We start from the raw sequence: 57,671 nt of genomic DNA on the forward strand, positions 1-57,671 counted from the left end.
GAAAAAACGCAAAATTGAGGACGCGGCTGAGTTGCAGCCTGTATTGTCCGAGAAACTGACGGATCTTCTTCGCGGTGAACAGAATAACGAACTGAAAATGAACCCGGATGGCATTACTGTCATTTTGTTCGTTGGTGTTAACGGTGTTGGTAAAACAACAACGATTGGCAAGCTGGCACATCGATTTAAACAGCAAGGTAAAAAAGTCATCATGGCAGCTGGAGATACGTTCCGTGCCGGAGCCATCGAACAGCTGGAAGTATGGGGACAACGTGCCGGTGTCGATGTGATCAAACAGCAATCTGGTTCTGATCCAGCAGCGGTTATGTATGATGCGGTGCAGGCAGCGAAACAACGGGGTGCTGATGTACTCCTCTGTGATACAGCAGGTCGTCTGCAAAATAAATCGAATCTGATGGACGAGCTTAACAAGATCTATCGTGTCATTCAGCGTGAGATTCCGGATGCTCCGCATGAAGTACTGATGGTGCTGGATGCAACAACAGGTCAAAATGCTTTAAACCAGGCTAAACTTTTCGGTGAGAAAAGCGGTGTAACTGGCCTCGTATTGACGAAACTGGATGGAACAGCTAAAGGCGGGATCGTTGTTGCGATCCGTCAGGAGCTGGACTTGCCTGTGAAGCTCGTAGGACTGGGTGAGAAGATTGATGATCTGCAGCCGTTTGATTCGGAGCAATTTGTGCATGCTTTGTTCGCCGGATTGATTCAGGAACAGCCAGCGGAAAGTGCTGAAGAAGAGGAAGCAAATTCCTAGAACCATTAATAAGTAGGATGAATTAATAATGTTAACCGTATTGCCAGTGATATACGTGATAAGTGTCACGTGTAATGTCACTGGCAATACGTGTATAATGGAGGTATAAAGAAGGCAATGTTAAAGGGTTAGAAAGGACGGTTGAAAATGGCCAATACGTATACCTATTCTCGCCGTGAAGAAGTCGCCAATGCGGTGACACATGGAATCGGCGCTGCACTCAGTGTAGCTGCACTGGTGATATTGATTGTATTTTCAAGTATGAAAGGCACGGCCTGGCACGTGGTCAGTTTCACGATCTACGGGATCACCATGCTGCTGCTCTATACAAGCTCTACACTCGTGCATGCATGGAAAGATGGAAGAGTGAAAGATTTATTTGAGATTTTCGACCATTCTTCCATATATTTGTTTATTGCCGGATCATATACTCCGCTTTTATTTATTGCTGTTCGCGGTACACTTGGATGGACCCTGTTTGGTATAATCTGGGGTATCGCATTATTCGGCGTGATCTTTAAGGCGTTTTTTACGAAAAGGTTTCTATTCATGTCCACGATTTTCTATATTGCGATGGGCTGGCTCATCGTTATTGCCTGGCAACCGCTTATGGCTGCCATTCCTACAGGCGGAATCGTGCTGCTGGTTGCTGGAGGCCTGATGTATACACTGGGTACGCTCTTTTATGTATGGCGTGGATTTCCGTACCACCATGCGATTTGGCATCTCTTTGTGCTAGCAGGCAGTATTCTTCATTTCTTTATGGTACTGCTGTACCTGACACCACTTCGTTAAAACACCATAAACGGATGCATCTCCACGGACTGAGATGCATTCGTTTTTTCTTCTACATAGAGGTGGATTGCAGAGATACAGACAGGATTTGCTTGTTGTAAAAAGGGGATAAAACCACCCGTTAAACATCGAAATAACATATCATCAGAGCTGTTTTTATTGTGACAAGTATTTTTGCTTGACAACCTGATTTGTTTTAGGTATTATTAGGAACGTTGCAAGAGTGTAAAGTGTTTTTCCTTGACGAAGGGAGTGCCCCGATGTGAGTCAAGAAAATCGGCTTGAGAAGACAAACCGGATTAACTTGCTGTTTGCTTTTTATGAATTGTTACTTACCGAGAAACAGCAGACTTTTCTAAAGTATTACTTTCATGACGATTTCTCACTTGGTGAAATTGCAGCCGAGTTTGAGATCAGCCGCCAGGCGGTATACGAGCATATCAAGCGTGCCGAACAAGTGCTGGAAAATTACGAAAGCAAGCTGGGCTTGCTGGAAAAGCATGAACGGCGTAATCGCAATCTTGAAGATTTGCAAAATGCATTGGAACGCGCAGGCGTCTCCATTGATAACAACAAACAAATACACGATATCGTTGCTCAGCTTAGTGAATGAAAAGTTGGCTGAGCGGAACGTATCGGTCTTGAAAACAGTATTAAAGCTTAAGGAGGTGGGATCATGGCATTTGAAGGATTAACGACCCGATTACAGAATGTGTTCAGCAAGCTGCGCGGCAAAGGCAAGGTGTCTGATGAAGACGTAGCCGAGGCTATGCGCGAGGTACGTCTGGCATTGCTCGAAGCGGATGTAAACTTCAAAGTGGTCAAGGAATTCATCGCCAAGGTGAAAGAGAAGGCTGTTGGCAAAGAAGTGATGGAGAGCTTCACGCCAGGAATGGTCATCATCGACATCGTTAACAAGGAACTAACGGATTTGATGGGTGGAAGCCAAGCGAAACTGGCTAAAGCGAACAAACCGCCTACGGTGCTGATGATGGTTGGTTTGCAGGGTGCTGGTAAAACAACCACATCCGGTAAACTAGCTAAAATGCTGCAAAAGCAAAACAGCAGACCATTGCTTGTTGCAGGAGATATTTATCGTCCGGCAGCGATCAAACAGTTGCAAGTACTTGGCGAGCAGATCAAAGCGCCGGTATTCACACTGGGAGATCAGACAAGCCCTGTTGAGATCGCACGTCAAGGTCTCCAACATGCCAAAGATAACGGTAATGACTATGTCATTATCGATACAGCTGGACGTCTGCATGTTGATGAAGAACTGATGGAAGAACTTCGCCAGATTCACAGCGTAGTCAATCCGGATGAAGTACTGCTTGTCGTAGACAGCATGACAGGTCAGGATGCGGTTAACGTAGCAGAACACTTTAACCAGCAGCTTAATCTGACCGGGGTTGTCCTGACGAAGCTGGATGGCGATACTCGTGGTGGTGCTGCACTTTCTGTCAAAGCAGTTACGGGTTGTCCAATCAAGTTTGCTTCCCTTGGAGAGAAACTTGACGCTTTGGAGCCGTTCCACCCGGAACGTATGGCTTCACGGATCCTCGGTATGGGTGATATGTTATCTCTGATTGAGAAAGCACAATTAAACATTGATACTGATAAAGCCAAGGAAATGGAACGGAAGATGCGTAATGCAGAATTCACGTTTGAAGATTTCCTAGAGCAGATGGATCAAGTGAAAAAGCTGGGACCAATCGATCAGATCATGGATATGATTCCTGGCATGGGCAAGATGAAACAAGCCAAGGATCTGAAGGTTGATGATAAACAGATGGGCCGGATTGAAGCGATCGTTTACTCAATGACGACCGAGGAGAAACGCAACCCGGACATGATCAACCATAGCCGCCGGAAGCGTATTGCTACCGGAAGCGGAACATCTCTGGCCGAAGTAAATCGTCTGATCAAGCAATTTGATGAGATGCGCCGCATGATGAAACAGTTCTCGGATATGATGGGACCTAAAGGCGGTAAAAATAAAGCGATGAAGCAGCTTAAAGGTATGGGTAAAGGAATGAAGTTTCCTTTCCGTTGATTTAAGCGAAGCTGGATCATATACAGATTTCATTGAAGGAGGTGAATTTTCAAATGGCAGTTCGTATTCGTCTGAAACGTATGGGTGCTCACAAAGCTCCTTTCTACCGCGTAGTGGTATCGGATTCCCGTTCCCCACGTGACGGTCGTTTTATCGAGGAGATCGGTTACTACAACCCGGTTGAACAACCGGCTGTTGTTAAGATCGATGAAGATAAAGCATTGGCATGGCTTCAAAACGGTGCACAAGCATCTGACACTGTCCGCAACTTGCTTAGCAAAGCGGGCGTGATGAAGAAGTTCCACGAGTCTAAATTATCTAAATAAAGTGCTGATTCGGAGGGTCATCTATGGAAGAATTAGTAAGCATAATTGCTAAGGCTTTAGTCGATCATCCGGAAGATGTGACGGTTCGGACGGTTGAGAAAGACCGGCTTGTCGTTTATGAATTAACCGTTCATCCTGACGATGTCGGGAAGGTAATTGGTAAACAGGGACGAATCGCGAAATCACTTCGTACGGTCGTCACATCAGCAGCAGTTAAGATGGATAAACGGGTTACCGTTGATATCATATCTTAAAGATATACGAAAGGGGGTTAGGATGCATGTCCTAGCCCCTTTTCGTGCATGCTGAACTTAATACGTTGGATTAGATATTGAATTAAAATATTTTTGGGTATGAGTGACTTCGGAGCAGTGCAGGGGACGGGATCGATTCTGGAGAAGCGTTAGCGTTCGCCTTTATCACCTCATTTTCACCTTTTAAAGTAAGTTCAAAAAATGAGGGGGTAACAGCGATCGAAAGAACGAACCGTCGCCGGAACGACCGTACGAGAGTCGAAGTAGCTGTTTAGTTTGATTTAATTTCGTAGGAGGAACGTATGGCAGAGTTTATGAATGTAGGTAAAATCGTTAATACGCATGGAATTCGCGGTGAGGTGAGAATCATGCCTTTAACCGATTTCCCGGAAGTGCGTTTCGCGAAAAATGCAGAGTTGTTTTTCTTTACACCAGATAATCATCCAGTCATGGTTAACGTGGAGTCTTCACGTTTGCATAAAAATATGTATATTCTTCGTCTGAAAGAGTACGGCAATATTAATGAAGTAGAAAAGTTTAAAGGCGGCATGGCCAAAGTGTTAAAAGAGAACCTGGCTGAGCTGGACGAAGGTGAATACTACTTCCATCAAATCGTTGGGTGTTCGGTCATCACCGAAGAGGGTGAAACGCTTGGAACCATCTCTGAAATTTTGACTCCGGGTGCCAATGATGTATGGGTTGTCAAAACGCCAGCAGGTAAAGAAGTGCTGATTCCCGTTATTGATGATGTAGTGCTTGATGTGGACATCGAACAGAAGCAAGTGAAGATTCACCTGATGGAAGGGCTGCTGTAACATGAAAGTGGATGTATTAACGCTATTCCCGGAGATGTTTGACGGTGTATTTGGAGCAAGCATTTTGGGTAAAGCCCAAACGAAGGGGCTGGTGTCCCTCGGTGCAACCAACTTCCGTAATTATGCGACCAATAAACATAATACAGTAGATGATGCCCCTTATGGTGGAGGTGGAGGCATGGTGCTAAAACCAGATCCGATCTTTGCTGCTGTAGAAGATGTTCTGGAGCAACGCGGAGAAGCTGCGGCATCGATGAAACCTCCACGTATCATTCTAATGTGTCCGCAAGGTGAGACGTTTACACAGAAGAAAGCAGAAGAACTTGTGCAGGAAGATCATCTGATTTTTATATGTGGACATTATGAAGGTTACGATGAGCGCATCCGCGAATTTCTCGTGACGGATGAACTATCCATTGGTGATTACGTACTCACGGGTGGGGAGTTACCTGCTATGGTTGCGATCGACAGCATCGTACGTCTTATACCCGGTGTGCTTGGCAATGAGACAAGTGCCGTGACGGATTCCTTCAGCACTGGACTTTTGGAATACCCACATTACACACGTCCACCCGAGTTTAGAGGCATGAAAGTACCGGACATGCTGTTGTCAGGACATCACCTGAACATTGAGGCATGGCGCAGAGAGCAATCTTTGCTTCGTACGCTGGAGCGCAGACCGGAGATGTTGGAAACAGCGGATTTGACGGACAAAGAGCGAGTTTGGCTGAAAAAGATAAGCTCAAACCGTGAAAATGGCACAGAGTAAGTATAATCGTTAAACACGTAAATATTAAATATCCAGAGTTGCAAAAGGCCAACCTTGATACCCACAGGTTGGCTTTTTTTGTGTACATTGAAAAGAATACTGGATTTTTATTGGTATATTCTATAAAATAAAAATATAATTAATGAAACTAGGTTTCATTAAGTGAAACGAAAGGCGGTGTATGAATGTACAATATTATTGGTCTTGATCATATTCAGCTCGCAGCACCAGAAGATTGTGAAGTGCAGGCGCGTCATTTTTTCAATAAAGTACTGGGCTGGACGGAGATTCCTAAACCTGAAATTCTGAGAAAACGTGGTGGTGTATGGTTCGAGTGTGGCAGACACCAAGTGCATATTGGAGTACAAAGAGACTTTATTCCCGCCACAAAAGCTCATCCGGCATTTCATGTACAACATTTGGATCAGTTGCGTGAACATCTCATTCATAACCAAATTCATATTGTCGATGACGAAGCAAGGGCAGATGAAGGTGTAAGACGTTTCTATATAAATGATCCTTTTGGCAATCGCCTTGAGTTTTTAGAGTGGGTTTAAAATCATTCGTTTACATCGTTTAATTACGTAGGCACTTTTTTGCAGCTTTGAACTTTTTTGCATGATTCTAAATGGGGTTGTAAAAGAAAGGGATTTTCTTTATGGTGAACTCAGCTGGAATTCAATAATAAAGATAGCTGAGGAGGAAGGTTATGAATCATCAGCCTTATGAAATCGCCAGAGTAGATATTAGCCAAGCCGGAGAACGCTGCAAAATGCTTTTGGGAGATCTGAATGGGGACGGTAGACTTGAAATGTTGCTGGTACAGGCAGATGGGGGTATAGACGATCGGTATGTTCCGCATCAGGTATGTTGTTTGACTGTGTTTGATCTGGAAGGAACATTACTATGGCAGGTCGGAACTCCCGATCCCGATGCAGGTGGTCCGGGTTCAGACTATCCCGCTCAGGTCGCAGATTGGGATGGAGATGGAAATAATGAAGTATTGTGTGTGATGGACAAACAATTTCTCGTATTGGATGGCCGGACCGGAGAGATCAAAGAAACACGTGATCTGCCAGGTGATGAAGCACATGACTGTATTATTCTCGCCAATCTGACGGGTAACCAGCAGAGAATGGACATTATACTGAAAGACCGCTATAAGACGTTATGGGCACTTGACCATGATTTTAATTTGTTATGGAAGCATGAAGGGAATCCAGGACATTTTCCATGGGTATATGATATCGATGGAGATGGGAAAGATGAAGTGATGGCCGGATATGACATGTTGGATCATGATGGGACGTTATTATGGTCTTGTCTTAATCTCGATGATCATGCTGACTGTATATGGTTTGGAGACGTTGACGGTGATGGGGAAGTTGAGGTTGTTATCGGTGGCAGTGTTACGGTCATGATGGACCGCTATGGTAATGAGAAGTGGCGTTATGAAGATTCGATTGAATCACAGCATATTGCGTTAGGTCATTTTTGTACTGGAATGGAAGGTTTACAGATTGCAGGTCTGGACCGGATTGTCCGTGGGGATGAGAATGGTAAGGATGGAATGTTCATGCTGGATAGCGCAGGGAGAGAAATTTGGAAAGAAAATCGCACGACTCGTGGTTGGTTAACCATTATAGAGCCTGTTTGTAAATGGGATGAAGGTGGACTCGATTATATTTTGGCTTATCGCCGAGGTGGAGATGTGTTGCCTTCTTTGGTGGATGGAAATATGAAAACGGTTACTGAATTCCCGAAAGAGGGATATGTAGTACATGCAGATCTGGTTCAGACCGGACAGGAACAGATCATCATCTATGACGCAAAGGAAGCAGTGATTTATTCCAGTTCTCCGATGACATTATCACTTACCGATGCAAAAAGAGCCAAGCCACAGCTCAAAAGGCTGTATAGCTCGACTCTGTATCCAGGCGGTGAAGTTAAACTCTAGGTTTCACTGGTCATTCTCCGATGCAGGTAATTCGTTCTGCGGACTGGATTCGGGTTGAAGCAAGGACGCCAGATCAGTACCTGTCGAGACCGTCAAGCGAGGCAGCTTCATGGGATGATCTCCTGGATGCACAAATCCAGACTTTACGGTAAATGCCATGCGATATCCATGTTGTTGTAACTTGTAGATCATCTGTGTGCTGGTATAACCAAATGGATAGGCCAGATAAGGTGTGTCGATTCCGGTTTGCTTCATATGCTGGATATCATCATCCAGAAGGCTGGTGTCCAGACCGACAGGCACACTGTTACCACAGCGCATAAATCCCTTGTGATGCAGGTTATAGGTGTGGCTGTTGAATTCAAATACGTCAGTTGCCGCCTGCATCTCTGGCTTGGAGATGAAACTGTTAATGGCGGGCTCAAATTCCGAAGGTTGATCTTGAATTTTACTGCCTATGACAAACAGCGAGGCGTGAAAATTATATTTCTGAAGCACAGGGTAAGCTAATGTATAATTGTTCTGGTATCCGTCATCAAAGGTAATGACAATGGACTTCTGTGGTAGGGAAATTCTCCCGTTAACATATTGTTCAAGCTGATTCAGTGTAATCGTTTGGTAGCCTTCATCATGCAGGTATTTCATATTTTGCTCAAAATCCTCCAGATTAATGATGGATTTATTATCTGTCTCGTGATTATTCAATTTGGGCTCTATGTAATGATACATCAGTACAGGGACTTCTGTAGCCGTACCTTGTTCAATCTTGAAGGTAGAACGATCCAGCGCAGATTGGTTAGAGAAGTCAGTGTGTGACAGCTCGAATGCTTTGCGTTTGACTATGTCCCAGGATGTGCAGGCTTTGTGTGACAGTGCATTCGTGGGATGAGTTACGGCATATGCATATAGTGTAATGGAGCATGTGAGCATGGCAAGTAGGGCCAGTGTGATCTTATTCCAATATTTCATGAGTCTTTGGATTCTCCTTTTAAAGTGGTCAATAAGTTATATCATAGACGATATTGCTACACGGGAAGTTACAGTATTTTTTCCTGCATCAGGTTGACTTGCAGATGAGAACGTTGATTCATGATCCATATGAGAGAATGTATTTTAGAATGAGGTCAACATGAGATGGAGATGAGTATCAGCGTTGCTGATTGAACAATAGGCATTCTGTCTAATTTCTCTTGTGTTTTGATATGCTGCGTGATACAATAAGTCTGTTATGTGGAATACGGCGGTCCTCTATGGATAATGAAGGAGACAAGGTGATCTCTGGAAGAAGTATGAACGCCTGTACGGAAGGAGGGAGTCATAGATGAATATCGTTCAAGCGATTACACAAGAACAACTTCGTAAGGATATTCCGAGTTTTCGTCCTGGTGACACTTTGAAAGTGCACGTTAAGGTAATCGAGGGAACTCGTGAGCGTATCCAATTGTTCGAAGGTGTTGTGATTAAACGCCGTGGTGGTGGAATCAGTGAGACTTTTACAGTTCGTAAAATTTCTTACGGTGTAGGTGTGGAAAGAGCTTTCCCGCTTCATTCCCCAAAAATCGATAGAATCGAAGTGGCTCGCCGTGGTAAAGTTCGTCGTGCGAAGCTTTATTATCTTCGTGAACTACGCGGTAAAGCAGCGAGAATTAAAGAAATTCGTTAATATAACGGATACCGGGAAGGGCTTGGAGACAAGCCCTTTTCGTTTTTGTCCGGGAAAAGTTGAACCGGAGGTACACTTCCGAGTAAAATGGTATGGCAACGCATGCGGGAATAGTCCGGGAGGCTTGTAAAATCAGTTATTGGAAAACATTTGAATTGTGGATTAAATGTACTGTAATGCTTGGTGAAAGATTACATAACTGATGTGAATGTTTTGTATCCATCCATTGAGTTATTGGAACGATACAGAATGCTGGATGTGTGTACTGCTATAAACATGTACTGTGAAGAGAGGAAGATCTTGAATGGAACAAGAAGTTCAACATGACCGGGGCAATCCTGCCGAAGAGAAAAACAGTCGATCCAAAAAAGCCAAAAATGAAATTGTTGAATGGCTTAAAGCCATTGTTATCGCATTAGTTCTCGTCATTCTCATTCGGTGGTTGCTCTTCAAACCGTTTGTTGTGGACGGTCCGTCCATGCAGCCGAATTTTGAAACGGGTGAACGTGTGATCGTCAACGAGATCTTATATGATATCAGAGAACCAAAGCGCGGTGAAGTTATCGTCTTCCACGTACCATCCGAAGGTCGGGATTTCATTAAACGTGTTATTGCTGTAGAAGGTGATACCGTTGAGGTTCAGGACGATACCGTGATGGTTAACGGTAAAAAGGTTGATGAAACGTATATTCAAGGAGCCATTGATGCAGCTGAAGCAAATGGTGGAACCTATAACGTGAAGGATTTCCCGAATGAGCAGTTCCCTGATGGCAAAGTGCCTGCAGGTCATGTGTTTGTCATGGGAGATAACCGTCCAAATAGTACAGACAGCCGTATGATCGGTTATGTTTCGTTAAAAGATATTATTGGTCGTGCAGATGTGATTTTCTGGCCGATCGGTGAGATCAAGTGGATCAACCACTGAAATTGAAGTAAATAATGAGGTGAAGACAAGGTGACGATACAATGGTTTCCAGGTCATATGACTCGAGCCAGACGCCAGATTCAGGATAAGTTAAAGCTCATCGACGTGGTCATCGAACTATTGGATGCCCGTCTGCCTGTCTCCAGCCGTAATCCGATGATTGACGAAATATTGCTGGATAAACCCCGGATGATTTTGTTGAACAAATCGGATTTGGCAGATGCCAAAGTGACGCAAGAATGGATTGAATATTTCAAAAAAGAAGGAATTACTGCTTTTCCTGTAGATGCTTCGACAGGCACTAATGTTAAAGACATTCCGGTACAGGCGAAGCTTCTTCTTAAAGAAAAAATTGACCGTCAAATTGCTAAAGGGATTAATCCTCGTGCGGTTCGCGGGTTGATCGTAGGGATTCCCAATGTAGGTAAATCAACACTGATTAACCGACTGGCTGGACGGAGTATTGCGTTAACAGGAGATCGTCCTGGTGTGACGAAGGGGCAACAGTGGATTAAGGTAGGCAAAGAAATGGAGTTATTGGATACTCCAGGTATTCTTTGGCCTAAGTTCGAAGATCAAAATGTAGGTTATCGTCTTGCCGTAACTGGTGCGATCAAAGAAGAAATTCTGAATGCAGAGGATATCGCCTTTTTTGGAATCAGTTATCTGATGCGTTATTACTGGGACGCTTTGGAAGAGAGATACGGACTTCAGGAGTTCTCCAGGGATGCAGATGATTCGGACAGTGTTATTGCGATTATGGAACAAGTCGGCCGTATCCGTGGTTGCATTGTAAGCGGTGGACGCATTGATCTGGAAAAGGCATCACGAGCATTTCTGCGTGAACTGCGGGCGGGTAAAATGGGACGTTTTTCTATGGAAGCTCCCTATTAAAAAAATGGACTCTACACGATGAAGATCATTATCTTTATCTGTTCATTTCATATATACAAGTGCCGAAAGAAGCGGCCGTTACCGGATTACCGGGAGCGGTCGTTTTTTTGTGTATACCAACGTGGGAGTAGAGCTGGAACATACGTCGAAAACGATAAAATGGAAGAGGATTGAAGAACAGTGCGCTTTATGGAATTGGCAGACCTATATATCAGGTGCGTCAGAATCGTGCTATGATGAATGGTGGTGCAAATTAGAATACACGAGGTCTGATATATTCAATTTAAACCATCAAATACCGATAAATGAAGACATCACTATCTTTATATTGAAAACCCTCAAGGAAAAGTTTTGCTGTGAGAGACAGGTTGTACAGAACAAAAGACAGAGGATATACGTCTATATTATAAAAAATTGTAAGTGATACACATGCTGAAAAAGCGTGGGTAGAGGAGATGAACGTTATGGTTGAAAATAAAGAAGAGATCGGGTTGAATCTACTGGAGAACCCAATTGGACCAAAGAAGAAAAAAGAAGCCAGTGAACCTCGAGATCTGTTGCTCTATGAGCGGGAGTATTGGGACAGTGGATTTGAACGTATTGCTGGTATTGATGAGGTAGGACGGGGATGTTTGTTTGGGGATGTTGTCGCAGCTGCAGTTATTTTACCGAAGGATCTCATCCTGGAAGGTGTGAATGATTCCAAGAAATTAACGGAGAAAAAACGTGATGCATTATATGACGTCATTATGGAAAAAGCGCTGGCGGTAGGTATCGGGTACGCGGATGCCGAGACAATTGATCGGCTTAACATCAAGCAGGCTGCGAGACTTGCGATGAAACGAGCTGTTGAAGCATTGGGAGAAACTCCTGATTATATGCTGGTGGATGCCGAGAAGGTGGATGTGAATGTACCTCAACTGTCCATTATTAAAGGTGACGCCAATAGTCAATCGATCGCAGCGGCATCTATTATTGCCAAGGTAACGCGAGATCGGCTGTGCAAGGAAGAATGGGATACGTTATATCCGGAATATGGTTTGTCGATACATAAAGGATATGCAACAAAAGTTCATCGGGAGCAAATTATGGCATTGGGGGCAACCCCGATGCATCGGCGCAGTTTTCTGGGCAACCTGCTTGGAGAGCAGCAATCGTTGTTTTAACACAGGTTTAAAGAAAGGAGGGGGAGAGATTTGAATATCGGTTCCATGATAAAGGGGTTAATGGGAGATAGTAAACCCGGCAATGCCAAACCGCTTGAATTAAAGGAAGGTCAGGTGGTTCGTGGCTCCGTCGTTAGTGTATCCGATGATGGGGGAGAAGCAGTTCTGCAGATTCAAGGTGTGCAGGTGCGCGCCAAGTTGGAGACTCCACTCCGTCCGGGTGAGACCACGTTACTTCAAGTGCAGCCTTCAGGTGAAAATGGCATAACGGTAATGAAACCTATGTCCGGAACACTTGCTGAGCTGCCACAAGCTTCGCTGAACAACCTGCTTAAGGATGTAGGACTACCGGATACAAAAGGGAACCGGGAACTGTTACTTGCCATGCAGCGTAGCGGAGTGCCGCTAACGAAAGATAATGTGGCAATGGTTCAAAATATGATGACTGCCAAACCTGCACAGGTCCCTGTGGAAGAATGGGTGCAGGCGACAGGAATTGCTTTTCAGCGTGGCCTTCCGGTTACGGCGGAAACAGTAAAAGGATTACACCAGACGGTGTTTGGCCCCCCTCTGCATCAGTTATTAAGCGGGTTGGCTGACCAGTTGGAAACGATGCTGACACAAACAACAGGTAAACAGGTACTGACTGGAGAACAATCTGCTACGTTGAAACCAGCAGTCATGGCTGGTGCACCTGTAGTACCGAATGCATCACAGACAGAAGAAGGACTGGCTACATCAGGCAATGGTCGTCAGATGACTGGAACCGGAACACCTACTTTGTCAACGCAACAAGGACAAGCGGCATTGGCAGGATCTATATCCATGACTGATAGTGGGGCAGAGGATGCAGGTACTGCGGTGAAAGGAAACATGCAGACTGGCGGAGGTACAGGAAATGCTGAAGCCGGGGCAAAGGCAGTTGCCAGCAACGTTGAAACGGCTGGCAAAGGAGGTGCCGGTATTCCGTCTGGAACCGGAATACCTGGCGAGAGCCCGCGCGGGGCTGACGCGGGGCAAGCTGTGAGCCGCCCGGGAACCCCAGGCGCGGCTACAGAATCTGTGGCTGGCCGTGCAAGTGCAGGCCAGCCTGAAGCAGGCGCGGCCGGGCGAACTGACGGCCGCGCTGAAACGCCTGCTGCTGCGGGGACTCCGTCCGCAGCAGGCCAGGCGGCGCCAGCAGCGCCTACGGCAGCGCAGCTGGCGCCCAAGCTGCTGACGCTGCTGGACGCCCTGCGCAGCGCGTCCACTGCCGCACCGGCACAGCCTGGTGCGGCAGCACAGGCCGCCCCTGCATCGCAGGGCGGCCAGGCGGCTGTGGCTGCCGGAGGCGTGCCGCAGCCGTTGCCAGCCGGCGCTGATGCGCCGCCGGCTGGCGGTACTGCCGCAGCACCTGCGGGAGCTGCGGCAGTGCACGCGCCTGTCACCCACGAGGGGGACCCGTGGGTGGGGCGCGTGCTGAAGCTGCTCGGTGCGGAGCACGAGCAGCAGGCCGTTCACGGCGCGGTAGCGCAGCCGCGCGTAGGGGATGTGGCGAGTCCGGCGAATGCGGACACGCTGAAGGGCTTGCTGCTGCAGCTTGCCAGCAGCGAAGGTGCACCAGCAGCGCTTAAGGATGCCGCCGGACAGGCCGTGCAGTATCTGACAGGTCAGCAGTTATTGCTAACGACAGATCGCAGTGCTACTTTTGCACAGATGCACTGGTTTATTCCGATCACTGGACCGGACGGGGAAGAAACGGCGTCTGTTCAGATTCAGTCTCGCAGAGGTCAACGTGGAGAGCTGGATGCGTCCAACTGCCGTCTATGGTTTGATCTGGACATGAAAAGTCTTGGGCCTACTCTGGTAGATGTGCATGTGGTTAATAACATTGTCAGTCTGCGTGTATTGAATGATCGCGAAGGAATGGGACCGCTCCTGGAGAGTGGACGAGAGGTAATCCATCAGGCATTGGACAAGCTGGGCTATCAACTGCTGACCTTCAAGGCGGAACCGTGGCCTGCCGGCCAGGAGCCGGGCGCGGAACGAAAAACGAGGGCCTCGGACTATAGTCCTGAACGATACAAAGGGGTGGACTTGAAGGTATGAAAGACGAGTCGTCACAACCGGACCTGCTCTCCAAAAAGGCGGTTGCCCTAAAATATGTCCCTGGAGAGAGCGAAGCGCCTGTTGTTGTAGCCAAGGGGCGCGGCAAAGTGGCAGAAGCCATTCTGGATAAAGCCAGAGAAAACGGCGTGGCTGTTCAGGAGGATGCAGCACTTGTGGAGGTACTCTCCAAGTTGGATCTGGATGAACAGATTCCGGCAGAACTGTATCAACTGGTCGCAGAGGTGCTAACGTACGTCTACCGTGCAGATCGCATGGCCTCAGGACGTGAGGAAAATGAGTCATGGTAGAACGTAGATTGGGTCAGGAGCCAGGATTAAAGCTCACACGACAGCAGAAAGGCCGATTAGGTGAAGAGGCTGCCTGTCAATGGTTGCGAGAGCACGATTATCGGATCATTAGACAGAACTGGCGTTGCCGTAGCGGTGAGATTGACATCATTGCTTCCAGCGAGGGCCTGATTATCTTTGTGGAAGTAAGAAGCAGAAGTGGAGCCGTTCAGTACGGTACACCTCAGGAATCGGTTGATATGCGTAAAATGCAGCAGGTGCGTTCAACCGCATCCGTGTATTTGCAAATGACGGGAGAGACGGAACTTCAGATCCGTTTTGATGTAATTGCCGTAATGCTTGATCAAGCAGGAGAGATTGTCTCTCTGAATCATATTGTTAATGCTTTTTAAGAATTACACTCGAAGTTATTGCTGTATCAATAGATACGATTTGTATCATTTTAGTGTGAGTCGGTCAGTGATTTCGAAGTACAAGTTTAATTATGTCTTATCTTTGCATTGTTTTAGTTTTGAAATTAGTTAATATACTAAAGCCGCAATTCCTATTTATACAGGAACTGCGGCTTTTTTTGATTTAACTATGAAATCACAAAACGGAGAAAATAGAGCATTGATAATAAAATCATTGTATTTCAGAATTTTTAGATACAAATCGTATCATTTGTAATAAAATAAGAACGTTGAAAAATTTAAAGAGAGGTTGGTGGGATGTATGAAAGAGCTTCAGAATACTTCGAACAACACAGTAAAACAAGTATGGGAGTGCCCTCGGATGGAAGTGCTGGATATCAGCGAGACCATGAACGGTGGACAGGGGATTTGGCAATATGTTTGGGACGGAGAATTCTGGAAGCTTGAACTTATGGTCAGTTAATTTAAGAGGTTAAAGAGGAATGTTTGATCAATAAAATAAATGGTGAGGTGTAGTGGAAGATGCAGACAAGTATCAAATGGATAATTCGACTAAGTACACTATCTTTATGTTTCATTTTGTTTGGAATCATGTATTCCGGAGTTTCTTATGCTGCTGAATCTGACAATGCGGTTAGTGTGTCAGGTAAAGTGATTGATCGTCAGGGATTGCCTGTCAAGGACGCCACAGTCAAGTATTGGCTTGATTATGGGAATAAGGAACACAGCGTGGAGACAGATGAGAGTGGGAATTATCGTATTATTGAATCCGTTGAGAACTATACTGTATTTACCTTTTCAGTTGAAGCAGAGGGGTATGTGCCGTATCGACATCACACTTACTATAGTTTAAGGGGTGGAGAGCAAAAACAGCTTGATTTTCATATTTATGAACCTTCCACGATTGTAGGAACAGTCAAAGATCAGGCGGGCAGACCTGTTCCAGATGCTCGTATAAAAGTAACAAGTGTCTTTGATCGTATAGTGAAAACTGATCAGCAAGGTCGATATGCGGTTACAGGAATTGATTACGCCTATAATCCGAACATTGCAATATGGGTAGATGCCGATGATTATATGCTATATGAACAGGATCGCTTGGGTGTCCGGGAGGGGGGAACCTTGAGAAAGGATGTTGTTTTGGCAGAGGCGGCACACGTGCGTGGAAAAGTAATAGATGAAGCGGGCAATCCGATAACTGGTGCTAAAGTTTATGCTGGCGGTTCGGCAACGACAGATGCTCAAGGCGATTATTTTATAAAGCGCGTACCAACAGGGGCCAGAACGATAACGGGAGAAGCAGCAGGATATCTAAAAACGAGCCTAAGCGTTACTCTTGTAAAAGGAGATCATAATACGTTTAATATCGTACTTAAGAAGGATGCAGATATTACACCTCCAGTAACCAAGTACAGATTAGTTCCTATTACAGATACTGTGAACGGGAAAATATACATCAAAGGATTTACATTCAGACTTCAGGCAACAGACGAAGTCAAAGGTTCGGGCGTAAAAACAACGCAATATCGAATCAATGGGGGAGAATGGAAGAACTATGAAGGACCCGTCAAGTTTTATGCCCCTGATGTCAAGGTGGTAGAGTACTATAGTACAGATGTTGCAGGTAACCAGGAGAAGTACAACAAAATGGATTTTGTTAATGGCACATTTGAAGGGAATGGCACGTTTGAAGGGGCGAGTTACGACGATTGATTACTTGTTGATAAGATATGTGAATGAATAACAACATGAGAATAAAAGACGGTTCTGACTTGATGATCCCTCGTGGTGAATCAAGATTCAGAGTCGTCTTTTCTGTTCGTAATGAACTTAACGGTAATGACCTCTGCCGCCCCTTTGAATCTCGTGATCAGATGGGTGTATAATCAAGAAGGTAAACTGGAATTTATTTTTTATGTCATAAAGAAATTATAATGAGTGTACTAGGCCGCGAATCACTATTGCGGTTGCAAATGATTTTATAATCAGGGAGGTACGGCCGATGAGTAAAGCTACGAAAACAACAAATGAAGTCAGAAATGCGATTCAAAACCGTCGTACGGTGAAAAAATTCAAAAAAGAAGCTGTTCCTACACAGCAGATTATAGAATTGCTGGATACGGCAGTCTGGGCTCCTAACCATAAACTGCGTGAACCTTGGAGATTTTTGTTGTTTACCGGAAATGGACGGAAGAAACTGGCCGAGGCTATTGATGCAGAAATGGGAGAAGACAACAAATTTTCACCCAATATTATGCAAGTTCCATCCGTTATGCTTGTCGTGCTGGAAGAAGATCCAAGACAGAATATCTGGGACGAAGACTTTGCTGCGGTCAGTGCATTGGTTCAGAACTTTATGCTTGCAGCCTGGAGTGAAGACATTGGAACGTTCTGGGTGACCAAGCCATTCTTGTACGCTCCCAAATTCCGCAAATCGCTTGGAATAGAGGCGGGAGAGAAGATTGTAGGTATGATTTATATGGGATACCCTGATGTTATTCCTTCTGCCAAAGAACGCACACCAGCTAAGGAGAAACTCACTCTTTTCGAATAATAAATTATTAAAAACCTTAGCTATTTACGATCCCTTATGTTTCAGGGAAATCCACGTACAAGTACCTTTCTTCACAGAAGAGAAGGGCTTGTACGTTTTTTGTCGTGTTGGCGTATCCGCATTGTAGAATTTGCATAAGGAATTCTTCTCGATCTTCCTCTGCTGTTTACAGTTTCATGCCATAACACTGCTTTGGGTAAATCGGCCTGTTCTTTCCTCCATATGCTTCTAAAATAGCTTCAAAATAAATTAAGATCCAATTGACGATACTGGATGGCTTCAGCCACATGAGCTGTCACAATTTCACCTTCATGGTCCAGATCGGCAATTGTCTGTGCCATCTTGATAATCCGATCATGTGCACGCATGCTCAGGTTTAACGTTTGCAGCGTTTGCTCTAACAGTTGTTCTGCCTCTTGGGGGAGATGAATCGTTCGTCGCAAAAGCGTGCCTGAAAGCTGGCTATTCCAACGAACCGAACTTTTGGCATAACGTTTAGCCTGAATTTGATGAGCGTGGATCACATTTGCCTGCATTTCTTCAGAGGAAGGGGAAGCAGCAGACTTGCGCCACTCGCCTGGTGGAGGAACCTCAACCTGAAGATCAATACGGTCCAGCAGTGGTCCTGAAATTTTGGCTCGGTACGCGGCAACACGGGCTGGACTACATATGCATCGTTGTTCCTCCGAATGAGCGGACAAATATCCGCAGGGACAGGGATTCATGGAACATGCAAGCATGAACTGGGCCGGAAAGGTGAATGCAGCGCGAGCCCGACTAATTGTCACTGTGCGATCCTCTAACGGCTGCCTTAATACCTCCAGCACTTGGCGCTGAAATTCAGGTAATTCATCCAGAAACAATATTCCCCGGTGGGCAAGGCTCACTTCACCTGGTTTTGGGATACCACCGCCTCCAATCAGACCAGAGGTGGATATCGTGTGGTGAGGGGAGCGAAAAGGTCTGTCTGCAATCAGGCCTTGAGGCGCTTCTTTTAATTTGCCTGCAGCACTTAATACTTTGGTTACTTCCAACGCTTCATCTTCTGACAAAGGAGGAAGGATGGAGGGCAGACGTTTGATTAACATCGTTTTGCCCGTGCCTGGCGGTCCAACGAGCAGTATGTTATGCATGCCTGCTGCAGCAATCATAAGCGCGCGTTTTACATGGTGCTGCCCCAGAACATCGCTATAGTCGTCTGCAAATAATGGTGTTTGTCTCGGCTTCCTATCCGCCATCTTATGAGTCTTATCCGTTATAGGCGCAGCGAGGTGTGCATAATTTTTCAACACGACTGGTCCTGCATTCGAATTATTGGGTATTCCAACCGAACTTGCAGATTGATCTAAATTTTCCGGAGCAATATCCTGTAAATGTCGAATGCCAAACACCTGGATACCTCGAATCAGTGACGCTTCCTCTACGTTATCCAAAGGCAGGAGCACAGAAGTAAAGCCTTGTCGTTTGGCCAGGTCCACCATGGATAAAATGCCGGGCACGGACCTGATCGAACCGTCCAACGCCAGTTCGCCAACCACTAGTGTCCGTTCCTGGGGAGGCAGTACAAGCTGACCGCTTGTCATAAGTAAACCAATAGCAATGGCCAGATCAAAGGAAGATCCTTCCTTGCGCAGATCAGCGGGGGCCAGATTGATTGTGATCCGCTGTAAAGGGTACTGATATCCGCAATTTTTAATCGCTGCACGGACACGCTCAACGGCCTCACGAATAGCTGAATCCGGTAAACCGATGATGGATGTCTGTGGCAGACCATTGGATAAATCGGTTTCCACCTCGATCAGTACACCATCGATTCCGTACAAACACGCACTGTGTAATTTTCCATACATAACAAAGAAACACCTCACTCGATTCTTGACTCCGCATAATACGGGCCAGTCTACGAATTAAGGTGCTTCCTCAGCTTCTATTAAGCATTTTATATAAAAGGAATCATGGAGTCAACCTGTCATTCTCATTGCTGTAGTCATCTTTCCTGATCCCTGAATTTTATTTTTGGAAGGAAATCATTAAATAGCTTTGGCGAAAATGGTTACGTATTAAACTTTCATTATGATTATCAAATTTGGCCCGAGAAAACGCGAATGTATTCCATGGACCTTATGTAATATTTTTATCGAATTATGAGATGTACTTACGGCTCATCTATTCGTTTTTTATATTTCACACAATCTAATTTATCATAATTAAATTGAATAGTAAAATCATTTGTGCTCAATTATTCTGTTTTTTTTCTAATTTGTGATAAGATAGATTTATAGTTCCTTTTTTATAAGGAATAGAATGCACAATAGGCAGGTGAGAAAGATATATGCAGACTGACAGTTTGAAGCTGGATAACCAATTATGCTTTGCCATATATGCTTGTTCACGGGAGATTACGAAGATGTACCAGCCTTATCTCGAGGTGCTCGGCGTAACGTATTCACAGTATCTGGTTCTGATGGTATTGTGGGAACGTGAAGAATGTACGGTTAAGGAGATCGGGGAGGCACTCTATCTCGATTCGGGAACGTTGACACCACTTCTCAAACGGTTACAGTCAGCAGGACTTATTAATCGCGAACGCTCTGCTCAGGATGAACGAAAAGTATTAATTACATTAACCGACTCCGGCCGTGAGCTGCGGAACAAGGCATTATCCATACCTGAATCCATTCAGGGTGATGCGTGTTTGAACAGTACAGAGTTTGAAGCTTTGCTGGGTCAGTTCAAAGGGTTGCTGGAGAAAGTTCACCAAACCAACACGAACGCAGCCAAAAAATAAAATGTAGTTTTAGATCAAGGAAACCTTAGCTTTTAGCTGAGGTTTTTTCCATATATACCCAAGCATTCACAATATGGGATCATACTCATATCAAAATACTGTCTATTAACCATTAATTTTTTAAGGAAAGCGTTTTAAAAACGTGTTACAATGAATTGGGTTTAAGTGAAAATAGTCAACATTTGTCTTTTGTTAGTCTACCAACCCGCCTTGTTGCAGTCATGTTGATAGGAGGATTCGAGAATGAATATCCATGAATATCAAGGAAAAGAAGTACTGAAACAGTATGGAGTTACCGTTCCAAACGGAAAGGTTGCTTATACAGTCGATGAAGCGGTTGCGGCCGCAGAGGCACTGGGCAGTCCGGTGACTGTTGTTAAAGCGCAAATACACGCAGGTGGCCGGGGTAAAGCCGGCGGCGTAAAAGTGGCGAAGAGTACGGATGAAGTTCGTGCCTATGCTTCCGAAATTCTGGGCAAAGTATTGGTAACACACCAGACTGGACCAGAAGGCAAAGAAGTGAAACGTCTTCTGATTGAAGAAGGATGCGATATCCGCAAAGAGTATTATGTGGGTGTTGTTGTGGACCGTGCCACAGGCCGTGTAGTTATGATGGCTTCCGAAGAAGGCGGTACTGAGATTGAAGAAGTAGCTGAAGCTACACCTGAGAAAATTTTCAAAGAAATTATTGACCCTGCTATTGGATTGCAAGTGTTCCAGGCCCGTAAACTGGCTTACAGCATTAAGATTCCGAATGAACTGGTGAACAAAGCTGTTAAGTTCATGCTCGCGCTGTACACTGCATTTGTCGAAAAAGATTGCTCTATTGCCGAGATCAATCCTCTCGTTGTTACCGGAGATGGAAACGTTATCGCGCTAGATGCAAAATTGAACTTTGACTCCAACGCCCTGTTCCGTCACAAAGACATTTTGGAACTGCGTGATCTGGATGAAGAGGATGAAAAAGAAATCGAAGCTTCCAAATACGACCTCAGCTACATAGCACTTGATGGCAACATCGGCTGTATGGTCAATGGTGCGGGACTTGCGATGGCAACGATGGACATTATCAAATACTACGGTGGAGACCCGGCCAACTTCCTTGACGTTGGGGGCGGTGCGACAACGGAGAAGGTGACTGAAGCATTTAAGATCATCTTGTCCGATGCCAAAGTAGCTGGGATCTTTGTTAACATCTTCGGTGGCATCATGCGCTGTGATGTTATCGCCAATGGTGTTGTTGAAGCCGCGAAGCAGCTTGGCCTGACCAAACCGCTGGTTGTTCGTCTTGAAGGAACTAACGTGGAGCTTGGCAAACGTATTCTGGGTGAATCTGGCCTGAATATTGTTCCTGCTGATTCCATGGCCGATGGTGCACAGAAAATTGTTGCCCTCGTAAAATAAGTTCATTCCTTAGTACCGGAGCTGTCCGGGAATTGAAAAATAACCGTAAGGATGTGAAGCAACGTGAGTATTTTGATCGATAAAAATACAAAAGTCATTACGCAAGGCATTACGGGTTCAACGGGAATGTTCCACACGAAGGGCGCATTGGACTACGGAACCCAGATGGTAGGCGGAGTTACACCGGGTAAAGGCGGAACTAATGTGGATATCACGTTGGAAGACGGTACAGTAGCTAGTCTGCCGGTGTTCAACACTGTGGAGGAAGCGAAGGAAGCTACAGGCGCAACAGCGAGCGTCATTTACGTTCCTCCTGCATTTGCAGCAGATTCCATTATGGAAGCTGTTGATGCTGAGCTGGACCTCGTAATCTGTATTACAGAAGGTATTCCGGTTCTTGACATGATCAAGGTTGACCGCTTCATGGAAGGCAAAAATACCGTCCTGATCGGACCAAACTGTCCAGGTGTCATTACACCAGGAGAATGTAAAATTGGTATCATGCCTGGTTATATCCATATGGCGGGGCACGTAGGCGTTGTTTCCCGTAGTGGAACACTTACCTATGAAGCCGTTCATCAACTGACGACACGTGGCATTGGACAATCCTCTGCTGTAGGAATCGGGGGAGACCCTGTAAAAGGCTCCGAGTTCATTGATATCCTCAAACGGTTCAATGAAGATCCACAGACTCATGCGGTCATCATGATTGGTGAGATTGGTGGTACAGCTGAAGAGGATGCTGCAGATTGGGTACGTGAAAACATGACCAAACCGGTTGTTGGCTTTATCGGTGGCGTAACAGCGCCTCCAGGCAAACGGATGGGCCATGCTGGCGCTATTATCTCTGGTGGTAAAGGTACAGCCAAAGAGAAAATTGCGAAGCTGGAATCATGTGGAATCAAAGTAGCACCAACTCCTGCTGAGATGGGTTCGACTTTGGTGAGTGTACTTGAGGAACGCGGTATTTTGAATTTGTGCACGACACATTAATTCTTTTTCGTTATAATAGAAGAAACGGCTCGGAAATGATCTATTTCTGGTAGACCGACTATTATGGTTACGGAAAAGGTAAGCAACCTTTTGTCCTTAAACAGGGCGAAGGGTTGCTTTTTTGCGTTTTTTTTACGGCAAAAAGGGGAGGAATTGTCTCCCACCTGCGTAAACGCTTGCATTCCGTGGTCACTTAACACACAATATGAGGGAAGATCTCTTCCCGCTTTGGGAGGTTTATGGTATGGAAGAACGATGGATCTTGTTTGGGTTACATGAGATGGAGGGTATTGGCAAGAAAACGATCTCGAAACTGATTCTGGGACAACATGAATTACCCGATCTATTGAATTATGGGGAAAGCGACTGGGTCGCAGCAGGCTTGCGCAAAGATCAGGCTGCACGTTTGGCTAGCCAATTTACTATCGATTGGATTGAGAGTAAAAGAGAACACGTTTACAATCTGGGGATAGAGGTTATTACTTATCTGGATCAGAATTATCCCATATTAATGAAGGAAACCGTTCAGCCTCCCTGGGTAATGTATGCTCGAGGGGATGTTAGTTTGCTACACAATTCGTCTATTGCCATGGTGGGAACTCGTATGCCAACCGTGTATGGGCGCAAAGTTGGAGAGAAGCTGGCAGAACAATTATGCAATGCAGGACTGACGATTGTAAGCGGGCTTGCCCGCGGTATTGATAGCGTATGTCATGAGGCAGTACTACGTGCTAAAGGAAAAACGATTGCCGTATTCGGAACAGGGATTGATCATATATACCCACCCGAAAATACAAGCCTCGCAGAGCGAATCGCGGAGACAGGTCTGCTTTTGTCGGAATATCCACCAGGTACAATAGCACGCCAGGGATTATTTCCGGAACGGAATCGAATCATTGCCGGTCTGACACTGGGAACATTGGTTGTTGAGGCTGACATTCGCAGCGGCTCACTCATTACAGCAGATGCTGCGCTTGAAGCAGGCAGGGATGTATTTGCAGTCCCTGGACCTATCACATCACCGAAAAGTCGGGGAGCACACAATCTTATCCGTCAAGGGGCCAAATTGGTCACTTGTGCAGCAGATGTATTGGAAGAGTATCGATTGGGCTTGCCAAATGCAGAACAACTTCCTTACAATAGAGGACGTTCGACCGAAACAACCGAGCCTTCCGGGCGAGGGATATTCGCTGAGGTTAAGCTCACTCCAGATGAACAACGTGTGATTTATCTGTTGGAACAGGGAGAACAATCATTGGATCAACTAGTTGAGCTGCTTGGTTGGGATTTTGGACATTTGCATTCAGTTCTGTTATCTTTAATCATAAAAAAGCAGATTAGCCAATTACCAGGCACTAAATACGCGAGGGTATGACGAAGCTACAACCTACGCAGTGTGTGGAAATATATAATTAGCAGAAGTTATTAACTATGCATAAGCTTACAGAAACAGTTTCATGACAGTTTCATGACTGAGAGGAGGATGAACCTATGGCGGATGCACTCGTAATCGTGGAGTCGCCCTCAAAGGCGAAGACGATAGGCAAATATTTAGGCAGCAAGTTCATCGTAAAAGCTTCGATGGGGCATGTTCGCGATTTGCCAAAGAGTCAGATCGGCGTTGAGGTAGAGAATGATTTTAATCCGAAATATATTACGATCCGCGGCAAAGGTTCAATTTTGAAAGAACTGAAGGATGCACGGAAGAAAGTGAAAAAAGTGTATCTCGCAGCTGACCCGGATCGCGAAGGTGAGGCTATCGCATGGCATTTGGCCCATGCCCTTGAACTGGACGATACGGCAGATTGCCGGGTTGTATTTAATGAAATTACAAAACAGGCGGTCAAAGATGCGTTCAAAACGCCGCGGAAAATCAATATGGATTTGGTTAACGCGCAGCAGGCAAGACGTATTCTGGATCGACTCGTTGGATATAAAATTAGTCCGTTATTATGGAAGAAAGTGAAAAAAGGTTTGTCTGCAGGCCGGGTTCAGTCCGTGGCTGTAAAAATCATTTTAGATCGTGAAAATGAAATTGATGATTTTGAGCCGGAAGAATACTGGAGCATTACCGCTAAACTGACAGCAGACGGCAATCCGTTTGAAGCCAAGTTTCATAAACTGAACGGGGCCAAAACAGAGCTGGGTAGTGAAGCGGAAGTGCAAGCGATCTTGAAACAGATCGAAGGAGCCGACTTTACGATCAAGGAAGTTAAAGAGAAAGAACGGAGCCGTAACCCTTCCGCCCCGTTTACGACGAGTTCTCTGCAACAGGAAGCGGCGCGTAAATTGAATTTCAGAGCTTCCAAGACGATGTCGGTCGCCCAACAACTATATGAAGGTGTAGACCTTGGAAAAGAAGGCACAGTAGGTCTCATCACGTATATGCGTACGGACTCCACACGAATTGCGGCATCTGCACAAGAAGAAGCCAAAGAATATATCGTTGGTAAGTATGGTGAGCCATTTGCACCTGAGACTCCACGAAACTATTCCAAAAAAGCAGCTAATGCTCAGGATGCGCATGAAGCAATTCGTCCAACTTCAATTCTGCGTGATCCTGACTCAATCAAGTCATTCATGAGTCGCGATCAGTTCCGCTTGTATAAACTGGTATGGGAACGTTTTGTAGCGAGCCAGATGTCTTCGGCTATCCTGGATACACTCTCTGTAGATATTGCTGCGGGGGACACCATTTTCCGTGCAGCAGGTTCGAAGGTGCGGTTCCAAGGTTTCATGAAGGTATATGTTGAAGGAAACGACGATGGTACAACCGATGAAGATCGTCTGCTGCCTCCGTTGAAAAGTGGAGATGTGCTTGATAAGCAGGAGATTGAGCCAAAACAGCATTTTACACAACCGCCACCCCGATATACGGAGGCAAGGTTGGTTAAGACGCTTGAGGAATTGGGTATAGGGCGTCCGAGTACATATGCGCCAACACTGGAGACCATTCAGAAGCGCGGATATGTTGCGATAGAGGAAAAGAAATTCATGCCAACCGAGCTTGGTGAACTGGTCATCGAACAGATGGAAGAGTTTTTCCCGGAAATCCTGAATGTAGAATTTACCGCAAACATGGAAGGTGATCTTGACCATGTTGAGGAAGGTTCCGAGGATTGGGTCAAAGTACTCGCAGAATTCTATGAATCTTTTGAGAAGCGCCTTGAGTTTGCGGAAGAAGAAATGAAAGAAATCGAGATTGAAGACGAAGTATCAGATGAGATCTGTGAGAAGTGCGGCAAACCGCTGGTTTATAAACTCGGGCGTTTTGGCAAGTTTCTTGCGTGCTCTGGCTTCCCTGATTGCCGGAATACCAAACCGATTATCAAGGATATCGGCGTGACTTGTCCGAAGTGTAAGGAAGGTCATGTTGTTGAGCGTCGTAGCAAAAAAGGACGTATTTTCTACGGTTGTGACAAATATCCTGAATGTGATTTTGTCTCATGGGACAGACCTTCAGCCAAACCATGTCCAAGTTGCGGATCGCTAATGATTGAGAAGCGGAACAAAAAAGGAGCACGATTGCAGTGTACTTCATGTGATCATCAGGAGCCGGTGGATGAACCGGATGACGAATCAGCGGATTAGTATATATGTGAATCAATTCAATTATAGTGAAATATGAAATTGCTTTATGGGGGTAAATGATTTTGACAAATGAACAACAAGTAACCGTTATTGGTGCCGGGCTTGCAGGAACAGAAGCGGCCTGGCAGATTGCAAGTCGCGGCGTACGCGTAAAATTATACGAGATGAGACCTGTTGTGAAAACGCCAGCTCATCATACGGATAAATTTGCAGAGCTGGTATGTAGCAATTCGCTGCGTGCGAATGGATTGACCAATGCAGTGGGTGTGTTAAAAGAAGAAATGAGAATGCTCGATTCTCTCGTATTGTCAGCAGCAGACAAACATGCAGTTCCCGCAGGTGGGGCACTTGCTGTGGACCGTGATGGATTTTCGGGTGAGATTACATCCACGTTGCACCAGCATCCGCTCATCGAAGTGGTGAATGAGGAACTAACTTCTCTGCCGGAAGATGGTATCGTTGTTGTTGCAACGGGGCCGCTGACTTCACCCGCATTGTCTGAGCAAATCAAGGCACTAATGGGGGAAGAGTATTTCTACTTCTATGATGCAGCTGCACCGATCATCGAAAAAGATTCAATTGATATGAACAAGGTGTATCTGGCTTCCCGTTATGATAAAGGCGAAGCGGCATATCTGAACTGTCCGATGACAGAAGAAGAGTTTGATGTCTTCTATGAAGCTCTCATTACTGCGGAGGTTGCTCAATTAAAAGAGTTTGAGAAAGAAATCTACTTTGAAGGCTGTATGCCAATCGAAGTGATGATGAAACGCGGAAAACAGACAGCTCTGTTTGGCCCGATGAAACCGGTAGGTCTGGTTAATCCTCATACAGGAGAGTTGCCACATGCGGTTGTTCAGCTTAGACAGGACAATGCAGCTGGAACCCTGTATAACTTGGTTGGCTTCCAGACGCATCTGAAATGGGGAGAACAGAAACGAGTCTTTTCCCTTATTCCTGGACTTGAAAATGCAGAGTTCGTTCGTTATGGCGTAATGCACCGTAATACATTTATTAATTCTCCTAAACTGCTTCTTCCGACGTATCAGTTTAAAGAGCGTCCTAACTTGTTCTTTGCAGGTCAGATGACGGGTGTAGAAGGTTATGTGGAATCTGCTGCATCAGGGCTTATTGCCGGCATGAACGCAGCCAAAGCAGCACTTGGGCAGGAACTAGTGGTATTGCCCGTAGAAACAACACTTGGGAGTATGGCTCAGTATATTACAACTGCTGACTTCAAGCACTTCCAACCAATGAACGCAAACTTTGGTTTGTTGCCGAAGCTTGAAACGAAGATTCGTAACAAAAAGGAAAAAAATGAAGCTCTTGCACAGCGTGCACTGGATGGCATCACGAGTTTTGCTGAGGCAGAAGGTCTAACTGTTCCGGAACGCGTATAAATTATTCGTGGGAGGATGCTGATATCATGGATATGTCATTTCATGCTACAACGATCTGTGCTGTTCGTCATAATGGTAAGGCTGCAATCGCAGGAGATGGTCAGGTGACCATGGGCCAAAGTGTTGTGATGAAGAATACAGCCAAGAAGGTAAGACGTTTGTACCGCGGACAGGTTGTTGCTGGCTTTGCTGGTTCTGTGGCGGATGCGATCACCCTGTTTGAGAAATTCGAAGGTAAGCTGGAGGAGCACCATGGTAACTTGCAGCGTGCTGCTGTAGAGCTTGCCAAGGATTGGCGTCAGGATCGGATCTTGCGCAAGCTTGAGGCGTTGTTGATTGTAATGGACAAAACAGGCATGTTGCTCATCTCAGGTGGCGGCGAAATTATTGAGCCTGATGATGACGTTATCGCTATCGGATCAGGTGGAAACTTTGCCTTATCTGCTGCGCGTGCGTTGAAACGTCATGCAGTAAACCTGGAAGCAAAAGATATTGCGCGTGAATCGCTTCAGATTGCCTCGGAGCTATGTGTATATACGAACAGTAATATTATTGTAGAAGAGTTATAAGCCAAAGAAATCTCCCGTAGTGGAGCATGATTCTGTAATCTGCTCCAGGACGTCTAGGGGATTCTTTGTCCTTGTTAGGTAAAATAAATTCAACATACTGGTAGGAGGGAAGCAATATGAATACTCAAGCGTTAACACCGAGACAGATTGTTGCAGAGCTTGACAAGTATATTGTAGGTCAAAAGAAAGCCAAAAAATCGGTAGCCGTAGCCCTTCGTAATCGTTATCGGCGTAGCCTTTTGCCTGAGCATACGCAGGACGACATTGTGCCTAAAAATATCTTGATGATTGGACCTACCGGTGTGGGTAAAACGGAGATCGCCCGTCGCCTTGCTAAACTGGTAGGTGCCCCATTTGTGAAAGTGGAAGCTACCAAGTTCACCGAAGTAGGTTACGTTGGCCGTGACGTTGAATCGATGGTGCGTGATCTGATTGAGACATCACTGCGGATGGTGAAGCTGGAGCGGACTGAAAAAGTGAAGGACAAAGCTGAAGAAGCGGCCAATGAGCGAATTGTACATATTTTGGCTCCTTCACAGTCTAAGTCCAAGAATCAGCGTAATCCCTTTGAGATGATCTTTGGGAATAATGGCAACAACGTTCAGGAACAGGATGAACCAGAACCGGATACTGGGGTTGCCGAACGCCGCCGTAAGATCAAGTTTGATCTGTTATCTGGCAAGTTGGAGGATGACATCATTGAAATTGATGTCGAAGACACTGCGCCTAACATGATGGACATGTTTGCTGGTCAAGGTAATGATCAGATGGGCATGAACATGCAGGAGATGTTTGGTAGCTTGTTGCCTCGTCGTACGAAAAAACGTAAACTCGCTATTAAAGAAGCGCGCAAAGTGTTGATCCAGGAAGAAGCAGGGAAATTGATCGACATGGATGATGTTACCCAGGAGTCCATTCGCCGGGCGGAGCAGACAGGTATCATTTTCATCGATGAAATCGACAAGGTTGCCAGTCAAGGACGCGGTAGTGGACCCGATGTATCCCGTGAGGGTGTGCAACGTGACATTCTGCCTATCGTAGAGGGCTCTACAGTAATGACGAAATATGGCCCTGTCAAAACGGATTATATTCTGTTTATGGCAGCTGGCGCATTCCATGTCGCTAAACCCTCTGATCTGATTCCCGAGCTTCAGGGACGCTTCCCAATTCGTGTGGAACTAAGCAGTCTAACACTGGAGGAGTTTGTATCCATTCTGACTGAACCCCAAAATGCACTGACCAAGCAGTATGTGGATCTGTTGCGCACCGAGAATATTGAGATTGAGTTCTCGGATGAGGCCATTCGCGAGATTGCCAAATTGGCTGAATCCGTCAATCAAAATACAGAAAATATAGGTGCTCGTCGATTGCATACAATTCTTGAAAAGCTTTTGGAGGATTTATCCTTTGAGGCACCTGAGCTTACATTGGAACGTATGGTGATTACTCCGGAGTATGTCCGTGAGAAATTGAATGATATTGCACTTGATCGTGATTTAAGTCAGTATATCCTGTGATATAGGCTTGCAATGTAATTGCTAAAAGGTCGAATGAATGAACGATATGCACTGGACCGTAGAGAACACTTACGAGATCGACGAAGGATAATCATTCCTTAGACGAATCGTAAAAGGTTATCTCTCCGACCGGTGACATATCGTTTATTTTTGTTTCTATCTAAAGGATTTCGATGAGATAGCCGATAAAAGATGTGTGGTTGTTGTCTGGATCGACAAAACCTAGGACTTGTGCCGCATGCAAAGCGTGTTAAAACCTATCGGAGTGGTAGTTATTTCTAATTTTTATATCCAGTCATTCCCATTAAAAGAATATTTCTTATTCCAAGTCTGGGCATCGGTTTAGTTGACAGATTGGTAAATGTTGCGTAAATGCGCAAAAAAAGAATTTATAGAAAAGTACGAAGTCACCAATTGTTTTCTGGGGATCAAAATACGTAAACCCTACTTAATTGTTAAGAAAGTGTTGTGTAGAATTGGTGAGAAATCTTAATTCGTGAAAGATAACTTGTCAATTGATTAATACACAGCTTCGTATGCATACCTATCATGTAGTCGCTAAACCCTTAATCTAACGGCAAAAAATTCTAACATTATCAACGATGAATATTTCGAAAATATACATAATTACAGGCTTTATACAGTGCTGCCGAGACGAGAAAGGTTTTTTTTATTTTAAGAATGTTTAAGAACAATCAGGGAGAGTATTAACATACTTTTGTTTTGGGCCTGAACATTTACGAAAAAATTCATAATTTGCAGAAAATACACAAAAAGCCCTGTCTTTCAGAAAAGATAGGGCTTTTTTCTTATTGTAATATATCCCAAACTCGAAGAAACTTATGTTATACGACAACATCAGAGTTAATTCTACTTAAGTCCTAGAAAACCGTGTAAAGACGAATGTTTTTGTCGAAAAAACATTAGGATTTTCAAGGAAGAAGATTCAATCTTTTTCCATAACTTCTAAAGAGAGGAGGGGGATTGTGAATCTTTTAAACGATATCAGTTTTAAAAGATTGCAAGGTGCACTCGATGCGTCCAATATCAGACAGCGAACAATTGCTGACAACATCGCGAACGCCGATACCCCGTATTTCAAGCGCTCGAACGTTTCTTTTGAAGAAATGTTACAAGGGCAAATGAATGGAGATATGCCTGTTCTTAAGGGTAAAGTAACTGATGCAAGGCATTTTGTCATAGGTCCTTCCTCTTCCGTACCAACGCCAGTAGTTAATATGGACCAGTCAACCTCCATGAATAACAACGAAAACAATGTCGACATAGACAGAGAAATGAGTCTTCTGGCGGAGAATCAGTTGCGTTATAACGCTTATATTCAACAAGTGAACGAACAAATTAAAATCATGCGTGTTGGCGTGGAAGGGAGATAACCTAAATTGAACATTAGTAATAGTTTTAGTATCAGTAGCTCAGCTCTGACAGCCCAACGGTTGCGGATGGACGTTATATCTTCCAACATTGCCAACGCAGAGACGACGCGCGCGAGCGTATCCAATGGTGAAGCGGTCCCTTACAAACGTAAAATGGTTGTGCTTGAGCCGAATAAAACGTCATTTGGTACGATGTTGCAAAATCAGATGAGAGGTAGCGGTTCAGGAGATGGCGTGAGAGTAACGGAGATTCGCGAGGATCAGTCACCTTTGAAGCCTGTGTATGACCCTTCTCATCCGGATGCCAATGCAGAAGGATATGTATTTATGCCTAATGTGGATATTGCGAAAGAAATGGTCGACATGATCTCTGCTTCCCGTTCCTATGAAGCAAACGTAACAGCACTGAATTCAACCAAAGCAATGATCTCCAAAGCTTTGGAGATTGGAAGATAAGTTGCTTTGAAATGAAAATAAGAAAAATACAAACCAGGATGAAGGGGAGGGACATTAATGATTCAGAACAACATGTTTAGCACACAGGGGATACAACCGCTACAGATGAAGAGTGCAACCGAAAGTAAGCCTTCTACACCAGCCGAAACCATTCAGAGCTTCGGTACATACTTACAGAATGCATTAGGGTCCGTTGCAGCACAGGAGGCTCAATCGCATGAAATGTCGAATCAATTTTTGGTCGGCAAAGCGAATGTGGATCAAGTGATGATTGCTTCAGAACAGGCCTTGTTAAGCCTACAACTCACAACTCAAGTCCGAAACAAAGTGGTTGAAGCATACCAGGAAGTTATGCGAACGCAGTTATAAAACAACCTACTTGCGCTTCGATAGTAGCGCTGATCATTACAACAAAGCAGCTGCGATGCTGCTCCTGATCGTCAACCCATGAAACGGCTGGGGTTGAGTAAGGACAGACTAAGCAAAGTTTCGGATGGGGTGACAGAGTGAATGAGAGAATCGCCCAGTACAGGGATAAGGCATCCCAGTATTGGAATAGTTTTAGCAAAAAGCAAAAAGTATTATTTATATCCACCTTCCTGTTTCTGATTTTGGCTGCAGTTGTGCTCACGATGCAATTGTCCAAGACGGAATATGAAGTTGCTTTTACAGATTTGAATGCAAGTGATTCAGCGGGCGTGATTAGTTATCTAGATTCATCTAGCATTCCATACAAATTAAGTTCAGATGGCAAGACCATATCCGTACCGAGTACAAGTGTTGCAATCGCAAAGGTCAATGTTGGATCTCAAGGGATTATTCAGAATGGTTCATTAGGGTATAAGTCATTTGAGGAGTCATCATCACCTATCGGGATGACAGATAAAGAGTTTGATGTAAAGTACAACAACGCTATAAACGGAGAAGTTGAACAGTTACTTCAGCGGATGCAAGGAATACAGGATGCTAAAGTACTCGTTAATATGCCGAAAGATAACATTTTTGCTGGTTTAGAAGAACAAGACAAAGCATCAGCATCGGTAGCTCTCCAATTCAAACCGGGTTATCACCCAAATCAGGCAGCGGTAGATGGCTACTTTAACTTGGTTAAGACTGCAATTCCTAATCTGCCTGTTGAGAACATCACGATTACGAACACAGATGAAGCAGAATTGATTCCAACTGCCCGAGGTGGCAGTGGCGGGTTGTCTTCCGAAGTTCAAGAAAACATGGCATTACAGAAAAAATTTGAAAACGATGTCCGGAATAACGTAAAGCAATTCCTTTCCCAGATTGTAGGGGAAGACAAAGTTAATGTTTTGGTAGCCTCCAAGCTTAATTTTGACAAAGAAACACGTAAGGAAAATCTGGTCACACCTGTTGATGTAGATAATATGAAAGGCATCGAGATCAGTGTGCAGGAGATTCAAAAGAGCTACACTGGCGCAAGCAACCCAACAGGTGGTGTTGCTGGCACAGGACAAGAGGAAGTTCCGGGTTACCCATCATCTGATGCAACCGGTAATTCTACCTCTGAAGAATCATCAAGCACTATAAACTACGATGTTAATCGAATCGCCAAGGATATCATTTCCAGTCCATATACTGTAAAAGACTTAACCATTAACGTTGCAGTTGAACCACCGAATGGAGAAACAGAATTACAGGGACCGGTTCAGGACGCAATTGAGAACATTTTGGTTAACATTGTTCGTGCTTCACTGGCAGACTCAGGCACTGTAATAAGTGACGCCGATCTGACAAAGAAAGTATCAGTCATGTCACAAGGATTCCAAACTGCCTCTGCAGACAATACAGGTTTCCAGCTTTCCTCAACGATGATGTGGGGTGGAGGCGCACTCATAGCGGCATTGATCGCAGCGGTAGTTATTTTGTTAGTACGCCGTCGCCGCAAACAAAACGAAGTGGAAGAAGAAGAGATTCCTCTTCCAATAGCAACAGAGTTCCCGTCCATTACGCTGGACAGTGTAACGAACGAAAGTCAGGTGCGCAAACAATTGGAGAGTTTGGCCAAGAAAAAGCCAGACGAATTCGTCAATCTGCTGCGTACATGGCTGGCTGACGAATAGAGGTGAACGCATTGGCGAAGGCAAGCAGTCAAGGTTTGACTGGAAGACAAAAAGCAGCAATTTTGTTGATTACATTAGGTCCGGAAGTATCGGCTCAGATCTTCAAACATCTGCGTGATGAGGAGATTGAGCAACTTACGTTGGAGATTGCCAACGTTCGCAAGGTTGATTCTTCCGAAAAGGACATGATCATGGCCGAGTTTCACCAGATCTGTCTGGCGCAGGAATATATCTCTCAGGGCGGTATCAATTATGCGAGAGAAATCCTGGAGAAAGCTCTGGGTTCATCAAAAGCACTTGAAGTCATTAATCGTTTGACAGCTACGCTGCAAGTTAGACCATTTGACTTTGCGCGCAAAGCAGATCCGAATCAAATTTTGAACTTTATTCAGAATGAAAGCCCGCAAACGATTGCCCTGGTTCTGTCTTACCTGCAATTCGAACAGGCAGCAGCGATTCTATCATCCTTGCCACAAGAGAAACAGGCAGATGTCGCTCGCCGGGTGGCTGTTATGGATAGTACTTCGCCAGAAGTTATCTCTCAAGTGGAGCGGGTTCTGGAACAGAAGTTATCTTCTACCGTAACGCAGGATTACACCAATGCGGGTGGTATCGAATCGATCGTTCAGATTCTGAACGGAGTCGATCGGGGTACAGAGCGTACCATTTTGGACTCGCTTGAAATTCAGGATCCAGAGCTTGCAGAGGAAATCAAAAAACGTATGTTTGTATTCGAAGATATCGTCAATGTGGATGATCGTTCGATCCAGCGTATTATCCGGGATATCGACAACGCAGATTTGCAACTCGCACTCAAGGTGGCAAGCGAAGAGGTTCGGGATGCTGTGTTCCGGAACATGTCGAAGCGGATGTCCGAAACATTCAAAGAAGAGATGGAGTTTATGGGGCCTGTGCGATTGCGTGATGTTGAGGAAGCTCAGACACGTATTGTAGGAACGATACGGAGATTGGAAGAAGCCGGTGAGATCATTATCGCACGCGGTGGAGGAGATGATATCATTGTCTAATTTGATTAAATCTTTCCAGTATGTACCGGTTGATGACCGCAAAAAACTTGAAAATCACCATCATTATGGTGGTGCTGAGGAGTCTGAAACGGAATTATACGGTGATAGTGCTGAAGGTTCTGAGGCAGAAACGCTTCAAGCACGCGTGGACGAAGAAACACAACGTCTTACCGCAGAAATGCTGGAAGATGCCAAGGAGTTTGCAGAAAAGCAAGTACGTGAAGCTTCAGAAGAGGCAGAGCGCATGCTTCAAGAGGCCCGTGAACAGATCGACAGCTGGTGGCAGGAACAACGACAACAGGATGAACATCTGACAGAAGCGCTACGTTCACAAGGTTTTCAACAGGGTTTTGATGAAGGCAAAGTACAAGCTGAACTGAATCTCCAGGTGCAGATCGAAAAGATGATGATTGAAGCCCAGGAAGTGCTCAAGGAAGCTTATGTAGCTAAAGATCAGATCATTCAGGAAGCTGAACCGTTCCTCGTGGAGCTTGCTTGCGGGATCGCTGAGAAAGTCATTGACAAGCAACTTACCATTGAACCCGATCATACATTGGAACTGATTCGTCAGAGTTTGTCACGTAAACGGGAGCAGGGTTTGATCACACTTTGTGTGGCACCTGATCAGTTTACATTTGTACAGGCAGCTCGTGAAGAATTGTCTCTGTCTATTGACTCTCAGGCAGAATTGCAGATTTTGCCTGATTCAACGGTCAAAGATAAGGGATGTGTCATTCGTTCTTCGTTTGGAAGTGTAGATGCGAGAATTGATACACAGCTTGCTGAGATTAAAAAAGAACTGGTCCGCATAGCACTTGAGGATGAGGAGCGAAAAAATCAACATGAAGGTTCTTAGTTCACAGCGATATATGGAACATTTGCGCCAATTCGATCCTGTTCGTATTAACGGCAAAGTTACTCAGGTCATTGGTCTTATGGTGGAGTCAGAAGGGCCAGATGCAAGTATAGGTGACGTATGTTATATCTATCCTGGTAAATCGGCCAAGCCTCTTCAAGCCGAAGTTGTTGGGTTTCGAGATAACAAAGTGCTGCTGATGCCACTGGGTGAACTTCAATCCATCGGCCCTGGTTGCGATGTAGTAGGTACGGGTAAACCACTCGGTGTTCAGGTAGGCTCTGAATTGCTCGGTAAAGTATTGGACGGACTTGGACAACCGCTGGACGGTTCCCTCCTCCCATCCAGAATGCCGATGTATTCTACCTCCAATACTCCGGTCAATCCAATGGATCGTCCACGTGTACTTGAAACGATGGGTGTTGGTGTAAGGGCTATCGATGGATTGCTGACCGTAGGTAAGGGACAGCGTGTAGGTATTTTTGCCGGTTCTGGTGTTGGTAAGAGTACATTGATGGGCATGATCGCTCGTAATACCGCGGCGGATGTCAATGTCATCGCGCTTGTAGGTGAGCGTGGACGTGAGGTACGTGACTTTATTGAACGGGATCTGGGTCCAGAAGGATTGGAACGTTCCGTAGTCATTGTTGCAACATCAGATCAGCCTGCCCTGATTCGGATTAAGGGAGCAGTTATTGCTACCACTATTGCAGAGTATTTCCGAGATCGTGGAATGAACGTGATGCTCATGATGGATTCGGTAACCCGATATGCGATGGCACAAAGGGAAGTTGGTCTGGCCGTAGGTGAACCTCCGGCAATGAGAGGATATACGCCATCGGTTTTTGCGAGTTTGCCCAAACTTCTTGAACGGGCGGGTACAGGACCTACCGGTTCGATTACAGCCTTTTACACCGTTCTGGTTGATGGGGATGACATGAACGAACCGATCGCCGATGCGGTGAGGGGTATATTGGATGGCCACATTGTGTTAAACCGATCCATTGCAAATAAAGGTCATTTTCCAGCGATCGATGTGTTAGCCAGCATAAGTCGTGTTATGAAAGATATTGCTCCGGAAGAGCAGCTGGAAGCCGTTAATAATATGAAACGTTTGATGGCTGTGTACAAAGAATCTGAAGATTTGATCAATATTGGAGCTTACCAGCGGGGATCAAATGCAGCCATAGATGAATCCATAGACCAGATTGATAGTATATGGAACTTTACCAAGCAGAAAGTCGACGAGAAAGTCACCTTAAGTGAAGTGCAGGAACGTTTGATTCTTGAATTTGCAAGGAGATGAATGGTTAAGCGATGAAATTTCGATATCATTTCCAGAAAGTTGTTGACCTGAAGAGTAATGAAAAAACACAGGCAGAGTGGATGTTATCCACAGCGATCGGTAAACTTCAGACGGAGGAAGAACATCTGATACAACTTCTGAACGATAGAAATAATCTGGTCGGGATTATTCAATCTGCTACGGAAAATACAGCGTCTATAAACAGTCTGCAGGAGATGCAGCGATATGTACATCATCTTGACGAGTGCATTTCACGTAAAAACAATGATGTTAAACATGCTCAGGTCAATGTGCAGCGGAATCAGACGTTTCTGAACGGTAAGATGGTTGATGAAAAAGTATGGCTTGGAGCGAGAGACAAGGCCAAGATCAAATTTCAGCAGGATATGCTCCTCCGGGAACAGAACGATCTGGACGAGATGGCTACTGTACGCTTCGCTGCCAAAGCCGGACGCGCGAATTGATGTGAGCCGGACGCGAAGTTGTCTCGTGAAGGAGGAATGAACGATGGCTGTTAAAGACGATAGCGACATGGAAAAAGAATCGGGAGGCGGCTGGGAAAAATTTCTCATGATTTCCATCCCGATTGTATTCACCGTAGTATTGCTGGGCGTATTGCTTACGCTTTTTAATGTAGATATTCGTAATAATTTGTTTGAATTCGCCAACAAGATCCCGGTAGTTAAGGAATGGGTACCTGATCCTGTGCTGGACCCTGAGAAAGATAAGCTGGAGAAAAGTGAGCAGCAGGTTGAAAGTGCTGAAGCCACAATCGAAAAGCTGAAGTCCCAAGTTACGGCAAAAGAAACAGAACTTAAGGCAGCACAGGAAGCGACAACAACTGAAGCGAAGAAAGCAACGGACCTTCAGAAGAAGTTGGATGATGCGGAAAAAGTGGCTGAAACAGCTACGGCAGCAACGCCGGAAACGGAATCCGATTATCAAAAGCAAATCAAAGATTTGGCTAAAATGTATGCGGACATGAGTCCAAGCAAAGCTGCACCGATTTTGCAAAATATGACGAATGAGGAAATGGTATTGTTGTTGAATGCCATGCAGTCATCTGCTCGGACCAAGGTGCTTGAAAAGATGGACCCGAAAACAGCAGCCGATGTCACCATGATGATGAAGGATGCCAAACCGTCCGGGGATCTGGCACTGGATGCGCTGCAATCCAGATTGAAGAAAGAAACCGCAGCAACTTCAACTGCATCCACAACCACAAGCAAAAACCTGGATAAAAACCAGCTTAGTCAAACATTTGCTTCGATGTCTGCTTCAAGTGGTGCCAAGCTATTATTGGAAACATACAAGCTAAGTCCTGACAAAACATTGACCATCCTGAATTCAGTAGATGATGCAACACGCTCTCAATTGCTTGAGAACATGTCTTCAGAGGACTCGGTTGAAACTGCAAAAATTTTGAACAAATTAATGGGCAACAAGTAGAACTGATTACTGTATAACCGAGAGGAGGTGAAAATAAATGTCGATTGTATATCAAATGGCATCCACAGCATCTGCAAAAGCAACAGGAGCAGGTCAGACAACCGGAGCACAATCTAAAGGTTCAGCTGCAGGTGCTAGCGGTGAATTTCTCCAAACTCTTGCACAATCGTTATCTGGAGGAAACACAGAAGGTGATAGTTCAAGCGCTACTGGAAGCTTAACTGCCAATCCGTTGGTGTTTTCCTTTGCTACAAGTGAAGAAGGAGAAGCGGCATCAATCACGGCTATACTGAATTCGTTGTTCACGGACTTGGATTCACTTGACGAAGCTTTGGAAAATGACCCATCCCTACTTGCAGGTTTGCAAACTCTGATTCAACAGCTGTATACACAATTAAGTAATCCTTCAGGTACTAACACAGAAGGTTCTGACGAGTCTTCGAACGGAGCGGAAAGCGTAAATACAGTACCCGCAATTGAACTGTCGCAGCATCCGGCAGCAGTACGTTTTGTTCTGCAAGATATGCTTACACAATTAGTAGCTGGAATGAATGATCCTGAGAGTAACGTTGCGAAGAACGCTCCTGAATTCAAACATTTGTTACAATCTCTGCAGAGTCAGCTTCAAGAGGCTGGAGTGGATACCGCGAGTAACAAAGGATGGACTGAACTGAAATCCATACTGGATACATTGACTGCAGTTAAGGATCAGTCTGCACAAGTCGCTCCAAATACTTCGCTTCAATCATCCAAACAGGATTCTGTTGTACCACAAGTTCTTGTTGCGGCAGTGGCGAATTCTGGAACCCAGGTGAAAGATGAGGCTGTTACCACATCTGCTTCAAATGCAGGTGGAGAAGTGGAACACTCAACCATCATTACTGCAGGAGAGCTGTCCTTGCGTTCATCAGGTACAACAGCAGGAAAACCGGCTGAACCTGTAATGCAAACATCACAGTTTGCCAAGGAAATGACACAGTTTGTTGTTAACAAGCTGGATATTGTCCAGCAAAAAGGATTTTCCGAGGCGACCATCTCACTTCGGCCTGAGCATCTAGGGAAGTTGGATGTTCAAATTACCTTGCAGAACGGGCAGTTGGTTGCACGGTTTATGACTGAGCACACGATGGCTAAAGACATGCTTGAACAACAAATGACGCAGCTACGTTCTTCACTTCAAGCCCAGGGAATTCAAGTGGAACGACTTGAGGTTACTCAGAACAGTTCAATCGGATCACAGATGTATCAGGACGGAGGCCGTCAGCCGGGAAGTAACTCTCAGCAACAACGCCGTTCGCGTGAGCGTGAGGAACAATCGGATGATGCTATAGCTACAGCAGGAATTCAAGAAGAATTGCGTAACTGGCGTAGCGAGCAAGTCGAAGGAAATGAATTACAGAGAGATACATTTAGTGCTAAGGCTTAAACAGAAATGAGGTGAGCAAATGGCTAATGAAATTGTTTCAACGAATAATACCTGGCCGAACTATTCGGCAGCCAATAAAGCAACTACAAGTGCTGCAACAAAAGAATTGGGTAAAGATCAGTTTCTAAAAATCCTGATTACCCAGCTGCAAAATCAAGACCCGATGCAGCCGATGGAGGATAAGGAATTTATCGCTCAAATGGCACAGTTCAGCTCAGTGGAACAACTGGTCAATATTTCTACCCAGCTCAAAACATTGAACCAGTCACTTGGTGCTGTATCCGGCATGATTGGCATGGAGGTAAGTTGGCTTTCTTCTAATAAAGATGATAACGGAACTCTTCGCCAGGGTATTGTAGATTCCATCATTGTAAGAGATAGCGTTCAATACGCAAAAGTGGGCAAAGACGAGATTAAGCTGGATGAGATCATTCAGGTGAATTATCCAAAACAGGCAGAAGAGAGTCAAACTCCGGTACAGAACGTTCAGGACGTAACCCCTGAAACGAACGAGAGCCAGCCAGTTGAATCATCCACTGAAACGGGTGACACGGAAGATAGCGGGAAAACGATATGAGTGATCGCATAACGGTTGGACAATTATACGCAGGCCCGATTACACCGAATATGCTTCAAAGACCCAAAACGGGAGAAGCTTCGGTCATACCCGAAAAACCTTTTGCAAAGGTGCTGGAAGATAATCTTCTGAAATTGAGCAATCATGCTGCCAAACGATTGGAACAGCGTGGTATTGAACTCAAGACCGAGCAAATGGAACAGATTGGTTCTGCTTTGGACAAAGCTGCTGCTAAAGGAGCCAAAGAGTCATTGATTTTAATGCAGGATATGGCTTTTATCGTCAATGTCAAAAATCGTACTGTGGTTACAGCTATGGATAGTGAGAGCATGAAGGATAATGTGTTCACTCAGATTGATAGTGCCGTAATCATTTCTTAACCGGCTGGCCCTTCTCGGGAGCCGGAATGCCGCTGACCGACTGATGCGGTAACCAAATGAAGACTGGGAGGATTTTTTAAAATGATAAAATCAATGTACTCAGGCGTTTCCGGGATGCGGGGTTTCCAAACAAAACTCGACGTAATTGGTAACAATATTGCGAACGTAAACACGGTTGGCTTCAAAGGCAGTCGGGTTATGTTCAAAGATATTATGAGCCAAACAACGGCAGGGGTAACTGCCCCTGGCGATGCAAGTGGTGGTGTCAATGCGAAACAAATCGGTCTTGGTGTAACGGTAGGTTCAATTGATACGCTGCATCTGGCAGGTAGCCCAATGACAACGAATAATCCAACAGATCTTCGGATTAATGGAGATGGATTCTTCTTGGTACGTTTGAGTGAAGATCAGGAAATACCTTACCTGACTCGTGCAGGGGATTTCCATGTGGATGCTGCACGTAACCTTTTGACTTCGGATGGATTGTTTGTTCTGGATAATGGTGGTGGAAATATTACGATACCGGATGATGTGGTTTCCTTCACGATAGGTCAGGATGGAACAATTAACCAAACCATGGCAGACGGAACCATCGAAGCAGGTCCACAGCTTGGAATAGGTAAAGTTGTCAATCCAGAAGGCCTTGAGAAAATTGGGGGCAACTTGTACCGTATGACAGCAAACGCGAATCCGGATGGGGCGCTGGAACCATTAACAGCGAACAGTGCTGAGGACGGAACAGGAGCAATCATTGCTGGACAGCTCGAGATGTCTAACGTGGATCTGACAGGAGAGTTTACTGAGATGATTGTAGCTCAACGTGGATTCCAGGCAAACTCCCGGATCATTACAACGTCGGATGAAATACTTCAGGAAGTTGTTAACCTGAAACGTTAATAGCTGATTAATGAATTTTTAAAACGTGGGGGAGCTTGCTCCTCCCACTCTGATCAAGGGGGCTTAGCATGATTTCGGTTACGCGGTTAAATGGTTCTCCCATGTGGTTAAATGCGCTGATGGTTGAAATTGTGGAAGAGACGCCGGATACGTATATTACTCTGGTAACTGGAAAGAGACTGATTGTGCTTGAAAAAGCCGATGACGTTATTTCCAAGATTAAAGATTACAACCGTGAAATCGGGGTTCAGGCAGCCACTATTAAAGTGCAGCAAACGGAGGAATCCTGATGAAAAAAATGATGCCCTGGCTTGCAACAATGTTGCTGGCGATAACACTCATTGTGGTGGTTGTGTTTGTATTTATGCAAGGACAGAACGGAAATAAGGACGACACACATACGGCGGCAGCTACTGAAGAAAAAAAAATGACTGCGGATGAAATTGTAGAAGTATCGTCAGAGCTTGCACAGATTAAAACGAATCTGGCCGATCCGGATCGTATTATTATGGTTAGTTTTTCTTTCAAGTTATCTGACAAAACAGCCAAAGAAGATTTTGAAAAAATCAAAAGCATTACGGTGAAGCCCATTATTATTCAGGCACTTGCAGACACCAAGGCTGAGGAACTGAATTCGGCCAAGGGTATGAAACAATTCAATGAGAAACTGACAGGTCTAATTAATGAGGCATTGCCTGAGCCGAAATTGAAAAGCACTAGTTTTTCAGACATTGTGATAGCAACGATGTAAATGAACAGAACATGCTGTAGACCTGTAAGGGGGTGAGAACATGGTGGATGTATTATCACAAAATGAGATTGACGCCCTATTAGCAGCCCTTTCTTCTGGTGAAATGGACGCAGAAGAATTGAAGAAGGAAGAAACTCAGAAGAAAATTAGATCGTACGATTTTAAGCGGGCAGTGCGTTTTTCCAAAGACCATATCAGAAGCTTGACTCGTATTCACGAAAACTTTGCACGCTTTCTCACCACTTATTTTTCAGCCCAACTGCGGACGTTCGTTCAAATCAATGTCGTTCAGGTCGAACAGTTGCCTTATGATGAGTTTATCCGTTCTATTCCTAAGATGACGATATTGAACATTTTTGAAGCGGAGCCACTACAGGGACGAATGGTGATGGAAGTCCATCCAAACGTGGGATATGCGATGTTGGATCGCCTTCTTGGTGGAACCGGGAGTGCTCCAACAAAGATTGCATCGATGACGGAGATTGAAACGACCATCATGGAACGAATATTCAGCCGTGCATTTGAAAGTTTGCAAGAAGCATGGAAGACCGTGTTGGATATTACCCCGAGGATGGAAGCGCTCGAGACCAATCCGCAATTTATGCAGATTGTATCTCCCAATGAGACCATTGCTCTGATCTCGCTCAGTACCAAAATTGGTGACACGACAGGCATGATCAATCTATGTATACCGCATGTCGTTCTTGAACCTATTATGTCACGGTTGTCAACTCATCAGTGGTTTGTTTCGGAGAAGAAAACGAGAGCTCCGGAGGAGTATGATGCTCTAAAAGAGCGTGTGAACAAAGCCAAGTTACCCATCGTTGCGGAATTGGGAGAATCGAGAATTTCAATTGCAGAATTTCTGGGTCTGTCCGTTGGTGATGTCATTACGTTGAACAAACCAGTTGATGAGGGACTTTCCATTAAAGTGGGTGACAAACTGAAATACATGGGCAGTCCGGGGACAATCAAGGACCGTGTGGCTGTGCAAATAGACGAGATTGTCACCGAAGGAGTTGAAGAATTTGACGAGTAAGGATTATTTATCCCAGGAAGAAATCGATGCTTTGCTCAGGCAATCGGAATCGATAAACAGCTCGGAACCCGCCGAAAAGACGGTTGATGATTTTTTGACCGAGCTGGAGCAGGATGCCTTGGGGGAGATTGGTAACATTACATTTGGTAGCGCGGCAACAGCCTTGTCCACGCTATTAGGCCTCAAAGTAGATATTACAACACCTAAAGTTTCTATCATTAGTCGAACGCAGTTTGAAGAAGCTTTTCCTAAGCCGCATGTTGCCGTTCATGTGAATTACGTGGATGGATTCGAAGGCATTAACTCACTTGTTATCAAGAAGAGAGATGCTCAAGTCATCGCTGATTTGATGCTGGGTGGTGAAGGAAATCCGGTCGATGAAGAACTGAATGAAATCCATATTAGTGCGGTACAGGAAGCGATGAACCAGATGATGGGTTCCTCTGCAACCTCAATGTCCACGATTTTTAATCGTTTTGTGAATATTTCCCCTCCGGGTATCGATATTCTCAATCTGGAGAGTGGAGAGGGTGTAAGTAATCTTCCAGCAGATGAGACGCTCATCCAGGTTTCATTTCGCTTATTAATCGGGGATCTGATCGATTCCAATCTGATGCAGTTGCTACCAGTGCATTTTGCCAAAAACATGGTAGACATGCTGATTGGAGGCGCTCAGGAGTCAACTGCCAGCGCACCAGTGGCATCAACACCTGAACCTGCGCCAGCAGCTGTACCAGCAACGCCGCCACCGGTTGCAGAGCAGCCGCCCGTTCAACACCAACAGGCTCCACAGGCTCCACAACAGCCTGCTCAGGACTATAACGGATATGGACAGGCCCCGATGGGTATGCCTCAAGGAATGCCGCCACAGCAGCCGTATGGCATGCCCCCGCAGCAACCTTATGGTGCACCTCAACATTACGGTGGAATGCCAAATAGGAATGTTAACGTACAACCAGTTCAATTCGCCAATTTGCAAAACGGGGCGTATGGTCAGGTAGACGAAAACAATTTGAATTTATTGATGGACATTCCCCTTAAGGTCACCGTAGAATTAGGAAGGACCCAGAAGCAAATTAAAGATATTTTGGAACTGTCACAGGGTTCGATTGTCGAACTGGATAAGTTAGCCGGGGAACCTGTCGATATTTTGGTGAATAACAAACTGATCGCCAAGGGAGAAGTTGTCGTTATTGACGAAAACTTTGGTGTTCGTGTTATAGATATCGTTAGCCAATGGGACCGAATTCAGAAATTACAATAAGCACAATTTAGGGAGGACTTGAATCAAGATGGCAAACCGAATTTTAGTCGTAGACGACGCTGCATTTATGAGAATGATGATCCGGGACATTTTGTCCAAAAATGGATATGAGGTTGTTGGTGAGGCACAGGATGGCTCACAAGCAATTGAGAAATTTAAAGAGCTTCGTCCGGATCTGATCACAATGGATATTACGATGCCTGAGATGGATGGCATTGCAGCTTTGAAAGAAATCAAGAAGATTGATGCTAACGCTAAAGTAATTATGTGCTCCGCGATGGGGCAACAAGCGATGGTAATCGACGCTATTCAAGCAGGTGCCAAAGACTTTATCGTTAAACCTTTCCAATCTGACCGGGTTATCGAAGCGATCAGCAAGACACTGGGCGTTTAAGAGACATGATGATGGCTCAGGGTGATATTCCAGGAGGAGCTGGCGTGGGAACCAATTATTATTTACAGCTTGTATGGGTGATTGTTGTCCTGGCCGTCATCCTGGCCCTTATTGTTTATCTGATCCGTTTTTTAAACAAACGGAATCAGCAAATGTTCCGGCACGGCACAATTCGTACCCTGGGCGGGGTTGGACTGGGGCAAAACAAGTCGCTGCAAATTATTGAAATTGGTGGAAGTGTATATCTGCTTGGTGTAGGTGAAGACATTCAGTTGGTAGATAAGGTTTCAGATCTGGAAGAGGCGCAAAGAATCATTGATTCCTTCGAACGAGATGCTGCTGCACAACAAGGGAATCTCTCACCTCTCATTGCCAAGCTCACAAAACGTTTCCGTAGAGAAGAACCGCCGCGGGAAATGGAACTAGAGGACACAACTTCTTTTCACGAAATGTTTGAATCCAAACTTCGGCAGATGCCTAACCGTAAAGAGAAGATGGAAAAGCTCCTGGATAAAGACAATACTACAGATCGGTCGAGGGATTCATGAAGAAAAAGATTTGGTTAGCGTGTTGTTTATTAGGACTTATCAGTCTGGCATCTGTAACGGTTGCCTTTGCCGAACCCATTCCGAATATTGATATTCAGATTGGAAACGGTGATGGAGGGACACCAAGCACGAGTTCACTGTCCATCATTCTGTTAATTACGGTGCTTAGTATTGCTCCAGCAATGCTTGTACTGATGACCAGTTTTACTCGGATTGTGATTGTGCTCGGTTTTATACGTACATCTTTAGGTACACAACAAATGCCACCGAATCAGGTGCTAGTCGGTTTGGCGCTATTTCTGACACTTTTCATTATGTCGCCGACGTTGTCTTCCATAAATCAGGTAGCGCTTCAGCCCTATCTCCAGGGAGAGCTTACGCAAACCGAGGCACTTGAAAAAGCAGCTGATCCCATAAAGAAATTTATGTTTAGTCATACCAGAGAAAAAGATCTGTTACTGTTTATGAAGTACAATCAGACTGAACAACCAAAGACCTATCAGGATATCCCAATTACTGTTATGGTGCCGGCATATGTAATCAGTGAGTTGAAGACAGCATTCCAGATGGGGTTTATGATTTTTATTCCGTTTCTGGTTATAGACATTGTTGTCGCGAGTACACTCATGGCAATGGGGATGATGATGCTTCCGCCGGTCATGATCTCATTACCTTTCAAAATACTGCTCTTTGTCCTTGTAGACGGGTGGTATCTGGTTGTCAAGTCACTGTTACTGAGTTTTAATACTTGATCCGGAAAGTTAAAGGAGGACGGTCATGACTTCGGAATTTATTATCGGTCTGGCCGGGAAAGCGGTATACACGTCATTGCTGGCCAGCGCACCCATGCTTATACTAGCTCTGGTTGTAGGACTTGCAATCAGTATTTTTCAAGCGACAACTCAAATTCAGGAACAAACATTAGCTTTTGTGCCCAAGATTGTTGCCGTACTTCTGTCAGTACTTTTGTTTGGACCTTGGATCTTAAATATCTTGGTCGATTTTACGTTTAACATTCTCGATAATCTATACAGATACATAGGGTAGGCTTTAGCAGATGGAGACATTGTTGCAAAGTTTCCCTGTCGCTCTGCTTATGTTTTGTCGAATCACATCATTTTTTGTAACTGCGCCAGTTTTTTCGGCTCGAAATGTGCCGGCTTCAGTTAAAATAGGTATCTCTGCATTTGTCACATTATCTGTCTATCTGATTTACGGAATAGACCAGACCGTACCCACAGACCTGAGTTATGTCTTATTGATCATCAGAGAGATTTTAATTGGCTTGCTTTTAGGTTTTGTGGCTTTTCTGTTGATGACGGCTGTTCAGACTGCGGGGACCTTTATCGATCTACAGATCGGTTTTGGTATGGCCAATGTATACGATCCAATGACAGGTGCTTCAGCTCCACTTACGGGTAACTTGAAGTATGCATTTGCTATGCTTCTGTTTCTGACGATGAATGGTCACCATTATTTGCTGGATGCGATAGTCTACAGTTACCGGTGGGTACCATTATCTAATGTATTTTTCCTACGGTTGGCAGATGGAAGTATTGCTGAATTTTTGATTCAGACCTTAGGTCAATCATTTATGCTGGCTTTTCAGATGTCGGCTCCAATTGTAGTTGCGTTGTTTTTGACGGATGTTGGATTGGGTTTTTTGGCCAAAACTGCTCCTCAATTTAATGTATTTGCAGTTGGGTTGCCGCTTAAGTTACTCGTTGGTCTTGCTATTTTGCTTTTGCTGGTTCCCAGTTTCTCCTTTGTATTTAGTCAATTGTTCGAAGCGATATTCAGATCGATGGAAAAATTGCTTGGAACCATTGGACAAAGGCCCGGCTGAGTGAAACGGAGGAAAAGACACGGATGAAACTTCAACTCGACCTCCAGTTGTTTTCAGGGGAGAAGACGGAGAAAGCTACCCCGAAAAAGAGACAGGATACACGAAAAAAAGGACAGGTTGTAAAAAGCGCTGAACTATCTGGCGCCTCCATTCTCCTAATCGTGTTTTTGATCATGATGGTATTCAGCAATTTCTATAAAGAACGTATAGTTCGTCTGTTTACAGATATCTTCATCAATCGATTGAGTATGGATATCACCGGAGAGAATGTGATGGCGCTTATGATGCGCTATGGCATTGAAGTTTTGTTATTGATCGCTCCCGTTTTGCTGGGTGCGTTACTGGTTGCTTTGATCGTTAACTACATGCAAGTTGGTTTTCTTCTTGTAGGGGAAGGATTGAAGCCAAAACTTGAGAAACTGGACCCGATTAAAGGTTTCAAAAATATATTCTCTCTCCGCTCATTAGTGGAATTTGCTAAATCCATTTTGAAAATGTCGATTATCGGTTATCTCGTTTACAGTACAATTAAAGGCTACCAGTCAGATATTGCATCACTTTCTCATTTTTCATTGGATGCTATTTTACATTTCGCTGCGTCGATCACTTTAAGTCTTGGTATCAAGATTGCAGTGGCATTAATGATACTTGCGATATTTGATTACATGTATCAGAAGTATGACCATGAGAAGAAGATTCGCATGTCCAAGCAGGACATTAAGGATGAGTACAAGAAAATGGAAGGCGATCCGCTGATCAAAGGTAAAATTCGGGAACGTCAGCGTCGTATGGCTATGCAGCGTATGATGCAGGAAGTGCCGAATGCGGATGTAATCATCACGAACCCGACCCACTTCGCGGTTGCGCTAAAGTATGAAGGTTCCGAGATGGAGGCACCGCAGATTATTGCCAAAGGTCAGGATTATGTCGCCTTGCGTATTAAGGAAATTGCCAAAGAAAACGGTGTTATTACGATGGAAAACAAGCCGTTAGCACGAGCATTGTTCCAGAGAGCCGAGATTGGTGACGCTATACCGGCCGATTTGTTTCAAGCGGTAGCCGAAGTGCTGGCTTATGTATATAAACTAAAGGGCAGAACGAAATAAAAGGGGATCGGAGGCCGTACATTCATTGAAGATTAAAGATATAGCTGTCCTTGCGGGTATCATTGGCATTGTGTTGATGATGATTCTCCCGATCCCGCCCTGGCTGTTGGACTTGTTGCTGGTCGTGAATATTTCAATTGCTCTGATGATACTCCTTGTTGCCATGAACAGCAAAGAAGCGTTGCAGTTTTCTATTTTTCCAGCTTTGCTGTTGATCACTACACTATTCCGACTGGCACTGAACATTTCGACAACCAAGCTAATCCTTGGTGATGGGGATGCCGGAGCTGTAGTTGCTACCTTTGGTAGCTGGATTGCTGGTGGGCAAATTGCGATTGGATTTATTGTGTTTTTGATCCTCGTTGTCGTTCAGTTTATCGTTATTACAAAGGGGTCTGAGCGCGTAGCTGAAGTTGCTGCCCGATTCACCCTCGATGCGATGCCTGGTAAACAAATGAGTATTGATGCGGATCTGAATGCGGGTCTGATCAACGAGCAACAAGCTCGTGAGCGTCGTTCCAAAATTGAACGTGAAGCCGATTTCTATGGAGCGATGGATGGAGCAAGTAAATTCGTAAAAGGTGACGCAATTGCAAGTATTATCATCCTCCTGATCAATCTCATTGGTGGATTTATAATCGGTATGACTGTGCATGGGATGGCTTTTGCAGATGCAATGTCAACGTACTCTGTACTGACGATCGGAGATGGATTGGTAAGCCAAATCCCTGCTCTGCTTATTTCCACAGCAGCAGGACTTATCGTCACCAGAGCGTCATCCGAAGGAAACCTGGCAGATGATATTACAGGGCAACTGTTTACATATCCAATACTTATTTATATCGTAGCTTTCGTTATCGCCATGCTCGGTTTCTTCACACCCATTCATGTTATTACTACGCTTCCGTTGGCAGGTGTGTTGGCATATGCCGCGTGGCGTATGCAGAATAATCTGAATTTGAAACAAGTAGCGGAAGAACAGTTGGAAGAAGAACAGCAGATTGAAGAGGTTAGAAGTCCTGAAAGTGTAATTAACCTGCTTCAGGTGGACCCTATTGAGTTTGAATTTGGTTATGGTTTAATCCCGCTTGCTGATAATCAGCAGGGTGGGGACTTATTGGATCGGATCATTATGATTCGGAGGCAGTGTGCTCTTGAACTTGGGTTGGTCGTTCCGGTCATACGGATTCGAGACAATATCCAGCTAAGACCCAATGAGTATGTTATCAAAATCAAGGGTAATGTGGTAGGCGGAGGAGAACTGTTGCTGAATCATTACCTTGCCATGAGTCCTGGCTATGATGAGGAGTCTGTGACAGGTATTGAAACGACGGAGCCTGCTTTTGGACTTCCGGCACTATGGATTGATGAAGTAACCAAAGACAGAGCGGAACTTGCAGGATATACGGTCGTTGATCCGCCTTCCGTTGTGGCTACACATCTGACGGAACTGATTAAGAAACATGCGCATGAGTTACTTGGAAGACAAGAGACAAAAGCACTTGTGGATAATCTCAGAGAGAACTATTCTGCCCTTGTGGATGAACTGATCCCTTCTCTACTTTCCATTGGTGATGTACAGAAAGTGCTTGCCAAGTTATTGCGTGAGAAAATATCTATTCGGGATATGGTTACCATCTTCGAGACACTGGCTGACTATGGTACGTATACGAAGGATCCTGATGTGCTGACTGAATACGTCAGACAATCCCTCTCACGTCAGATTACTCAGCAGTTCTCTCAAAAAGGTGAGACACTTCGAGTGATCACGGTTGGACCTGGTCTTGAGAAGAAAATTGCTGAAAGTGTGCAACAATCGGATCAAGGCAGTTATCTGGCGCTGGACCCTGTATCTACACAAAGTGTATATCAGAAGCTCAGTGAACAAGTGAACCGTTTGATTCAATCAGGTCAGCAACCTGTTGTATTAACTTCTCCAACCATTCGGATGTATCTGCGTCAGGTTATTGAACGTACTATGCAGGACATTCCTGTGCTTTCCTACAGCGAGTTGGAGCCGAATGTTGAAATTCAAAGTATCGGGGTGGTGAACTTATGAGAGTAAAACAATACGTTGTTGAGACCATGCCCGAAGCTATGCTTCAAATTCGCAAAGACCTGGGAAGTGATGCCGTTATTCTGTCCACCAAAGAGATTAAGGTGGGCGGTGTAATGGGAATGTTTCGCAAAAAACGGATCGAAGTTGTAGCTGCAGTGGATAAGGAAGAAAACAAGCAAACAACAAAGCCAGTACAAAATCAATTCACAACTGTACCTCGTGCATTTGTACCTGAGGCTTATCGGCAAACAGCTCGTTCGTTTGTTGCGGCTTCTGATGAGTCGGCGACAATGAGTACAGGTGATCAAAGTGCACAGGACCAATCTGCGGCTGCGCCGTCTGTGTTTGAATCGCGTAATATCGGTTCAGACATAGACAGCGGCTCTGGTTCTTCGAGCACGGATCATAAACCGCGACCGCAAGGGGCGGATTTTTCGGGTTCAGCAACTGGTCCAAAGCCAACAGGTTCAGACCTGCAGCAGGATAAGTTGATGACTGAATTGCAGGATCTTAAACAGATGGTGACCAGGCTTTCAAAGCAAGGTACTTCTGCGGACCCTGTGCCAGAGGAACTGCATACGATCCGAGAACGTTTGACAGAACAAGATGTGTGGCCTGAAGTATGGGAATCCTGGTTTGATTCAATTCAAGCAAAATGGTCTGAGGATGGATTGAAAGAACAGGATGTAGAGCAAATAGTGAAGCTTGAGGTTATGCACTTTTTGGAGCAACGTATTGAAGAAGGCATTCTTCCTACCACGCGAATCGTCTATGTAGCTGGACCAACCGGTGTAGGGAAAACAACGACAATTGCAAAATTGGCTGCTGAACAAATGTTCAAAAAACAGCGTAAAGTTGGATTCATTACATCAGATACGTATCGGATCTCGGCGGTAGAACAGCTTAGAACATATGCATCTATACTGAATGTTCCACTTGAGGTGGTACAATCACCCGGTGATACACAACGTGCCATCTCTCGATTAGAGAATTGTGATTTGATTTTTATGGATACAGCGGGTAGAAACTACAGAAATGAATTACTTGTTTCGGAATTGCAAAGTTTGCTTGCTCCTGTAGAGAATAGCGAAACCTTTCTGGTCATGAGTATGACTTCCAAAAGTGCTGATATGGTTCAGATCACGGAACATTTCAGTAAATATGGTCTAGATAAGGTGATTTTCACCAAAATGGATGAGACTGGGAGTTGCGGTCCGTTATTTAACTTGTTACACCGTTTTCCACTCAAGCTCGCATATGTGGCAAATGGACAAAATGTTCCGGACGATTTGTTGAAGCCGGATGCAGATTCGTTGTCTAAACAGTTGCTGGGAGAATGGTCACAATGAAGGATCAGGCAGCTGCACTTCGAAGTATGGTCTCCGCGCCATTGGAATTGGAAGGCATTGAGCGAGATATTCGATCCTCGAAAATCATTACTGTGGCCAGTGGTAAGGGAGGTGTTGGTAAATCCAATTTCACACTGAACTTTGCCTTGGCATTGCAGGCTTTGGGGCAAAAGGTACTTGTATTTGATGCTGATATTGGAATGGCTAATATTGATGTTCTTATGGGTACGTCTTCTTCCTATAATCTTTACCACCTGTTGTACCGACATAAATCCATAAGGGAAATCATACAACTGGGTGCCAGTGGCTTGCCTTACATTGCTGGGGGATCAGGCATGAAAGAGTTGTTCTCATTGTCTGATCGTGATCTGGAGTTTTTCGCCAGTCAAGTCGAGGATATTGCCCAGGAAATGGATTATGTCATCTTTGACACTGGGGCAGGACTCTCCAGAGAGAATATGAAGTTCATCGGTGCTGCTGATGAATGCCTGATTATAACTACACCTGAACCGACTTCAATAACCGATGCTTATGCTTTAGTCAAAGTTATGCACGGCCAGGAAAATGCTACGCCCTTTCGGATGATCGTTAACCGGGTGGAAGACGAACGAGAAGCGGAACGGGTGGCAGATAAAATAGCTGGAGTGGCGAGGCGGTTTTTGCAGACGGATATTCCGCTACTTGGGTATATTTCAGAAGACGCCCAGGTAGTCAAGGCGGTTAAAAGGCAAATGCCCTATAGTCTGGCTTATCCCAATGCCAAAGCCTCCAAAGATATAGAGAAACTTGCTCTTCGTTATCTGGCTGTACCTGCAACTCCGGGATCCGGAACCTTGACAGGAATCAGGGGATTTATGAATAAGTGGCTTAAACGAACAACATGATTTCTGAATAAAGGAAACAGGGGTGACACAACATGGCGGTGTATCAAGTATTGGTTGTCGATGATTCCGCTTTTATGCGTAAGATTGTTACGGATTTGATCCAAGCGGATCCGGAATTCAAGGTTACGGCAACGGCATCAAACGGTAGAGAAGCGATTCAAAAATCACTGGAATTGAAACCAGATATTATTACAATGGACGTTGAGATGCCCGAAATGAATGGGTTGGATGCTTTAAAATCAATTATGAAGGAATCTTTCGTTCCTGTGATTATGCTCTCTGGTATCAATGAACAAGGTATGAAAGAAACCATTATGGCGCTTGAAGCCGGGGCATTTGACTTCATTCGCAAACCATCTATTTCACATGACCAGGATATTGCTCAAGTCGGTAAAGCCTTGGTTGAGCGCATGCGTGCTGCGATGAATGAGATCAAAAGAAAAGCTGATCGTGAGTTATCCATGAAAAATAGAGACATGTTGCGAGGAGCAGTTGCTCCCCCAACTCAGCCAGTGCAGAAAGAACTGCCGGCTAGGGATCGAGCGGAACCTGTAAAAAAAACGGTCGAACCTGTCCAGACGAGTCAACACTCTCTTCGAGAGCGGACTGAAGCTTTTCAGGCCAAGTCAAAGAAAACAATTGAACCATTGTCACCTTCAAAACCAAGTCGCGTAGAGAACAAATCAGAGCCTTTGCCGAAGGCTGAGCGTAATCTGGGGACGAAGGCAGAAAAAGCAGTGAGGTCAGCTAATACGGTACAGACTCCAAAGGAAGTTCGACTACCTAATGCAGCTAGAGTGGCAGCCGATCAAATAGCGGCAACTTCTGCCTCTGCAAAAGCCAAGGATGTAATCAAGCCTAATCCTGTCCCCAAAGGTGGAGGGGGGCTGGAAGGACCATTCAACAAACTTGTGGCAATAGGTTGTTCTACGGGTGGACCGAGGGCTCTCAAAACATTGCTTGAGCAGTTGCCTGCTGATTTGCCTGCACCGGTTATTATTGTGCAGCATATGCCGCCCAACTTCACACGTTCTCTGGCTCAACGATTAAATACATTCAGTCCACTGCATGTGGTTGAAGCTGAAGAGGGCATGGTTCTGAAAAAAGGAACTGCCTATATAGCACCCGGCGGATTCCATGTGAAAGTTAACAAAACAGCAGACGGGAAGTTTATCGTGAAGCTGACTGAAGATCAACCAGTGAATGGCCATAGACCTTCAGTGGATACGATGTTTGAGTCACTTCTGCCGTTTACATCTTTACAAAGGCATCTTGTTTTGCTCACGGGAATGGGAAGTGATGGAGCACGTATGATGAAGAGATTATACGAAGCTGGAGTTACATCAACCTTTGCCGAGAATGAAGAAACATGTGTTGTATATGGTATGCCGCGTTCTGCTGTAGAGCTGCAATGCGTTCGTCATCTTCTGCCATTGCAGGAGATTGCGTCTAAACTTGTTCAAGCAGTGAAATAACGGAGTGTAACTCACGGAGGAGGTGCCTCACAATGGACATGAACCAATATTTATCCATGTTTATTGATGAGTCTAATGATCATCTGCAATCGCTTAACGAAAACATGCTTCAACTTGAAGGCAATCCGGAAGACCTGGGCATAGTTCAGGTTATATTCCGCTCTGCTCATACCTTGAAGGGTATGGCAGCAACTATGGGCTTTGAAGATTTGGCATCACTGACACATAAAATGGAAAATGTGTTGGATCTGGTTCGTAATGAGAAGTTGAAAATGCAGGATTACATTTTTGATACCATGTTCAAGAGTCTGGATGCTTTGGAAACCATGGTTCAGGATATTACCGAAGGTGGACAAGGTAAAGCAGATGTGTCGGCAATCGTAGCTTCACTTCAGGCCATTGAAAATGGTGAAATGACAAATGGAGACGGACCTGCTACAGAAACAAACAAGCCAGCTAACGCTTCAATTTCTTCGGCTGTGGAGCTGGATGAATTCCAATATTCAGTGCTGGATCAGTCGATCGCCGAAGGTCATCGTGTGTTCTACGTGGATGTGCTTGTTAGCGAGCATAGCCAGTTAAAAGGTGTACGGGCTTATATGGTCTTTGATATGCTGGAACGTTCAGGTGAAGTCGTTAAGGCTTACCCATCCGTTCAGGATATTGAGCAGGAGAAGTTTGAGCGCAGTTTCTCGTTGTATTACATAACAACTAAAGAGGCGCACGAACTGGAAGAAGGCATCATGAGTATCTCTGAAATTGAAAGTGCGAAGCTCATTCAACTGGATCAGGAGACTCTTCAGCAGATGGCCAATCAGGTAGCAGCTACAGTTGAAGCGCCACCCGCACCAACAGCTGTAGCTGAGGTTGCTTCGCCGGATAAGAATTCTGTACCGAAAGAAGAAGCCACAACGGTACCAGCTAAAACAGCTGCACCGAAGCAAGCTGCTGCACCTTCACGTACCATTCGTGTGGATATTGAACGTCTCGACGTATTGATGAACCTGTTCAGCGAATTGTTGATTGACCGTTCACGTCTGGAGCAACTGGCCAGTGAAACAGGCAACAATGATTTATCCGATACAGTAGCTCATTTAAGTCGAGTTAGCACAGATTTGCAAAATATTGTACTGAAATTGCGGATGGTTCCGGTAGATACTGTATTTAATCGATTCCCGCGCATGATCCGTGATCTGGCTAAGACACTTGATAAAAAAATCGATCTGGTGATTACAGGTGCTGAGACGGAACTGGATCGTACGGTAATTGATGAGATTGGTGATCCGCTTGTGCATTTACTGCGTAACGCGGTTGACCATGGTGTGGAATCCATTGCAGAGCGTGTAGCTGCAGGTAAACCAGAGATGGGAACAGTAAACCTGCGTGCCTTCCACAGTGGGAATCACGTATTTATCGAGATTGAAGATGATGGTAAAGGTATCTATCGCGACAAGCTTTTGAAAACCGCGATCAAACGTGGTGTTGTAACCGAAGAACAAGGTGCCAAGATGAGTGACGATGAAGTAAATCAACTGTTGTTCGCACCTGGTTTTAGTACTGCTGATATTATCTCGGATATCTCTGGCCGTGGCGTTGGCTTGGATGTAGTAAAATCGAAGATCACTTCGCTTGGCGGTAATGTAACCATTCATTCAACTCCAGGCAAAGGCACGAACTTCTCTGTTCAGCTTCCATTGACTCTATCCATTATTGCTGCAATGCTTGTACGACTTGGTTCAGAGAAATACGCTGTTCCGTTGTCCTCCATTGTAGAGACGGCCATTGTACAACGTGAGCAAGTTCGTAATATTCACGGCAATAAAATGATCACGTTCCGTGAGTCACTGATTCCGTACTTGTCCTTGAGCGAAGTTTTCTCCGTACCGGATTTCAATGACGCTGATGAGCCGGAAACAGAAATTGTCGTGATTCGCAAAGGCGACCGTCTTGCAGCCGTAGCTGTTGAAGAATTTATTGGACAGAGTGAGATTGTTCTCAAATCAATGGGAACCTATCTTCCTGCTATTGAAGGAATCTCTGGAGCAACCATTCTCGGAGATGGACAAGTAGCCCTGATTCTTGATCCTAATGCATTTATTAAATAAGCATAGAGCTAAGTCTTACATTTAATAGGGAGGTTTTTTACATGGAAGAAGAGTTGAAAGTCATCGTCTTTAAATTGGGTTCCGAAGAGTATGGTATTGAGGTAGATAAGGTTCAGACGATTGAGCGCATGATGCCAATTACCCGTGTTCCCAAGACACTTTCCTTTGTAAAAGGAGTTATTAATCTACGCGGTGTTGTAATTCCGGTCATTGATCTACGCGGTCGTTTCTCCCTTCCGGAAACGGAATACACGGATCAGACTCGTATTGTTATCGTAGGTGTAGACGACATGCAAGTTGGCTTTATCGTAGATTCTGCCAATGATGTTATTGATATCAAGAGCAGTGCAATCGATAGCCCACCAGAAGTGGTTGGCGGCGTCAAAGCAAGATACCTGCGAGGTGTTGCTAAATTGGAGGATTCACGCTTGTTGATTATGCTCAACCTAAACGAAGTATTAAATAAAAGCGAGATTGTACAGCTGGAAAGTGTTGAGGGCTAGTACCGTGGAGATGTTCAACCGATTTGAGGTATTCCAGATGGATGTGCTCAAAGAGGTCGGTAACATTGGAGCAGGCAACGCCGCAACGGCGTTGTCTCAACTCCTCAACAGACCGATTGACATGGGTGTACCTACAGTACAAATGCTCCCTTTTGAAGAAGTTGCCGAAAAAGTGGGCGGAGATGAACGCATCGTGGTTACCGTGTTTCTTCGTGTAGAGGGCGAAGCACCGGGAAATCTTTTCTTTATGATGACACCAGAGGCTGCTAAAATGTTGTTGAATAGACTTGCCGGGTTTGATCTGAAAGAAGGACTGGCTTTTACAGATATGGAACAATCAGCGCTTTCCGAAATTGGAAATATTTTGGCTGGATCCTATCTTTCTTCTTTGGCAGATTTCACGAAGTTGTCTATGTATCCAACTGTTCCTGGACTTGCCATCGACATGGCGGGAGCCATTCTAAGTTATGGC

At 45.0% G+C, this 57,671-nt stretch carries 60 protein-coding genes (2 of these 60 cut by a window edge); 58 read left to right on the top strand and 2 right to left on the bottom strand.

What is annotated here, in order from left to right; translation table 11 throughout:
• The 10 genes from ftsY to MKZ13_RS11265 form a co-directional block, all read left to right on the top strand.
• A protein-coding gene (gene ftsY / locus MKZ13_RS11220; RefSeq protein ID WP_091031943.1) for a signal recognition particle-docking protein FtsY crosses the window boundary here: on the top strand, positions 1 to 775 show its 3' portion. The gene continues 239 nt to the left of window position 1, outside the view; only the last 775 of its 1,014 coding nucleotides appear in the window; its start codon lies off the left edge, out of view; its stop codon occupies positions 773 to 775.
• Between the two features lie 147 nt (positions 776 to 922).
• Positions 923 to 1,570, top strand: a complete 648-nt coding sequence (locus MKZ13_RS11225) for a hemolysin III family protein (RefSeq protein ID WP_339184022.1) — start codon at positions 923 to 925, stop codon at positions 1,568 to 1,570.
• A gap of 262 nt (positions 1,571 to 1,832) precedes the next feature.
• Entirely contained in the window at positions 1,833 to 2,183 is a 351-nt protein-coding gene (ylxM, locus tag MKZ13_RS11230) for a YlxM family DNA-binding protein (protein ID WP_017689221.1), read from the top strand.
• 63 nt (positions 2,184 to 2,246) lie between these two features.
• Entirely contained in the window at positions 2,247 to 3,623 is a 1,377-nt protein-coding gene (ffh, locus tag MKZ13_RS11235) for a signal recognition particle protein (protein ID WP_062833767.1), read from the top strand.
• A 53-nt stretch (positions 3,624 to 3,676) separates the two neighbouring features.
• Positions 3,677 to 3,949: a 30S ribosomal protein S16 gene (gene rpsP / locus MKZ13_RS11240; protein ID WP_017689219.1), complete on the top strand. Its 273-nt coding sequence runs from the start codon at positions 3,677 to 3,679 to the stop codon at positions 3,947 to 3,949.
• 23 nt (positions 3,950 to 3,972) lie between these two features.
• Complete coding sequence (locus MKZ13_RS11245; RefSeq protein WP_017689218.1) at positions 3,973 to 4,203, top strand: KH domain-containing protein; 231 nt, start codon at positions 3,973 to 3,975, stop codon at positions 4,201 to 4,203.
• Between the two features lie 302 nt (positions 4,204 to 4,505).
• Entirely contained in the window at positions 4,506 to 5,018 is a 513-nt protein-coding gene (rimM, locus tag MKZ13_RS11250; protein ID WP_091031941.1) for a ribosome maturation factor RimM, read from the top strand.
• Position 5,019: 1 nt separating this feature from the next.
• On the top strand, positions 5,020 to 5,787 hold the full coding sequence (gene trmD / locus MKZ13_RS11255; protein WP_339184024.1) for a tRNA (guanosine(37)-N1)-methyltransferase TrmD: 768 nt from the start codon (positions 5,020 to 5,022) through the stop codon (positions 5,785 to 5,787).
• A 185-nt stretch (positions 5,788 to 5,972) separates the two neighbouring features.
• The gene (locus MKZ13_RS11260) at positions 5,973 to 6,344 is read left to right on the top strand and encodes a VOC family protein (protein ID WP_221824196.1); all 372 of its coding nucleotides are present in this window, start codon (positions 5,973 to 5,975) and stop codon (positions 6,342 to 6,344) included.
• Between the two features lie 152 nt (positions 6,345 to 6,496).
• Entirely contained in the window at positions 6,497 to 7,744 is a 1,248-nt protein-coding gene (locus MKZ13_RS11265; protein WP_221824195.1) for a hypothetical protein, read from the top strand.
• A 3-nt stretch (positions 7,745 to 7,747) separates the two neighbouring features.
• Here MKZ13_RS11265 and MKZ13_RS11270 read toward each other — a convergent pair whose 3' ends face one another.
• Complete coding sequence (locus MKZ13_RS11270; RefSeq protein ID WP_221824194.1) at positions 7,748 to 8,713, bottom strand: polysaccharide deacetylase family protein; 966 nt, start codon at positions 8,711 to 8,713, stop codon at positions 7,748 to 7,750.
• Between the two features lie 352 nt (positions 8,714 to 9,065).
• Between MKZ13_RS11270 and rplS the strand changes: the two genes are divergently transcribed.
• From rplS to MKZ13_RS11320, 10 genes are all read left to right on the top strand, one after another.
• On the top strand, positions 9,066 to 9,407 hold the full coding sequence (rplS, locus tag MKZ13_RS11275; RefSeq protein WP_024630190.1) for a 50S ribosomal protein L19: 342 nt from the start codon (positions 9,066 to 9,068) through the stop codon (positions 9,405 to 9,407).
• Positions 9,408 to 9,711: 304 nt separating this feature from the next.
• On the top strand, positions 9,712 to 10,332 hold the full coding sequence (gene lepB / locus MKZ13_RS11280) for a signal peptidase I (RefSeq protein WP_017689211.1): 621 nt from the start codon (positions 9,712 to 9,714) through the stop codon (positions 10,330 to 10,332).
• A gap of 30 nt (positions 10,333 to 10,362) precedes the next feature.
• Entirely contained in the window at positions 10,363 to 11,226 is an 864-nt protein-coding gene (gene ylqF, locus MKZ13_RS11285; RefSeq protein WP_221824193.1) for a ribosome biogenesis GTPase YlqF, read from the top strand.
• Positions 11,227 to 11,690: 464 nt separating this feature from the next.
• Positions 11,691 to 12,392: a ribonuclease HII gene (locus MKZ13_RS11290; RefSeq protein WP_260632959.1), complete on the top strand. Its 702-nt coding sequence runs from the start codon at positions 11,691 to 11,693 to the stop codon at positions 12,390 to 12,392.
• A gap of 45 nt (positions 12,393 to 12,437) precedes the next feature.
• Positions 12,438 to 14,480, top strand: coding sequence for a DNA ligase (locus tag MKZ13_RS11295; protein WP_339184027.1), 2,043 nt, complete (start codon positions 12,438 to 12,440; stop codon positions 14,478 to 14,480).
• A complete protein-coding gene (locus MKZ13_RS11300) occupies positions 14,477 to 14,788 on the top strand; it encodes an EscU/YscU/HrcU family type III secretion system export apparatus switch protein (RefSeq protein ID WP_036609395.1) in 312 nt (103 codons plus the stop codon). The genes MKZ13_RS11295 and MKZ13_RS11300 overlap by 4 nt, the downstream gene beginning before the upstream one ends.
• The gene (locus MKZ13_RS11305; RefSeq protein ID WP_339184029.1) at positions 14,782 to 15,180 is read left to right on the top strand and encodes a YraN family protein; all 399 of its coding nucleotides are present in this window, start codon (positions 14,782 to 14,784) and stop codon (positions 15,178 to 15,180) included. Before MKZ13_RS11300 ends, MKZ13_RS11305 begins: the two co-directional genes overlap by 7 nt.
• 322 nt (positions 15,181 to 15,502) lie before the next feature.
• Entirely contained in the window at positions 15,503 to 15,664 is a 162-nt protein-coding gene (locus MKZ13_RS11310) for a paeninodin family lasso peptide (RefSeq protein WP_139331839.1), read from the top strand.
• Positions 15,665 to 15,723: 59 nt separating this feature from the next.
• The gene (locus tag MKZ13_RS11315) at positions 15,724 to 16,914 is read left to right on the top strand and encodes a carboxypeptidase-like regulatory domain-containing protein (RefSeq protein WP_339184031.1); all 1,191 of its coding nucleotides are present in this window, start codon (positions 15,724 to 15,726) and stop codon (positions 16,912 to 16,914) included.
• 289 nt (positions 16,915 to 17,203) lie between these two features.
• On the top strand, positions 17,204 to 17,755 hold the full coding sequence (locus tag MKZ13_RS11320; protein WP_221824188.1) for a nitroreductase: 552 nt from the start codon (positions 17,204 to 17,206) through the stop codon (positions 17,753 to 17,755).
• A gap of 239 nt (positions 17,756 to 17,994) precedes the next feature.
• On the opposite strand, the gene MKZ13_RS11325 is transcribed toward MKZ13_RS11320, so the two are convergent.
• Positions 17,995 to 19,605: a YifB family Mg chelatase-like AAA ATPase gene (locus MKZ13_RS11325; RefSeq protein WP_339184034.1), complete on the bottom strand. Its 1,611-nt coding sequence runs from the start codon at positions 19,603 to 19,605 to the stop codon at positions 17,995 to 17,997.
• A gap of 482 nt (positions 19,606 to 20,087) precedes the next feature.
• Here MKZ13_RS11325 and MKZ13_RS11330 point away from each other — a divergent pair, with 482 nt between their 5' ends.
• The 38 genes from MKZ13_RS11330 to MKZ13_RS11515 form a co-directional block, all read left to right on the top strand.
• Positions 20,088 to 20,543 carry a MarR family transcriptional regulator gene (locus MKZ13_RS11330; protein WP_076208912.1) on the top strand — a complete coding sequence of 152 codons (456 nt, stop codon included), beginning with the start codon at positions 20,088 to 20,090 and terminating at the stop codon, positions 20,541 to 20,543.
• Positions 20,544 to 20,786: 243 nt separating this feature from the next.
• A complete protein-coding gene (gene sucC / locus MKZ13_RS11335; RefSeq protein ID WP_036609384.1) occupies positions 20,787 to 21,947 on the top strand; it encodes an ADP-forming succinate--CoA ligase subunit beta in 1,161 nt (386 codons plus the stop codon).
• A 63-nt stretch (positions 21,948 to 22,010) separates the two neighbouring features.
• The gene (sucD, locus tag MKZ13_RS11340; RefSeq protein ID WP_221824186.1) at positions 22,011 to 22,940 is read left to right on the top strand and encodes a succinate--CoA ligase subunit alpha; all 930 of its coding nucleotides are present in this window, start codon (positions 22,011 to 22,013) and stop codon (positions 22,938 to 22,940) included.
• A 244-nt stretch (positions 22,941 to 23,184) separates the two neighbouring features.
• Positions 23,185 to 24,315 carry a DNA-processing protein DprA gene (dprA, locus tag MKZ13_RS11345; RefSeq protein ID WP_339184038.1) on the top strand — a complete coding sequence of 377 codons (1,131 nt, stop codon included), beginning with the start codon at positions 23,185 to 23,187 and terminating at the stop codon, positions 24,313 to 24,315.
• 116 nt (positions 24,316 to 24,431) lie between these two features.
• The gene (topA, locus tag MKZ13_RS11350) at positions 24,432 to 26,531 is read left to right on the top strand and encodes a type I DNA topoisomerase (RefSeq protein WP_237175966.1); all 2,100 of its coding nucleotides are present in this window, start codon (positions 24,432 to 24,434) and stop codon (positions 26,529 to 26,531) included.
• A 62-nt stretch (positions 26,532 to 26,593) separates the two neighbouring features.
• Positions 26,594 to 27,931, top strand: coding sequence for an FADH(2)-oxidizing methylenetetrahydrofolate--tRNA-(uracil(54)-C(5))-methyltransferase TrmFO (gene trmFO / locus MKZ13_RS11355; protein ID WP_339184042.1), 1,338 nt, complete (start codon positions 26,594 to 26,596; stop codon positions 27,929 to 27,931).
• 26 nt (positions 27,932 to 27,957) lie between these two features.
• On the top strand, positions 27,958 to 28,500 hold the full coding sequence (hslV, locus tag MKZ13_RS11360) for an ATP-dependent protease subunit HslV (protein ID WP_062833786.1): 543 nt from the start codon (positions 27,958 to 27,960) through the stop codon (positions 28,498 to 28,500).
• Positions 28,501 to 28,616: 116 nt separating this feature from the next.
• Positions 28,617 to 30,017, top strand: coding sequence for an ATP-dependent protease ATPase subunit HslU (hslU, locus tag MKZ13_RS11365; protein ID WP_076208906.1), 1,401 nt, complete (start codon positions 28,617 to 28,619; stop codon positions 30,015 to 30,017).
• 986 nt (positions 30,018 to 31,003) lie between these two features.
• A complete protein-coding gene (gene flgB / locus MKZ13_RS11370; protein WP_076208905.1) occupies positions 31,004 to 31,411 on the top strand; it encodes a flagellar basal body rod protein FlgB in 408 nt (135 codons plus the stop codon).
• A 6-nt stretch (positions 31,412 to 31,417) separates the two neighbouring features.
• Complete coding sequence (gene flgC / locus MKZ13_RS11375; protein WP_017689191.1) at positions 31,418 to 31,867, top strand: flagellar basal body rod protein FlgC; 450 nt, start codon at positions 31,418 to 31,420, stop codon at positions 31,865 to 31,867.
• Between the two features lie 57 nt (positions 31,868 to 31,924).
• On the top strand, positions 31,925 to 32,236 hold the full coding sequence (gene fliE / locus MKZ13_RS11380; protein ID WP_017689190.1) for a flagellar hook-basal body complex protein FliE: 312 nt from the start codon (positions 31,925 to 31,927) through the stop codon (positions 32,234 to 32,236).
• A gap of 137 nt (positions 32,237 to 32,373) precedes the next feature.
• Positions 32,374 to 33,957 carry a flagellar basal-body MS-ring/collar protein FliF gene (fliF, locus tag MKZ13_RS11385; RefSeq protein ID WP_036609370.1) on the top strand — a complete coding sequence of 528 codons (1,584 nt, stop codon included), beginning with the start codon at positions 32,374 to 32,376 and terminating at the stop codon, positions 33,955 to 33,957.
• 11 nt (positions 33,958 to 33,968) lie between these two features.
• Positions 33,969 to 34,985 carry a flagellar motor switch protein FliG gene (fliG, locus tag MKZ13_RS11390; protein WP_047842476.1) on the top strand — a complete coding sequence of 339 codons (1,017 nt, stop codon included), beginning with the start codon at positions 33,969 to 33,971 and terminating at the stop codon, positions 34,983 to 34,985.
• Positions 34,978 to 35,841 (top strand): FliH/SctL family protein, encoded by an 864-nt coding sequence (locus MKZ13_RS11395; protein ID WP_339184047.1) that lies wholly within the window; start codon positions 34,978 to 34,980, stop codon positions 35,839 to 35,841. Before fliG ends, MKZ13_RS11395 begins: the two co-directional genes overlap by 8 nt.
• Positions 35,828 to 37,147 carry a flagellar protein export ATPase FliI gene (fliI, locus tag MKZ13_RS11400; protein WP_036609365.1) on the top strand — a complete coding sequence of 440 codons (1,320 nt, stop codon included), beginning with the start codon at positions 35,828 to 35,830 and terminating at the stop codon, positions 37,145 to 37,147. Before MKZ13_RS11395 ends, fliI begins: the two co-directional genes overlap by 14 nt.
• 11 nt (positions 37,148 to 37,158) lie before the next feature.
• Positions 37,159 to 37,611 (top strand): flagellar export protein FliJ, encoded by a 453-nt coding sequence (fliJ, locus tag MKZ13_RS11405; RefSeq protein WP_339184049.1) that lies wholly within the window; start codon positions 37,159 to 37,161, stop codon positions 37,609 to 37,611.
• Positions 37,612 to 37,654: 43 nt separating this feature from the next.
• Entirely contained in the window at positions 37,655 to 38,596 is a 942-nt protein-coding gene (locus tag MKZ13_RS11410) for a kinesin (RefSeq protein WP_339184051.1), read from the top strand.
• A gap of 37 nt (positions 38,597 to 38,633) precedes the next feature.
• A complete protein-coding gene (locus tag MKZ13_RS11415; protein WP_339184054.1) occupies positions 38,634 to 40,022 on the top strand; it encodes a flagellar hook-length control protein FliK in 1,389 nt (462 codons plus the stop codon).
• Between the two features lie 19 nt (positions 40,023 to 40,041).
• Positions 40,042 to 40,599: a flagellar hook capping FlgD N-terminal domain-containing protein gene (locus MKZ13_RS11420; protein ID WP_221824179.1), complete on the top strand. Its 558-nt coding sequence runs from the start codon at positions 40,042 to 40,044 to the stop codon at positions 40,597 to 40,599.
• On the top strand, positions 40,596 to 40,979 hold the full coding sequence (locus MKZ13_RS11425) for a TIGR02530 family flagellar biosynthesis protein (protein ID WP_221824178.1): 384 nt from the start codon (positions 40,596 to 40,598) through the stop codon (positions 40,977 to 40,979). Before MKZ13_RS11420 ends, MKZ13_RS11425 begins: the two co-directional genes overlap by 4 nt.
• A gap of 81 nt (positions 40,980 to 41,060) precedes the next feature.
• On the top strand, positions 41,061 to 41,876 hold the full coding sequence (gene flgG, locus MKZ13_RS11430; RefSeq protein ID WP_047842482.1) for a flagellar basal body rod protein FlgG: 816 nt from the start codon (positions 41,061 to 41,063) through the stop codon (positions 41,874 to 41,876).
• A gap of 68 nt (positions 41,877 to 41,944) precedes the next feature.
• Positions 41,945 to 42,166 (top strand): flagellar FlbD family protein, encoded by a 222-nt coding sequence (locus tag MKZ13_RS11435; protein ID WP_076208897.1) that lies wholly within the window; start codon positions 41,945 to 41,947, stop codon positions 42,164 to 42,166.
• Positions 42,166 to 42,627, top strand: a complete 462-nt coding sequence (locus MKZ13_RS11440) for a flagellar basal body-associated FliL family protein (protein ID WP_339184059.1) — start codon at positions 42,166 to 42,168, stop codon at positions 42,625 to 42,627. Before MKZ13_RS11435 ends, MKZ13_RS11440 begins: the two co-directional genes overlap by 1 nt.
• Positions 42,628 to 42,667: 40 nt before the next feature.
• The gene (fliM, locus tag MKZ13_RS11445; protein WP_221824176.1) at positions 42,668 to 43,666 is read left to right on the top strand and encodes a flagellar motor switch protein FliM; all 999 of its coding nucleotides are present in this window, start codon (positions 42,668 to 42,670) and stop codon (positions 43,664 to 43,666) included.
• Positions 43,656 to 44,930 carry a flagellar motor switch phosphatase FliY gene (gene fliY / locus MKZ13_RS11450; RefSeq protein WP_150367668.1) on the top strand — a complete coding sequence of 425 codons (1,275 nt, stop codon included), beginning with the start codon at positions 43,656 to 43,658 and terminating at the stop codon, positions 44,928 to 44,930. The genes fliM and fliY overlap by 11 nt, the downstream gene beginning before the upstream one ends.
• 28 nt (positions 44,931 to 44,958) lie before the next feature.
• Positions 44,959 to 45,324: a response regulator gene (locus MKZ13_RS11455; RefSeq protein ID WP_017689175.1), complete on the top strand. Its 366-nt coding sequence runs from the start codon at positions 44,959 to 44,961 to the stop codon at positions 45,322 to 45,324.
• An 11-nt stretch (positions 45,325 to 45,335) separates the two neighbouring features.
• A complete protein-coding gene (locus tag MKZ13_RS11460) occupies positions 45,336 to 45,872 on the top strand; it encodes a flagellar biosynthetic protein FliO (RefSeq protein ID WP_143760270.1) in 537 nt (178 codons plus the stop codon).
• Positions 45,869 to 46,624: a flagellar type III secretion system pore protein FliP gene (fliP, locus tag MKZ13_RS11465; RefSeq protein WP_017689173.1), complete on the top strand. Its 756-nt coding sequence runs from the start codon at positions 45,869 to 45,871 to the stop codon at positions 46,622 to 46,624. Before MKZ13_RS11460 ends, fliP begins: the two co-directional genes overlap by 4 nt.
• A gap of 25 nt (positions 46,625 to 46,649) precedes the next feature.
• Positions 46,650 to 46,919, top strand: a complete 270-nt coding sequence (gene fliQ / locus MKZ13_RS11470) for a flagellar biosynthesis protein FliQ (protein WP_017689172.1) — start codon at positions 46,650 to 46,652, stop codon at positions 46,917 to 46,919.
• A 10-nt stretch (positions 46,920 to 46,929) separates the two neighbouring features.
• Positions 46,930 to 47,718: a flagellar biosynthetic protein FliR gene (gene fliR, locus MKZ13_RS11475; protein WP_339184066.1), complete on the top strand. Its 789-nt coding sequence runs from the start codon at positions 46,930 to 46,932 to the stop codon at positions 47,716 to 47,718.
• Positions 47,719 to 47,741: 23 nt separating this feature from the next.
• Complete coding sequence (gene flhB, locus MKZ13_RS11480; protein ID WP_176872693.1) at positions 47,742 to 48,824, top strand: flagellar biosynthesis protein FlhB; 1,083 nt, start codon at positions 47,742 to 47,744, stop codon at positions 48,822 to 48,824.
• Between the two features lie 25 nt (positions 48,825 to 48,849).
• Positions 48,850 to 50,883: a flagellar biosynthesis protein FlhA gene (gene flhA, locus MKZ13_RS11485; protein ID WP_091017288.1), complete on the top strand. Its 2,034-nt coding sequence runs from the start codon at positions 48,850 to 48,852 to the stop codon at positions 50,881 to 50,883.
• On the top strand, positions 50,880 to 52,232 hold the full coding sequence (gene flhF / locus MKZ13_RS11490; protein ID WP_339184072.1) for a flagellar biosynthesis protein FlhF: 1,353 nt from the start codon (positions 50,880 to 50,882) through the stop codon (positions 52,230 to 52,232). The genes flhA and flhF overlap by 4 nt, the downstream gene beginning before the upstream one ends.
• On the top strand, positions 52,229 to 53,116 hold the full coding sequence (locus MKZ13_RS11495) for a MinD/ParA family protein (protein WP_076208891.1): 888 nt from the start codon (positions 52,229 to 52,231) through the stop codon (positions 53,114 to 53,116). The genes flhF and MKZ13_RS11495 overlap by 4 nt, the downstream gene beginning before the upstream one ends.
• A gap of 32 nt (positions 53,117 to 53,148) precedes the next feature.
• A complete protein-coding gene (gene cheB, locus MKZ13_RS11500) occupies positions 53,149 to 54,591 on the top strand; it encodes a chemotaxis-specific protein-glutamate methyltransferase CheB (RefSeq protein ID WP_339184074.1) in 1,443 nt (480 codons plus the stop codon).
• Positions 54,592 to 54,623: 32 nt separating this feature from the next.
• Positions 54,624 to 56,696 (top strand): chemotaxis protein CheA, encoded by a 2,073-nt coding sequence (locus tag MKZ13_RS11505; RefSeq protein ID WP_221824171.1) that lies wholly within the window; start codon positions 54,624 to 54,626, stop codon positions 56,694 to 56,696.
• Between the two features lie 41 nt (positions 56,697 to 56,737).
• On the top strand, positions 56,738 to 57,199 hold the full coding sequence (locus MKZ13_RS11510) for a chemotaxis protein CheW (protein ID WP_036609340.1): 462 nt from the start codon (positions 56,738 to 56,740) through the stop codon (positions 57,197 to 57,199).
• Between the two features lie 10 nt (positions 57,200 to 57,209).
• On the top strand, positions 57,210 to 57,671 hold the 5' portion of the coding sequence (locus tag MKZ13_RS11515) for a chemotaxis protein CheC (protein ID WP_091034987.1). Its footprint extends 159 nt past the window's final position; 462 of the gene's 621 nt are visible here — the first part of the coding sequence; it begins with the start codon at positions 57,210 to 57,212; the stop codon falls past the right edge of the window.

Origin of the sequence: Paenibacillus sp. FSL R5-0701 (assembly GCF_037973995.1) — a bacterium.
In the GTDB taxonomy this organism is placed as follows: domain Bacteria; phylum Bacillota; class Bacilli; order Paenibacillales; family Paenibacillaceae; genus Paenibacillus.

What these genes read in the sequence shown, in the direction of transcription:
- MKZ13_RS11460 (WP_143760270.1), top strand. Translation starts at nt 45,336, where the DNA reads ATGGCTCAGGGTGATATTCCAGGAGGAGCTGGCGTGGGAACCAATTAT.
- fliJ (WP_339184049.1), top strand. Translation starts at nt 37,159, where the DNA reads ATGAAATTTCGATATCATTTCCAGAAAGTTGTTGACCTGAAGAGTAAT.
- ffh (WP_062833767.1), top strand. Translation starts at nt 2,247, where the DNA reads ATGGCATTTGAAGGATTAACGACCCGATTACAGAATGTGTTCAGCAAG.
- MKZ13_RS11330 (WP_076208912.1), top strand. Translation starts at nt 20,088, where the DNA reads ATGCAGACTGACAGTTTGAAGCTGGATAACCAATTATGCTTTGCCATA.
- lepB (WP_017689211.1), top strand. Translation starts at nt 9,712, where the DNA reads ATGGAACAAGAAGTTCAACATGACCGGGGCAATCCTGCCGAAGAGAAA.
- hslU (WP_076208906.1), top strand. Translation starts at nt 28,617, where the DNA reads ATGAATACTCAAGCGTTAACACCGAGACAGATTGTTGCAGAGCTTGAC.
- flhF (WP_339184072.1), top strand. Translation starts at nt 50,880, where the DNA reads ATGAGAGTAAAACAATACGTTGTTGAGACCATGCCCGAAGCTATGCTT.
- fliE (WP_017689190.1), top strand. Translation starts at nt 31,925, where the DNA reads ATGATTCAGAACAACATGTTTAGCACACAGGGGATACAACCGCTACAG.
- MKZ13_RS11300 (WP_036609395.1), top strand. Translation starts at nt 14,477, where the DNA reads ATGAAAGACGAGTCGTCACAACCGGACCTGCTCTCCAAAAAGGCGGTT.
- MKZ13_RS11315 (WP_339184031.1), top strand. Translation starts at nt 15,724, where the DNA reads ATGCAGACAAGTATCAAATGGATAATTCGACTAAGTACACTATCTTTA.
- hslV (WP_062833786.1), top strand. Translation starts at nt 27,958, where the DNA reads ATGGATATGTCATTTCATGCTACAACGATCTGTGCTGTTCGTCATAAT.
- MKZ13_RS11260 (WP_221824196.1), top strand. Translation starts at nt 5,973, where the DNA reads ATGTACAATATTATTGGTCTTGATCATATTCAGCTCGCAGCACCAGAA.
- topA (WP_237175966.1), top strand. Translation starts at nt 24,432, where the DNA reads ATGGCGGATGCACTCGTAATCGTGGAGTCGCCCTCAAAGGCGAAGACG.
- MKZ13_RS11305 (WP_339184029.1), top strand. Translation starts at nt 14,782, where the DNA reads ATGGTAGAACGTAGATTGGGTCAGGAGCCAGGATTAAAGCTCACACGA.
- MKZ13_RS11410 (WP_339184051.1), top strand. Translation starts at nt 37,655, where the DNA reads ATGGCTGTTAAAGACGATAGCGACATGGAAAAAGAATCGGGAGGCGGC.
- MKZ13_RS11455 (WP_017689175.1), top strand. Translation starts at nt 44,959, where the DNA reads ATGGCAAACCGAATTTTAGTCGTAGACGACGCTGCATTTATGAGAATG.
- MKZ13_RS11425 (WP_221824178.1), top strand. Translation starts at nt 40,596, where the DNA reads ATGAGTGATCGCATAACGGTTGGACAATTATACGCAGGCCCGATTACA.
- flhB (WP_176872693.1), top strand. Translation starts at nt 47,742, where the DNA reads ATGAAACTTCAACTCGACCTCCAGTTGTTTTCAGGGGAGAAGACGGAG.
- MKZ13_RS11325 (WP_339184034.1), bottom strand. Translation starts at nt 19,605, where the DNA reads ATGTATGGAAAATTACACAGTGCGTGTTTGTACGGAATCGATGGTGTA.
- MKZ13_RS11440 (WP_339184059.1), top strand. Translation starts at nt 42,166, where the DNA reads ATGAAAAAAATGATGCCCTGGCTTGCAACAATGTTGCTGGCGATAACA.
- MKZ13_RS11270 (WP_221824194.1), bottom strand. Translation starts at nt 8,713, where the DNA reads ATGAAATATTGGAATAAGATCACACTGGCCCTACTTGCCATGCTCACA.
- cheB (WP_339184074.1), top strand. Translation starts at nt 53,149, where the DNA reads ATGGCGGTGTATCAAGTATTGGTTGTCGATGATTCCGCTTTTATGCGT.
- MKZ13_RS11495 (WP_076208891.1), top strand. Translation starts at nt 52,229, where the DNA reads ATGAAGGATCAGGCAGCTGCACTTCGAAGTATGGTCTCCGCGCCATTG.
- MKZ13_RS11290 (WP_260632959.1), top strand. Translation starts at nt 11,691, where the DNA reads ATGGTTGAAAATAAAGAAGAGATCGGGTTGAATCTACTGGAGAACCCA.
- fliM (WP_221824176.1), top strand. Translation starts at nt 42,668, where the DNA reads ATGGTGGATGTATTATCACAAAATGAGATTGACGCCCTATTAGCAGCC.
- dprA (WP_339184038.1), top strand. Translation starts at nt 23,185, where the DNA reads ATGGAAGAACGATGGATCTTGTTTGGGTTACATGAGATGGAGGGTATT.
- MKZ13_RS11510 (WP_036609340.1), top strand. Translation starts at nt 56,738, where the DNA reads ATGGAAGAAGAGTTGAAAGTCATCGTCTTTAAATTGGGTTCCGAAGAG.
- MKZ13_RS11245 (WP_017689218.1), top strand. Translation starts at nt 3,973, where the DNA reads ATGGAAGAATTAGTAAGCATAATTGCTAAGGCTTTAGTCGATCATCCG.
- MKZ13_RS11320 (WP_221824188.1), top strand. Translation starts at nt 17,204, where the DNA reads ATGAGTAAAGCTACGAAAACAACAAATGAAGTCAGAAATGCGATTCAA.
- MKZ13_RS11310 (WP_139331839.1), top strand. Translation starts at nt 15,503, where the DNA reads ATGAAAGAGCTTCAGAATACTTCGAACAACACAGTAAAACAAGTATGG.
- MKZ13_RS11435 (WP_076208897.1), top strand. Translation starts at nt 41,945, where the DNA reads ATGATTTCGGTTACGCGGTTAAATGGTTCTCCCATGTGGTTAAATGCG.
- flgG (WP_047842482.1), top strand. Translation starts at nt 41,061, where the DNA reads ATGATAAAATCAATGTACTCAGGCGTTTCCGGGATGCGGGGTTTCCAA.
- fliQ (WP_017689172.1), top strand. Translation starts at nt 46,650, where the DNA reads ATGACTTCGGAATTTATTATCGGTCTGGCCGGGAAAGCGGTATACACG.
- rpsP (WP_017689219.1), top strand. Translation starts at nt 3,677, where the DNA reads ATGGCAGTTCGTATTCGTCTGAAACGTATGGGTGCTCACAAAGCTCCT.
- trmD (WP_339184024.1), top strand. Translation starts at nt 5,020, where the DNA reads ATGAAAGTGGATGTATTAACGCTATTCCCGGAGATGTTTGACGGTGTA.
- MKZ13_RS11415 (WP_339184054.1), top strand. Translation starts at nt 38,634, where the DNA reads ATGTCGATTGTATATCAAATGGCATCCACAGCATCTGCAAAAGCAACA.
- MKZ13_RS11505 (WP_221824171.1), top strand. Translation starts at nt 54,624, where the DNA reads ATGGACATGAACCAATATTTATCCATGTTTATTGATGAGTCTAATGAT.
- rimM (WP_091031941.1), top strand. Translation starts at nt 4,506, where the DNA reads ATGGCAGAGTTTATGAATGTAGGTAAAATCGTTAATACGCATGGAATT.
- MKZ13_RS11265 (WP_221824195.1), top strand. Translation starts at nt 6,497, where the DNA reads ATGAATCATCAGCCTTATGAAATCGCCAGAGTAGATATTAGCCAAGCC.
- fliP (WP_017689173.1), top strand. Translation starts at nt 45,869, where the DNA reads ATGAAGAAAAAGATTTGGTTAGCGTGTTGTTTATTAGGACTTATCAGT.
- MKZ13_RS11295 (WP_339184027.1), top strand. Translation starts at nt 12,438, where the DNA reads ATGATAAAGGGGTTAATGGGAGATAGTAAACCCGGCAATGCCAAACCG.
- fliR (WP_339184066.1), top strand. Translation starts at nt 46,930, where the DNA reads ATGGAGACATTGTTGCAAAGTTTCCCTGTCGCTCTGCTTATGTTTTGT.
- rplS (WP_024630190.1), top strand. Translation starts at nt 9,066, where the DNA reads ATGAATATCGTTCAAGCGATTACACAAGAACAACTTCGTAAGGATATT.
- fliI (WP_036609365.1), top strand. Translation starts at nt 35,828, where the DNA reads ATGAAGGTTCTTAGTTCACAGCGATATATGGAACATTTGCGCCAATTC.
- MKZ13_RS11420 (WP_221824179.1), top strand. Translation starts at nt 40,042, where the DNA reads ATGGCTAATGAAATTGTTTCAACGAATAATACCTGGCCGAACTATTCG.
- MKZ13_RS11225 (WP_339184022.1), top strand. Translation starts at nt 923, where the DNA reads ATGGCCAATACGTATACCTATTCTCGCCGTGAAGAAGTCGCCAATGCG.
- sucC (WP_036609384.1), top strand. Translation starts at nt 20,787, where the DNA reads ATGAATATCCATGAATATCAAGGAAAAGAAGTACTGAAACAGTATGGA.